Below are 57671 nucleotides of genomic sequence, written 5' to 3' on the forward strand. Positions count from 1 at the left end.
AGCGTGATGAACCACCACGAGGGCCGCGTGGAGGTGCGCGTGTACGGCGGCATCCAGGTGCGCGGCACGGCGGACAAGCCCGTGCTCTTCACCTCCACCAATCCCCACGGCTGGTGGGGGATGAACTTCTTCGGAGACGGCTCGGTGGGCGACGGCGACCCCGTCTTCGAGCACATGGTCTTCGAGAAGGTGAAGAAGAACGACTACAACGGCAACCGCGACCGGACGCGCGGCGCGCTGTGGGCCTACTACCCGGGGCCGGTGACGATTCGCCACGCGGTGTTCCGCGACAACGAGGTGTCCGCCAAGTGCGGCGCGCTGGATTTGATGTTCACCGTGGGCTCGCGCGTGGAGGACTCCCTCTTCGAGAACAACCGCACCCGGGACGTGGACCGCTTCGCGCAGGACGGCACGTCCTCCATGGCGGGCGGCGGGGCGATGTGCGTGACGCACGGGCGTGACTCGGTGGTGCGCGGCAACACCTTCCGTGACAACGTCCTGGAGGCCTACCGGGGCGCCACCGACAGCTCGCTCGCGCAGCGCCCGCTGCTCGCGTGGCCCAACGCGCAGGGCATCTACGACCTGGGCGGCGGCGGGGCACTGCACTACTTCCAGCCGAACAACGACCTGGTGGAGGGCAACGTCTTCGTGGGGAACACCGTGACGCGCGGACCGGCGGCGGCCGTCTACCTGGAGGACGTGGGCACGCGCGGGCTCACCCTGCGCGGCAACCGGTTCGTCGGCAACCGCGCGGGCGCGGGCGCGGTGGTGGTGTGCAACCGCGGCAGCGGCGGCGTGGAGCTGGTGGTGACGGACGACAACGTCTTCAGCGACAACCTGGTGGACGGCCGCGCGGCGACGAACGTGTCGGGCGACTGCACCACGGCGACGAAGTAGCGCTACTGCGGCGGCTCGGTGCCGGTGAGCGCCTTCACCACGCGGCGCGCGGCGCGGCCCAGCCTCACGCCCGCGCGGTGGTGGAGCTTGGGGAGGAAGGCGTGCGTGGAGCCGCTCGCGGGCTTGAGCAGCTTGAGCTCTCCGCGCCGCAGCTCCTTCGACGCGAGGTGCTCGGGCAGCCACCCGTAGCCCAGGCCCTCCAGGATGGCCGCCTTCTTCGCCGCGAAGTCGTTGAGGTGCACCGTGGAGCGCAGCTCCAGCGACACCGTGCTCAACTGCAGCCGGGGGTCCGAGCCACGCACCGTGAGCAGCAGGTGCTCGGACAGCTCTTCCTCACTGATGACGCCGCGACGCCGCCTCGCCAGCGGATGGGAGCGGTGGGCCACGAGCATCGCCTCCAGCTCCGGCAACGCGTAGCTCTTCAGCCCCGGCAGCGCGGGCGGCAGCACCGACACCATGAGGTCCGCGTCGTCCCGCGTGAAGGCCGCCTCCACGCCCGCGAGGAACTCCGACGACACGTGGAAGCGCGTGCCCGCGCCCTCCGCCCTCAGCGCCTTCACTACGCGTAGCAGCGGCTCGGCCGGGAAGACGCCGTCGAAGACGATTCGCAACGTGGGCTCCCACCCCGCGCGTATCTCCGCACATGTCGCCTCGAGGTCGCGCTCAACTGCCAACAACTTGCGGCAGTGCTCCAGCACCCGCTCGCCCGCGGCCGTCAACCGGGTGCGGTAGCCCCGCCGGTCCAACAGCTCCAGCTCCGTCTGTCCCTCGAGCGTCCGCAGGGTGTAGAGCACCGCCGTGTGCCCTTTTCCGAGCGCCTGGGCCGCCGCCGCGAAGGTGCCGTGTCGTGCCAATGCGTCCAGTGCCCGGGCCTGTTCGAGGGTGACGTTCATGCCCCGCATTGTGCACGTCCCTGACAGTCATCGCTGACCCACCGTCACAACTGTCACCCTGACGCAACGCGGCTTACTTGTGAGATGCGGCTTGTTCTAGATTCAACGCTCCACTCGACGGAGGGGTTTATGACGGGAAGGCTGAGTTGGGCCCTGGCGGCAGCGGTTGCACTGGGTTCGGCGGGCGCGAGCGCGCAGGAAGTCGCGACGTACAGTGCGCCGACAGGTTTGGAAGTCACCGTCGGACTCGGGTTCCAGGCAGGCGTGGGGTATGTCTACAAGAATGGTCTGCGGCTGAATCAGACCATCGGTGATGTGAAGCTCAGCGACGCGGCCAACGGCGCGGTGCCCGTGGTGGCGGAGGTGGGCTACCGGGTGACGCCGAACTGGTTCATCGGCGCCTACGGCAGCTACACGCACATCTTGACCAAGGAGAATCCGTACTCCTGCTTCGAGGGCTGGGAGTGCGCCGCCTCGCAGCTTCGCTTCGGTCCGCAGGTCCAGTATCACTTCTCGCCCACGGCCTCGTTCGACCCGTTCGTCGGACTGGGCTTCGGCATGGTCATCCTGCGCAACGAGAACTCCGGCCCCACGCAGGTGCAGGGACCCCAGGGCCCGCTCGCGGCGAACCTGAAGCTGAAGAGCAGCACGCGGGGCCCCGAGTTCGCCAACGTCACGGTGGGTGGCAAGTGGCGCTTGGGTCACTCCCTGTCGTTCGGCCCGTTCCTGACGGCGACCGTCGGGCGCTACACGACGCGCTCGGGCGACACCACGCTGACGCTGCCCTCGCCGCTGCCCACCACGACGTCGCCGCTCGGCTACGCGGACGACGGCCCGTACGGGTCGGTCATGCTGGGTGTCCGAGGCAGCTGGAACATCTGAGCTTGTGAAGTGGGGGGCACGCGTCGGCGCGCCCCCGCAAGGACGCGGAGTGCACAACGCTCCGCGTCGCACCTTTCGGACAGGAGGTGCGGAGTCCTTTGCGAGATGCGCCAGGGCCTTCCCCCGCGCCAGAGTACGGGGCGGAACCTTCATCTCGAGAGGAGTCGCCCATGGTTCGGAAGTGGTGGTGTGGCGCAGGTGCGGTCGCGAGCGCGGTGGCCATCCTGGGAGCACCGCTGGCGAGTGCCCAGGCCCTGAACGCACCCGTCTGGCAACGACAGCTCGGAAGCGCCGCGGATGAGCAGGCGCTGGCCGTGGCCTCGGTCGGTGACGCCGTCTATGTCGCGGGGCACACCGGCGGGCAGTTCGGCGAAGCGCCGGCGGCGGGCGGACAGGACGTGTTCGTCGTGAAGCAGGGCACGGACGGCAAGGTGCACTGGGTGCATCAGGTGGGCACGGCGATGAATGACCGGGCGCTCGCGGTGACGGCGGACGCGGCGGGCAACGTCTATGTCGCCGGCTACACCTGGGGCAGCTTCCTGCCGTACGTGAACAAGGGCGGCACGGACTTCTTCGTGCTGAAGCTCAGCGCATCGGGCGTGCTCCAGTGGGTATGGCAGGACGGCACGCAGACGGATGACTTCGCCACGGGCCTGGCCGTCACGCGCACGTCGGGACAGGACGGCCTCTTCCTCGCGGGCTATTCGCTGGGCCGCATCGACGGCACGCCGACGCCGGGCAACTACGACGTGGTGGTGGCGAAGCTCGACACCGGCGGCAATCCGTACTGGATGCGCCAGTTCGGCAGCTCGCGCGGCGACGTGGCCCTGGGCGTGGCGGTGAGCTCGCGCGAGGAGATCTACCTGGCCGGCTACACGCAGGGCAGCCTCGACGGCGTCACGTCCACGAACAACACGGTGGACCTGTTCCTGGCGAAGTACGACGTGGCGGGGAACCAGGCGTGGGTGCGGCAGCTCGGCTCGAACAGTGACGACTACGCCACGGGGGTCGCCGTGGATGCGTCCGGCGCGGCCTACGTCTCCGGCTACACCTTCGGCGCGCTCGACGGGAATGTCCGCGTGGGCACCTACGACGCCGTGCTGGTGAAGTACGACGAGGCGGGCGACAAGCAGTGGACGCGGCAGCTGGGCACCACCACGACGGACTACGCACAGGGCGTGGCGGTGGGGGCTGACGGTCGCGTGCACCTGGTGGGGCACACGTCGGGCGCGCTGGACGGCAACGTCGTGCTGGGTGGCAGCGACGTGTTCGTCAGCTCGTACGACACCGCGGGCAAGCCCCTGGGCACGCGGCAGGTGGGCTCGAGCGCCTCCGACCGGGGCCAGGCGGTGACGGTGGGCGCCGACGGCGGCGTGTACGTCGTGGGCTACTCCTGGGGCAGCCTGCCCGGGAACGTCAACGCGGGCGGCTTCGACGCCACCGTGTTCCGCTTCTAGCCCCATCCGCTCACCCCCCGCCAGGTGAGCGCTCGGTGCGGGCTGCCTCCCACCCTGTCCCCGTGCGGGGTGGGAAGCAGGTTGTCCCTGATGGGCGCGAGGGGGCGTTGTACGTTTCTCTCGCGAGGTGAGGAAGGAGCGGGTGATGGCGGACGACGCGGCCGAGCAGACGGCGCGCTACAAGCGCGAGGCGGCGGAAGCGGCGGTGGAGCGCTTCTTCCATGCGGGCATGCGGGTGGGCCTGGGCACGGGCAGCACCGCGGCCTTCGTGGTGCGCGCGCTGGCGGCGCGGCGTGAGCGCGGGCTGCTGCTCGATGTGCTCGGCGTCCCCACCTCGCTCGCCACCGAGGCGCTCGCGCGGGAGCTGCGGGTGCCGCTCACCACGCTGGACGCGCAGCCGGTGCTGGACGTCACCCTCGACGGCGCGGACGAAGTCGCTCCGGAGCTGTCCGTCATCAAGGGCGGCGGCGGAGCGCTGCTGCGCGAGAAGATTGTCGCGCAGGCCAGCCGCCGCGTCGTCATCGTCGCGGACGTGGCGAAGCTGTCACCGAGGCTCGGCACGCACGGGCCCGTGCCGGTGGAGGTGCTGCCCTTCGGCTGGCGCTCGCAGTGGCTGTTCCTGGAGTCGCTCGGCGCGCGCGTGACACCGCGCACTCGCGCGGATGGCAGCCCCTTCCACACGGACCAGGGCAACCTCGTGCTCGACTGCGCCTTCGGTCCCATCGACACGCCCGCGTCACTCGCCGCGCGCCTGGACTCGCGCGCGGGCGTCGTGGGGCACGGCCTGTTCCTCAACCTCGTCACGGACCTCGTCGTCGCGGGCTCCTCGGGCGTCGAGCACCGCGTGCGTCCAGGTTGAGTCAATCCCTGTCGCCCGCGCGCGGCGTGCTCGTCCGCTCGGAGCACGAGCCACCCGGTGCGCCGCGTGTGGGTGGTCAGGTGTCGCGTGGGTCCACTCCCACTCCATGCACGCAGGCTTTGCGCGTGTGGAGCGCGATGTGGACGTAGGCCACTGTCGGGCGAGCGGGAGTGTTTCTCGCGGGCTTGGAAGAGCGTGGAGCGCGGCCCTCACTGAACTCACCAAAAAGTCCGGAGGACGCGACAGGGCGCGCGGTTAGACTCCGCTGCGTTCCGGCGCTTCAAGAGGGGGTTTCCAGGGGCTGCTGGCTCAGAGGGTGCCTTTCGTATGCGAATCATCCGTTACTGCCTCCCCGCGGCGCTGTTGTTGGTGACCGCCTCCTGCTCAGGCAACTCATCCGGCGGAGACCCTCCAGAGGTCACGGAGGCAGCCCCCGCGCGCGTGCGCCGCATCACCCGCGCCGAGTACGACAACAGCGTCTACTCCATCGTGAAGAACCCCTCGCCGGTGCCCATGGCGCAGCTGTTCGCGCCCGAGGACACGCTGTTGGGCTTCACCACGCATGACCGGTTGCAGGTCACGCCGCTGCTCGCGGACCAGCTCGACAGCGCGGCGGAGCGCAACTGGGGGCCCGTCGCCGCCAACAACCTGGCCAGCGAGTACGAGTGCGCCGCGGGGAAGGACGAGGAGGACTGCGCCCGCGCGTTCATCCGCGCGCTGGGAGCCCGCGCCTTCCGGCGCCCCGTGGTGGCCGAGGAGGAGACGGACCTGCTCGAGCTGTGGAAGGCGGTCCGCAAGGACACGAGCCCCAAGGCCGCGGCCGAGTACGTCATCCAGGCCGTGCTGACGTCGGCGTCCTTCCTGTACCGCACGGAGCTGGGTGAGTCCGGCGCGCCCGCCAATCAAGTCGTGTGGCTGACGCAGCAGGAGATCGCCTCCGCGATTTCGTTCGCCATCACCGGCTCGCCGCCGGACGTGGAGCTGACGGCCGCCGCCGCCGCGGGCGTGCTCAAGTCCGCGGACGTGCGCGAGTCGCACGCGCGCCGCCTGCTGAAGACGAAGCAGTCCCAGCAGTACCTGCAGCGCTTCATCATCGAGTGGCTGGGCCTGTCCGGCCTGGAGAGCCTGAACAAGAACAACCAGGTGTTCCCGGACTTCAGCGTGGCGTTCAAGGACTCCAGCCGCCGGGAGACCTTGACGTTCATCGACCACGTGCTCGCCAACGAGGAGGCGTCCATCAAGACGCTGCTCGGCGCCGACTACACGTTCGCGGACGGGCGCATGTCGCTGTTCTACGGCACGACGCTGACGCCGGATGGCACCATCGGCCGCGTGCCGCTGCCGGCCAACCGCGTGGGCATCCTCACGCACGCCAGCGTGCTGACGACGTACGCGCTGTTCGACTCCAGCTCGCCCATCCGCCGCGGCAAGTTCGTCCTCACGCGCCTTTTGTGCCGCGAGGTGCCGCCGCCGCCGCCGTCCATCATCATCATCCCGCCCGCGGTGGACCCCACCGCCACGACGCGCGCCCGCTTCGCCGCGCACACCAACAACCCGGCCTGCGCGGGCTGCCACCGCGACCTGGACCCCATCGGCTTCGGCATGGAGGACTACGACGGGCTGGGCAAGTACCGCACGGAGGAGAACGGTCTGCCGGTGGACGCGAATGGTTCGGTCGTCACGGAGGACGGGACGCACCCGTTCACCGGCGGCGCCGCGCTCGCGCGCTTCCTGTCGGAGAGCCCGGACGTGGCCAACTGCGTGCCGCTGCAGTTGTTCCGCTACGTCATGGGCCGCGACGAGGACACCGTCGATGCCAGGACGCTGGAGGACATGCGCAGGAGCTTCCGCGCGGACCCGAAGCTGAAGCTGGGCGACGCGCTCGTGGCGCTCGTCCGCTCCCCCTATTTCGTCCACCGGCGCACCACTTCCCCCGAGTAGCCACCATGCTCCGCAATCTCTCCCGACGCTCCCTGCTCCAGGCCCTGGCGGGCTCGACGGCGGCGCTGCCCCTGGCCAACCTGCTCGGCACCACGGACGCGTACGCCCAGGCCACCACTCCGCCTTTGCGCTTCATCGCCATCTTCACCGCCCACGGGTGCCTTCCGGAGTACTGGAACCCGCAGGGTGGGGAGACGGACTTCACGCTCGACTTCCCCAACTCCATGCTGCAGCCGCTCCAGGCCCACCGCTCCAAGCTGCTGGTGCTGGACGGCCTGGACTACCAGGTGCTCTACGAGCACGGCCTGACGGGCCACGAGGGCGGTCCGCTCACGTTCCTCACCGGCAGCAAGGTCAACACCGCCAGTGGTGACGACCTGCCGGAGAACGCCTCGCTGGACCAGGTGCTGGCGGCGCAGATTGGTGGCGCCACGCGCTTCCGCTCCATCCAGCTCAACGCCTGGGAGCAGTTCGGCGGCCAGCACGTCTACAACAGCATCAGCTTCACGCCGAACGGGGGCCGCGTGCCCTTCGAGCGAGACCCGGCGGGCGTCTACCAGCGCCTGTTCGGCAACGCGCCGTCGCCCTCGCAGGACCCGGGCGAGGTGGCGCAGAACACCGCGCGTCGCAAGAGCCTCCTGGACTACCTCATCAAGGACGCCACCCGGTTGAGCAAGCGGCTGGCGGGCGCGGAGAAGCAGAAGCTGGAGACGCACCTGGAGTCGCTGCGCGACATCGAGCGGCGGCTGGGCACGTTGAGCACCACGCCCACGCCGGCGCAGCAGGAGCCGCTGCCGGCGGAGGCCGCGTGCAGCGGCGGCACGGCGCCCCCGGCGTTCGACCTGGGCCAGCTCGGCAACCTCGACAACATGCCGACGCTGACCAAGCTGCACCTGGACCTCATCGTCCGGGCCTTCGCGTGTGACCTGACGCGCGTGGCGACGCTGACGATTCCCGGTCCGTCGATGCCCTGGCTCGGCATCCACGAGGACACGCACAACGACCTGGCGCACCGCCTGGACGTGACGGACGAGCCCTTGCGCTCGGACATCCGCGGGAAGATGGTGAAGGTGCAGCGCTGGTACGCCGAGCAGGTGGCGTACCTGATGAACGGCCTGGCCTCGGTGCAGGAGGGCAGCGGCACGGCGCTGGACAACACGCTCATCCTCTGGGGCAACGAGCTGGGGGATGCGTCCGGGCACATGAACGTGCGCGTGCCCACGGTGCTCGCGGGCGGCGCGGGCGGGAAGTTCCGCATGGGCCGCTTCCTGCGGCTGCGTCCGGCGGGCTCCAACCCGCTGAGCAACTGGGGCGGGCCGGGCACGCCGCTGCCGGGCGCCGTCGCGCACAACAAGCTGCTGGTGTCCATCGCCCAGGCCTTCGGGGTGAACGTGAACACCTTCGGCCATCAGGACTTCAAGGGGCCCCTGTCGGGGCTGACCTGACGGTCCTTCCTCGCGGCGGGAAGCACCACCCCGCCGCGAGGCTCTTTCCGGGGGCGAGCGTGCCGCCTCGGTGCGCGAGTCGCGGCCTCCTTCGCCCGAGCGCATGATTCCGCCTCAGTCGGGGCGTGCCTCGCGCGCATCCTCACCACGCCACCGCCGCAAGAGCTCGGACGCGCTCCCTCCGCGCTCCAGCCGCGCGTCCGTCACCTGTCCACCCGCGTCCACGCGCACCACGAACGTGAGCGTCGGCTCGCCGCGCAGGTGGTAGCGCAGGTCGGCGATGCGCACCTCGCGCCCGCCCTCCACCGGCACCACCGTCACCACGGGGAAGCGCGCCCACGCCAGCGCCTCGCGCACGGTGGGGATGGCCTTCAGGTCCGCGGGCAGCACCTCCACCGGCGCCTCCACCCGGCGGTCCTCGCGCGGCTCCCCGAACAGCGACAGCTCCCCCGCCGCGAGCACGTCGCCCGGGAGCCGGGCCACGTACCGCCACGTGCGGAACGACAGCGGGGCAGGGAAGACGCGCACCGCCTGGGCCTCGGGATAGGCCCGGTCCACGCGCCCCGTCAGCACGCCCCACGACACCACCCGCGCGCCGACATACGCCATGGAGCACGCGAGCCCCACCAGCACCGCCTTGCGCCACACCGCCCGCCGCCGCCAGGCCACCACCGCGCCCACGACGAGCGGCAGCGTCACCCACGGGTCCACCACCACCGTCCAGTCCAGGCTCAGCCGCGCGTCCGAGAAGGGCAGCAGCACCCGGGTGCCCCAGCCCGTCCACAAATCCGGCAGCAGGTGCGCGAACACCACCGACACCAGGCTGGTGACCAGCACGGGCGTCCACCGCGCGCCCCGGAACACCGCCCGCGCCACCAGCGTGGCCCCCAGGGCGACGACGGGCGTGAAGAGCAGCGAGTGGGACAACCCCCGGTGCGCGTGCAGCGCCACCGTCACCGCGTCGCCCCGCGCCAGCAGCGTGTCCAGGTCCGGCAGCTCCGCGGCCAGCACGCTCGCCAGCAGCACCGCCCGGTCCGTGGGCGTCGACCGCTCCGGGGCGCCGGGACGCACGTCGGGGCGGCGCAGCGCGCCGATGGCCAGTCCGAGCAGCCCGTGGGTGAGGTTGTCCATGGCGCCTTGGGCCTCTAGCGCCTTTGTCCCTCCAAACACCAGCGGCGGGACGTGGAGTCGCCTCCGCCGCCCCGCCGCCAGTCACCTCACGCCTCGGAAGGGATTACCCGCCGAGCGCGCCGTTGATGAGCGGCGCGACGATGCCCATGCCCGGGTCCTCGGCGTTGTAGCCGTTGGGCGGCTCGTAGATGCGCACGCGCTGGTTGTTGCCCACGAAGCGCTGCAGGAACACGTCCATGCCCACGAACTCGCTGCGGCACGTCCACGACTGCCACGGCGCGGAGATGTACTCGTACCACTTCTTCTTCTCCATCTGCTGGCAGGCGTGCGAGCCGATGAAGGTGATGATGGTGCTGCAGTGGCTGGAGTTGATGGCGCGCTCGTGCGGGATGAAGTAGCTGAAGTTGTTGTACTTGCTCAGCTCCGTCACCAGCGCCGCCTCGTCCGTCTTCCAGTACGCGTGCACGGACTCCTTGTCGTTCGGCGTGTGGAAGCGCTCATAGGAGAAGCGCGAGTAGTTGTAGTCCCGCGTGTAGCCCGTGTACGCCAGCTGGTCATTCGGGAACTCGGTGGCCACCATGCGGTTGATGGTGCCGAAGTCGTTCTGGCTGAACGACGCGGGCAGCAGGCCGAACACGGAGTTCAGGTTCCACGACTCGCGAATCTTGTCGTGCAGGGCGCGCGACTTGAAGTTGGCGTTGGGCGCCAGGAAGATGGGGCCGGAGTCGTTGAGCAGGTAGCCCCGCGCCGGGTTGATGATGCGCCGCGCGAAGTAGTAGCCCGCCGACGTCGCCGTGCCGCCCGCGCTGTAGCCCGTCATCAGGAACTTCTGCACGTTGGGGAACTGCGTCTTCGCGTAGTTCGCCACCGCCAGCGTGTTGGTGTAGCCGTTGTGGTGCCACGTGAGCGGCGGGTTCGCGCCCGTCTGGTCCACGTACGTCTTCACGTTGTTGCCGATGTGCACGTCGCCGGTGCAGTACGGCACGTAGACGATGTTCCAGCCGTTCGTCACCAGGTTCGTCTTGCTGCGGCCCGGCAGGCCCGGGTCCGCGCCGTTGACGAGCGGCGAGACGTACTTCGCCGTGAACTGGGTGATGTAGTCGTCGGCGATGCCGTTGGGGTTCGCCGCGCCCAACAGGCCCGCGCGGCCGCTACAGGTGTCGTAGTCCCAGCACGCGCCGCCGCCCTCGAGCAGCATCAGCAGGTTGGGCGAGTTCGTCTTGTGGACGAAGAACTTGAACTGGGAGCCATTGCCACACTTCGTCCCAGGCAGCTCCACCTTCTGCCAGTTGTAGTTGTTGCCGCCATCCACCAGCACGCTGACGATGGATGAGACGATGACTTCCGAGCGGGCGGCGCTGGGGACCATCAGCGCAGCGACAGCGAGGCACGCCACGAGTACGCGCTTCATGCAGGCTCCTCCGGGTTTGGGGGGAAGTCCGGTCTATAGCCCACGTTGACACCCGAGTCAGTCTTGAATGTGTTGTTTCATGTTTCGAGCATCCGCCTGGTTTGTGATGCATTGCGGCATGACAAGCGTTGGTTGCCATGTGTGCGAGGTGCGCGGTATTCGGGCGTCATGTCCGACAAAGCGGGGTCGAAGCGGATGGGCTGGCTGGCGGGGCTCGCGGGGGGGGCGCTGGTGGCCGCGCTCGTGTTCTCCCTCTGGGAAGAGGCGCCTTTGCCTCCGCCCGAGCCGGAAGCCCCCGTCGCCGCGCCCACCCCTCCGCCCGCGCCGCCCACCCCCGCGCCGGAGCCGGTGAAGCCGCCAGGAATGACAAGCAGCGTCATTCCCCCGGCGCTCCAGGCCCCCGAGCCGGAGGATGAGCAGCCCAAGCCCTATCCCCTGGATTTGGAGGCGCTGCGCGCGAGGCTGCCCGACAACCTGTACTGGGAGCTGGGCGCGCCGACGAAGGACCCGGAGCTCATCCGCAAGCGCGAGGAGGAGACGCGGCGGTGGAACGAGCTCTTCGGCCGCGTGCAGGCGGGTGACGCCACGGAGGCGGAAATCCAGCAGTACTACGAACGACGACGCAAGGTGTCAGAGGACATGTTGCTCTTCGCCACGACGGTGCTGGAGGAGCAGGGGGACGAGCTGCCGGACCGCGACCGGGGCCTGTACGAGCTGAGCATCAACATGCACCGCACCCGGCTGTCGGAGTACCCGCGCCAGGAGGCCGACGCGCTCGCCCACCGCCGCGCGCAGGAGGCGCGTCGCCAGCAGTGGCGCCAGCAACAGCAGCAGCAGCAGGGGGAGCAGACGCCTCCCTGACGCGGGCGTGTTGGGTAGTGGAAGCTTGCGGGCTGGCGCGTGCGGGGGGCGGATTGGAGCCATGGCCCCCCTGGCGCTAGGACTTGGCGCATGGCGGTGGAGACGAGTCGGACGGGAGCGCCCGGCGCGGGCGAGCCCGAGGCGGGCTCTCCGGAGCAGGTGCACCGGTCCGCGGGGGAGCTGGAGGAGCGCGTGGCGGAGCGCACGGCGGCGCTGGAGGCCGCGCTGCGGGTTCGCGACGAGTTCCTGTCCGTGGCCTCGCACGAGCTGCGCGCGCCGCTGACCTCGCTGCGGCTCTACGTGGACGGGCTGGTGCGCTCCGCGCAGGTGGGGGCGCTCACGCCCGACGACGTGCCCCGGAGGCTGGGGCGTGTCCAGGACCAGTGCCGCCGGTTGGACCGGCTCATCGCCACGCTGCTGGACGTGTCGCAATTGTCCACGCAGCGGCCCGTGTTGGATTTGGAGGAGGTGGACCTGGGCGCGCTGGTGCGCGGCACGGTGGAGCGCATGGAGGAGGACGTGCGGCGGGCGGGCTGTGACTTGTACGTGCGGGCCCCGCCGGGCGTGGTGGGCGCGTGGGATCGCACGCGGGTGGAGCAGGTCTTCACCAACCTGCTCACCAATGCCCTCAGGCACGCGGCGGGGACGCCCATCGAGGTGGTGCTCACCACGGAGGGCGGCTTCGCGCTCCTGTGGGTGCGCGACGGGGGCCCGGGCATCCGCGAGGAGGACCAGGCGCGGCTGTTCCAGCGCTTCACCCGACTGGACTCGCGGCGGCCGGGCTTCGGTCTGGGGCTCTGGATTTCCCGGCAGTTGGTGGAGCTTCACGGAGGGCGCGTGTCCGTGGAGAGCACGCCGGGCAAGGGGGCTTGTTTCAGCGTCCGCCTGCCGCTTCCCGCGCCGCCCTTGGACAGGCCCTGAAACTTGCACTCCGGGGCCTTGGAGTGTTGTCTGACGAGCAGACGCGTGGGAGGAGCCGGTGGGCCGGGACGAGGGAAGTGTTAAGCGGGAGCAGGGGCCTTGACCCGCATCCGCACCGAGCGCGTGGAACACCATTTGACCGCAGAGGGGCCTGCCAGCGACGACACCGCCCTGTGGGACCAGTTCCCGGAGAGCGTCGCCATCTGTTCCCTGGAAGGGGTGTGCCTCTACGCCAACCCGGCGCTGGAGCGCGCCTTCGGTGGCCGGCGCGAGGAGCTCTTCGGCCGCATGCCCTGGGAGGCGTACCCGGAGGTGCTGCGCGAGCAGCTCCAGGAGCGCTTCCACCGGGTGGCGGCCACGGGCGAGCCGGAGGAGTTCGAGTGGCACTTCGCGAGCCGTGAGCGCTGGTTCGTGCTGCGCCTGTTCCGGGGCCGGGGCCGCGTCTACGTCTTCTCGCGGGAGAACACGTCGGAGAAGAAGCAGGAGGCCATCCTCCGCGGGCTCTACGACGAGACGCGCCGGGCGCAGCGGCACGCGGCCTTCCTGGCGCAGGCCAGCGAGGTGCTCACCTCGTCGCTGGAGCACGACGAAATCCTCCAGCGCCTCACGCACCTGGCCGTGCCGCCGCTGGCGGACGGGTGCAGCGTGGACGTGCCCATGCCGGACGGGAGCGTGCGGCGGGTGGCCATGGCGCACGTGCGGCCGGAGATGGTGGAGGCCACCCGCGCGTACCACGCGCGCTACCCCATCCTGATGGACGCGCCCCACGGCGTGGGCAAGGTGCTGCGCACGGGCACCACGGAGTACGTGGCGGAGCTGCGGCCGGAAATCGTTGCGCGGGCGTTCCAGGACGAAGCGCACGGGCGGGCCACGCTGGCCCTGGGCATGTCGGCGTACATCATCGTTCCGTTGATGAGCCGGGGGCGGGTGCTGGGCGCGCTCTCGCTGGTGAACACGGAGAAGGGCCGGCGCTACACGCAGGCGGACGTGCGGCTGGCGGAGGACCTGGCCCGGCGCGCGGCCACGTCGCTGGACAACGGCCGGCTCTACACGGAGGCGCACGAGGCGGTGCGGGCGCGCGACTCGTTCCTGTCCGTGGCCTCGCACGAGCTGAACACGCCGCTCACCTCGCTGACCCTCAACGTGCAGGCGCTCCGGCGGCAACTGGAGGCGCACCCGGCGAGCGTCGGGGACGTGGCGTCCGAGTCCATCTCCAGCAAGGTGCTGTCCGTGCAGCGGCAGCTGTCGCGCATGTCCGGGCTGGTGCGGGAGCTGCTGGACGTCTCGCGAATCACGGCGGGCAAGCTGCGGCTGGAGCGCGAGGAGATGGACCTGGCGGCGCTCGTGCGAGAGCTGGTGCCGCGCTACGCGGAGGAGCTGGCCCGGGCGGGGTGCGCGCTCCGGCTGGAGACGCCTCCGACGGCGACGGGATGGTGGGACAAGCTGCGCGTGGAGCAGGTCATCCAGAACCTGCTGTCCAACGCCATCAAGTATGGCCGGGGCCGCCCCATCGACGTGCAGGTGGGCGTGGACGAGCAGCGCGCCTGGCTGCTCGTGCGCGACGAGGGCGTGGGCATCGCGGTGGAGGCGCAGTCGCGGCTGTTCCAGCGCTTCGAGCGGCTCGCCAGCGAGCGCCACTACGGCGGGCTGGGGCTGGGCCTCTGGATCGTCCGGCAGATCGTCGACGCCATGGACGGCCGCATCCTGGTGCGCAGCGCGGCCGGCCAGGGCTCCACCTTCACCGTGGAGCTGCCGCGTCGACCTCCCGCGGGATGAGGTGCGAGCGCGCGCCCGACGACACCACCCAGAGCTGGTGGGACGTGCGGGTGATGGCCACGTGCAGGCGGCGGCGCGTCTCGTCGTCCACGGGCCAGGCCCTGGCGGTGACGTCCGGGAGGATGACGTAGTCGAACTCCAGGCCCTTCACGCTGCCCACGTCCGTGACGTCCACGCCGGGCTCGAAGGAGAACTCCCCGTCCTTCACCCGGCGCGCCCAGGACTGGTCCGCGACGACGCGGTACACGGCGTCCGCGGACTCGGGGCTGCTGGCGATGACGCCCACCGACGCGTGGGGCTCGCGCGCGACGAGGTCCCTCAAGGCCTCGCCGATGAAGAGCTGCGCCTGGGCCTCCACGGGGAAGTGGTGGAAGCCCACCGGCGCGCCCGGGCGCTGGGGCCGCGACGCGGACTCCGCCTTGGCCTGGGTGCCGAGCACGCGCCGGGCCAGCTCCACCACGGGCGCGGGGCAGCGATAGGAGACCTGCAGCCGGCACGTAGCGGCGTCGCGGATGCCCAGCTCGTCCAGCGCCTCCGGCCAGCCCGCGAAGCCCGCGTCCGTCTGCTGCAGCTCGTCGCCCGCGAGCGTGCAGCTCCTGCCCTTGCCCAGCAGCCGCCGCACCACGAACAGCTCGAACAGGGAGAAGTCCTCCGCCTCGTCGAGGACGACGTGGGCCAGGCGCTCCAGGCCGAGCGGGCCCTGCTGGGCCTTGAGGAACATGAGGATGGGCAGGTCCTCCAGGTCCACCGTGCCCGCGAGCGCGTAGGGCGTGTCCTCCTCGATGGCCTTGCCGTCCACGGTGATGAGCCGGTCCGGGTCCGTGATGTCCTTGAGCTCCTTCGACAGCGGCGTGGAGCGCTGCAGGCGCGTGTGCTCGAGCACCTCGTCGATGGCGGTGAAGGGCAGCTCGCCCTTCGCCGCGCGCACCACCTCCTCCAGGAAGCGCCGGTCCAGGTAGGCGTCCGCGAGCCTGCGGTGCAGTCGCTCCAGCGTGGTGCCCGCCTCCGTCTTCGGCGCGCCGATGCGCGCCAGCAGCGCGCGGCGCAGGGCGGGGTGGCGCTTGAGGCGCGCGGCCAGGGGCGGGGTCTCCGGGCTCAGCTTGATGCCCGGCAGGTCGAACGCCGAGCGCGCCGCGGCCAGCAGCCACGCGTCCCGCGTCTCCACCGTGACGCGCCCCAGGCCCAGCGGCGCCAACAGCCGCCGCGACAGCCGCGCCAGGCCCTCCTCGGGGACGATGAGCTTCATGCGCGACTGCGGGAAGCGCTCCGCGTCGTCGAAGGCGATCTTCGCCAGCCGGTGCAGCGCCACCGTCGTCTTGCCGCTGCCCGCGCTGCCCAGCACCAGCAGGGGCTGGCCCGCCTCCACCGTGACGGCCTCGTACTGCTCGGCGTCCAGCAGCGCCGTGACGCCGAAGACATCCTCGACGCGCCGGGCGCCCTTGCCGGTGCCCAGGGCGCCGGGACGTGCCGCCGTGCCCGCGCCTCCCGCCTGGAGCGAGGTGAAGTCGCGCCCCACCGAGCGCCACGCGCCGTCCGCGGCGCGCTCCAGCACCCGCGCGCCGGAGATGATGCGCGTGAGCACGCCCTTCTCGATGACGACGAGCCGGCGCACCTCGACGGTGCCCTCGGACAGCCGCTCACCGAACTGCTCCTCGAACGCGTCGCCCTCCTCGTACGAATAGAAGACGCGGGCGATGGGGGCGAAGCGCCAGTCGATGACCCGCACGCCCGCGCCCACGTCCGCGAAGGTGGTGCGCCCGAGCAGGTAGTCGCGCGGTCCCGCCTCGCCGACGAGCCGCAGGTGCGCGAAGTAGGGCGCCTGGGCGTCGGGCAGGTTCGCGGACTCCTGCCGGTCCAGCAGGGCGCGCGTCTGGTCCATCTGGAAGAACAGGTGGGGCAGGTCCGCTTCGGCGGCGGTGGCCGCGTCCTCGCGCAGGGCCTGGAGCTGCGCGACGAGCAGGCGGTTCTCCTGCGTGCGTCCGGCCTTCTGCCGCGCCGCCTCGAGCGCCTGTTGGACGCGCGACAGGAGCGCCTCCTCCTCGGCGATGAGGGCCTGGTCGGCTTCGGCGAGAGCGTGCGGGGCGTGCGTCATGGGCGGCAAGGTGAACCTGGGGGTACTGGCGCGTCAACCCGTTGGTTTTCCTGACGGAAGTGCTACTTTGAATCGTGAGAGCAAGGAGCGGGCATGCGGCGGTTCACCCCTCGGCTGGTGCTGCTGGTGCTGGCCTTCCTGTCGTGCTCGTCCTCCAGTCCGCGCACGGAGCTGCACCGCGGCCAGTCACCCTTCACGCTCATCACCGTGACGGAGGACCGGGAGGGCCGGCGCTATCTCCAGTTCGACGACTCCGGCGCGCTGCAGAGCGTGGTGTGGCCCGGGCAGCCGAAGAAGCTGGAGCTGGCGTACACGCGCGTGTCCATGGTGGCGCTGGCCTTCGTGCCCAAGCCCCAGCGCGTGCTCGTGGTGGGACTGGGCGGCGGCGCGATGCCCATGTTCCTGCGCGCGGTGCTGCCCGAGGCGCATATCGACGTGGTGGACATCGACCCGGACGTGGTGGACGTGGCCAGGCGCTTCTTCGGCTTCCGTGAGGACGCGCGCCTGAAGGCCCACGTGGCGGACGGCCGGACCTTCATCGAGGCGAAGCGGCCTGCGTACGACCTCATCTTCCTGGACGCCTACGGCCCCGACAGCATCCCCGAGCACCTGGGCACCGTGGAGTTCCTCGCCGCCGTGCGGGCGAGGCTGACGGCGCGTGGCGCGGTGGTGGGCAACGTCTGGGAATACCCGCCCAACCCCCTGTTCCCCTCCATGCTCCGCACGTGGCAGGCGGGCTTCACCCAGCTCTACACCTTCGAGGTGGCCAACGCCGCCAATCGCATCTTCGTGGGCGTGCCCTACCCGGAGAAGCAGACGCGTCAGGCATTGGAGACGATTGCCAACAAGGTCGAGAAGGCGCAGGGCGTGCCCTTCGACCTGAGCGCATTGGTGGTGGAAGGTTATGCCGACGCCACCACGCGCAAGGAATTGACGGGGCAGGTGTTGAGGGATGCGCCCGCTCCCGCCGCTCCGCCGCCTGCTCCTGAGTCGAAGCCTTCGCCTCCCGCGCCGTGACCCCTGGGACACGTGAGTGATTGCGTCGCGGCGGGGGCCGCGCGCTAGAGTCCCGTCCGTCTCGTCACGCCCCTGTACCCGTGTCGTCCCGGAGGATGAATGTCCCCGTCTCCTGTGGGGCCGCCCTCGTTGTCGCGCCGAGGGTTGCTCAAGCGAGGGTTGTTCGGAGGCGCGCTGCTCGCGCTGGGGGGCGGCGGTTTCCTGTGGACGCGTGAGGGATTGTCATTGCCCCTTCCGCCCGAGGGCCTGAAGGTGCTCGGCGCGCGCGAGTCCGCCACGCTCCAGGCCATGGCCCGCCGCGCCTTCCAACCGCGAGACGGCTGGCCGGACGCGGACACGGTGCGCGTGGCCTTCCTGGTGGATGGGCTGCTGGCGGGGTTGGACCCGGCCGTCGCGAACGAGGTGAAGGCGGTGGTGGGTCTGTTCGACAACGCGCTCGCGGGGCTGCTCTTCACCGGACGCGTCACGCCGTTCTCGCGGCTCGGTCCCGAGGCGCAGGATGCCGTGCTCGAGTCCTGGAGGACGTCGCGGCTGGTGTTCCGCCGCGGTGGCTACCACGCGCTGCGCGGGCTCCTTTACGCCGCCTACTACTCGCACCCGGCCGCCATGGCCGCCACGGGCTACGCGGCGCCGGAGGGCTTCCACGTCGCGGACGCGCCGGTGTGGCGTGGGCCCGAGGATGGACCCTTCGCGGGCTCGGGAGGGGGCACGCCATGACGGGACGCATCCGGACGGGAGCTGAGCTGACCGGGGACCAGGCGCTCACGTGTGATGTCTGCGTGGTGGGCAGCGGCGCGGGCGGCGGAGTGCTCGGGTTGGAGTTGGCCCGGCGCGGGCTGGACGTGGTGATGCTGGAGGAGGGCGGCTACCACACCCGTCGCGACTTCGACCTGAAGGAGGCCAAGGCCTACGCGACCTTCTACCAGGAGGGTGGCAACCGGGCGACGGACGACCTGTCCATCGGCATCTACCAGGGGCGCACCGTGGGCGGCGGCACCGCCGTCAACTGGTGCGCATGCTTCCGCACGCCGCCCGAGATTCTGGAGCACTGGCGCGACGCGCACGGCGTGAAGGGCCTGGACGCGGCCACGCTCGCGCCGCACTGGGACTGGCTGGAGGATCGGCTGAACATCCGTGACTGGCCCATCGAGCAGGCCAATCGCAACAACCGCATCCTCTGGGACGGGCTGGGCGCGCTCGGGTATGGCCGAGGCACGGTGAAGCGCAACGTGCGCGCGTGCGCGTCGCTGGGCGCGTGTGGACTGGGCTGTCCCACGGACGCCAAGCAGTCCACGCTGGTGACGCTCATCCCGGAGGCGGTGGAGCGGGGCATGCGGCTGTACGCCAACGTCAGCGCGCGGCGACTGGAGACGAACGGCGGCCGGGTGACGGCCGTGCACGGGGACATCCTCGACCCGAGGACGAACCGGCCCACGGGCAGGCGGCTCACCGTGAAGGCGAAGGTGACGGCGGTGTGCGGTGGGGCCATCAACTCGCCGGGCCTGCTGCTGCGCAGCGGGCTCACCGGACGAGGACGGGTGGGCAAGCGGTTGTTCCTGCATCCGGTGGTCGTGTCCAACGCGCGCTTCCGCGAGCGCGTGGAGGCGTACTCGGGCGCGCCGCTCACCGTGTACTCGCGGCAGTTCATCGACCGGGGGCAGGGGCGGATGGGGTGGCTCCTGGAGGTCCCCCCGCTGTTGCCGCTCCTGAGCGCGGTGGCGCTCAACGGCTTCGGCGCGGGGCACCAGGACTTGATGGCGGGCCTGCCCCACGCCAACGCGCTCATCTCCATCTGCCTGGATGGCGTCCAGCCCGGGGACGAGGGCGGCACCGTGGCCCTGCGCGGCGCGGGCGAGTACTCGCGCTTCAAGGTGGACTATCCCCTCACGGCGCTGCACTGGGAGGCCTTCCGAGAGGCGCTCAAGGTCGCCGCGCGCATCCAGTTCGCCGCCGGGGCGGAGGTGGTGCTCAGCCCGCACTCGAAGCCGGTGGTGATGCGGAGCGAGCAGGACATCCCGCTGCTCGATGACGCGCCCTACGCCCCGCTCGAGTGCTCGGTGCTCAGCGCCCACCAGATGGGAGGGTGCGCCATGGGGGGGAGCCCCGAGACGAGCGTGGTGGACAGCACGCTGCGCTACTGGGACTGTGACAACCTCTTCGTCGTGGATGGCTCGGTCTTCCCCACCGCGCTGGGCGTCAACCCGATGGAGAGCATCCTCGGCGTCGCGCATTGGGGCAGCCAGCACGTCGCCGCCGCGGTGAGTGGCTCCGCGTGACAGTGATTCCAGACCGGGCGCTGATGGCGCTCCAGGCTGCCTTTGGTCTATGGACCTGGGGCTGGCGCCCGGAGGGGGCGCGGTGTGTCCGTCCCGCAGTCGCGCGAGTCCGCTTCATATGAGCTCACAAATCCAGGTTGGGAATCCTCCGCGTGGGCGGAGGGTGGTGTCGGCTGTCGTGGGGGTGCTCTGCGTCGTGCTGGGCGCGTGCTCCACGCTGCCGCAGCGCGGACAGGTGGTGATGCGGGACGTGTCCTTCCCGCTGCGCGACTTCCGCATGCCGTCGGGGCTTCGCGTGGTGGTGGAGCAGGACCCGCGAGCGCCCGTGGTGGCGATGGTGGCCCTGGTGGGCGTGGGCGGCTCCGGCGACCCGATGGGCAAGGAGGGCCTGGCGCACGTGGTGGAGCACCTGGCCTTCCGCGCGCGCCATGGGGGAAGCCCCTCGGTGTCGACCCGGCTGGAGGACGCGGCGGCCGGCTATTCGAATGCCTTCACCAGCATGGACCACACCGTGTACCAGACGGTGGCGCCCAAGGAGTCGCTGGACCTGCTCGTGAAGATGGAGGGGCAGCGGCTGTCCGCGCCCCTCTCGGGCCTCACACCCGAGATGTTCGCGGTGGAGCGGGAGGTGGTGCGCAACGAGCTGCGCCAGCGCAACGAGACGGGCTTCGTGGGCCAGGTCTTCAGCTGGGTGCACGCGTCCGTCTATGCACCGGAGCACCCGTACTCGCGCCCCGTCATCGGCACGCATGAGTCGCTGACGGCCCTGTCGCTGGCGGATGCGCAGCGCTTCACGCGCGCCCACTACCGGCCGGACAACACGACGCTGGTCATCGCCGGAGACGTGGACCTGGCGAGGGTGGAGGCGGTGCTGCTCGACAACCTCCCCCCGGAGTGGGTGGGCACCGGGGCCCCGCTGGCGGTGGACTCGCGCATGCCCCCCGTGTCCGAGCCGCCCCTGCGCGCCGCGCCCGCGCAGATGCCCGAGTACCAGGCCGCCGTCGGCTCTCCGGAGCTGTACATCTCCTGGGTGCTGCCGCGCTCCTTCGACGAGGCGAGCGCCATCCACGACTTCGTGCGGGTGAACCTGGGCCGCAGCCTGGGGGGCTCCATGCGGCGGGACGGTGACATCGCCGGGTTCTCCACGATGCTGCTGCCCGGCACGCGCGCGTCGCTGCTGGTGGTGAGGGTGGTGCTCACCCAGGGCAGCCACCCTCGCAGGTCCGCGGACAACATGCTGGACGAGGTCCAGTGGACGTGGAGCCAGGAGGCCGGCCAGGCGGGGGCGGTGCTCGGCCGCGAGTACGACTTCCAGGCCCTGCGCCGTAACGTCATCACCGGCATGGTGCTGGAGTCCGAGGAGCTGCTGTCGCGCACCGTGCGCCGGGCGGAGCTGACGCACTTCATGTTGGATGCGCGCGGGTACACGCGCTCTCAGCGGGCGCTGATGACGCTCGACGGCGGCAAGGTGACGGACTTCGCCTACAAGTGGCTCCAGCGCGAGCGCGCGCGCGTCATCCTCGTGCGGCCCGGTGAGTCGGGCGGCGCGGTGGTGGCCGCGCCCGTGGCGCTGCCGGAGGAGCCGCCCGCGAGCGCCCGCTCCGAGCGCGTCGCCCAGGCGGCCCAGGCCGCGCTGTCCGCGCCGGTGCGGACGCTGAAGCTCGACAACGGGATGGAGGTGCTGCTCGCGCCCCGGCCGGGCCTGCCCGTGGTGCGCGTGGGCGCGGTGCTGGGCGGAGGGCGCACGTACGGGCCCAAGGCGGGCGTGGCGGAGATGGCGGAGTATGGCTCCTTCCGCGAGTCCTGGTTCGAGGGCAACGCGAGCCACTGGGGTCTGCACGTCCACGGCGGCATGCACCGGGACCACCAGCGCTTCGAGGTGGCCGGGACGTCCGGCAACGTCGGCAACATGCTCGCGATGCTGGCCGAGCAGCTCTCCTCCACGCGGACCTCGTATGACGCGTGGCGGTTCCTCCAGGAGCAGCTGGTGCCGTGGCGCAAGACGTTGGACTCCCACCCGGAGGAGCGCGCGCAGCGGGACCTGATGCAGCTGCTCTACGAGCCGCACCCCTACTCGCGCCACGCCACGGGCGAGGAGCTGTCCCGCGTGTCGGAGGAGGACATGACCGCCTGGATCCGCGACGTCTACCGTCCGGCCAACACGGTGGTGGTCATCGCGGGTGAGTTCGACGTGGCGACGGTGGAGCCGCTGGTGCGCGAGTACCTGGGCGGCTGGAAGCACGGGCCGGCCTCGCCGGTGGAGGTGCCCGCCGCGCCGGGGCTGCCGTCGCCCGCCGCGAAGCCCCGGACGCTCGTGACGTCCCGCCCCGGCGCGACGCAGGGCCACCTGCAGCTGGCGTGTCGGCTGCCCACGGCCACGCCGGAGGCGGCGGCGCGCTACGACGTGATGGCGGAGCTGGTGGGCCGGCGCATCTTCGACCAGGTGCGCGCGCGCCAGGGCGCGTCGTATGGCTTCAGCGCCAGCACCTGGCTGGGACGCGGTGGCGCCTCGCACCTGCTGGTGGAGGGACTGGTGGACGCGCAGCGCATGGCGGAGGGCGCGAAGGCCGTGCAGGACACGCTCGCGTCGTTCGCCCAGGGCGTGGACGAGGCGGAGCTGGCGCGCGCCAGGAAGCGCCTGCTGTCCCGCGACGCGGTGTCGTTCGTCTCCTCGGAGTCGTGGGTCCAGTCGCTCCTGGACGCGCGCGTGCGCGGCTTCCCCGCGGAGTCGCTGGCCCAGCGCCCCGCGCACCTCCAGGCGGTGACGGCCGAGCAGGTGAAGCAGGAGTTCGACGGCTGCGTGAAGCGTCTGGTGGTGGGCGTCGTCGCGGACAAGAGCCGCGTCCTGCCGATGCTCCAGGCCCTGTCGTCACCCTGACGGGCGGCGTGCTCCCTCGCCTGGTGTCCGTCCACCCAGGCGAGGCAGGCGGGGCCCTGCGTCCTCCCGCTCCGACGCTGACTACCTTGCCTGGACAGGAAGACATCCGCGAGGGGGCAGGCATGCGGTGGCAGGGAGGACGTCGCAGCTCCAATGTGGAGGACCGGCGCGGGGCGGGGTTGGGACGCCCGCTCGCGGTGGGCGGCGGGGCGGCGTCGCTGGTGGTGGCGCTGCTGGTGATGCTGCTCGGGGGAGACCCCTCGGTCGTCATCACGCCGAGCGGTGGACGTGGGCCGTCCAGCGACTACGGCACGGGCGGCTCGGGCGTACCCGATGACCCGCGGCAGGCCGAGCTCAAGGACTTCGTCTCCGTCATCCTGGCGGACACGGAGGACACCTGGCCCGGCCTCCTGGAGCCCCACGGCGTCGAGTACGTGGACCCGCGCCTGGTGCTCTTCACCGGCGCGGTGCGCTCGGCCTGCGGGTTCCAGCAGAGCGCGGTGGGGCCCTTCTACTGTCCGCCGGACCAGCGCGTGTACCTGGACCTGGACTTCTTCGACGAGCTGGACCGCCGCTTCGGTGCGCCCGGCGACTTCGCGCAGGCCTACGTGGTGGCGCACGAGGTGGGGCACCACGTGCAGAACCTGCTGGGCATCTCCCGTCAGGTGCAGGCCGCGCGGCAGCGCGCGTCGCCGGAGGATGGCAACGCGCTGTCGGTGCTCCAGGAGCTCCAGGCGGACTGCTTCGCCGGCATCTGGGCGCACCATGCCCAGCGCGAGCGCCAGATTCTGGAGGCGGGTGACGTGGAGGAGGGCCTGGGCGCCGCGTCCGCCATCGGCGACGACACGCTTCAGCGCCGCGCCCAGGGGCACGTCGTCCCCGAGTCGTTCACCCACGGCTCGTCCGCGCAGCGCGTCGAGTGGTTCAAGCGCGGCCTGACGCAGGGCACCCTGGAGGCGTGTGACACCTTCGGGGCCCAATCCGTTCCACGCCGTCGTCGCTGAAGCGCCGCCACGGGGCTGATTGACAATCAGACCCCGGCTCGCGGTTGAATGCCCTCCGCGCGGTGGCCGGTCCGCGTCCATCGACGCGGGAGCGGGCGTGTTCCCAATCAAGACGTTGTGGTGTCTGGGGGTGCTTGCGGGGCTCGTCTGGGCGCCCGCCGCCGAGGCGCGCTTCGGCAAGAAAAACACCCCGAGCGACTCGAAGTCGAGCACGCACGACTCCAGCGCGGACCCGGACACGCACGAGGCCTCGGCCATCGGCACCGAGGACGACGATGACGACGGGAAGAAGCCCCGCTCGCGCGACGCGTTCACCGACGATGACTGTTGCTCGGACGAAGGAGACGACGAATCGGGCGGCATCGTGGCGAGCCTGCTCAGCGGGCTGTTCCAGGGCGCCGCCCGGACCATCGCCAACACGGGGACGCACCTGTCGGAGCGGCTCGACCCGGAGACGTCCCAGCCCCTCCTGGCGGGGCGACGGCACGCGGTGCCGCTGTCCTTCCGGCTGAGCGCGCAGCGACTGGTGATGCTCGACGACGTGCGCGGGGTGGACCTGCTCGCGGGGCTGGAAGGCCAGCGCTTCGGGGTGGAGACCCGCATGATGTGGCTGAAGCAGCCCACGGATGACGGCACGCCGGGCGAGGACGACCTCATGCTCGTGTCGGCGCACCTGACGTATGCCTTCGTGGTGCACGACGCGCTCCGCTTGCGCGCGGAGGGCGGCCTGAGCACGGCCCACGCCCCGGACATCACCCTGGCGGGCCCGAGCGTGGCGCTGTCCTTCGAGGCATGTCTGTTCTCCCCGCTGGACTTCGAGGCGCGCGCGCAGCTGACGCCGCTGCCGTTCCTCCAGGTCGACGCCACGGTGGGCCTGGCCCTGCACCTGGGCAGCCTGATGCTGCGCGGCGGCTGGCGCGGCCTGTACCTGGATGACCTGGGGACTGTGGACGGCGTGGCCCACGTGGACAGGATGCACGGCCCCTACTTCGGCGGCGGCTTCACCTTCTGACGGGGACGGCGGGTCGCTAGCGGTGGCCCCGCATCTTCCACCACAGGATTCCCATGAAGCTCTCCGGAGGAGGCTCCGGAGGTGTCATCGGCTCGTCCTCCTCGCGCGTGCGTCGCGCGGGGGGAGGCGGAGGGCGGTGCACGGTGGGCAGGGGCTCCGGGCTGTGCAGCCCGCGCGAGGCGCGATCCAGCGCCTCGGCGAAGGAGCGTCGGGCCACGTCGTTGGCTTCGACGCGCTGGGGCCCCGAGACGCGCTCGAGGGCGCGGACGCGGAGGATGGCGTCGGCGCCCTCGACGCGGCGCAGGCCTCCGACGCGACCGATGGGGCCTCGGGGTTTGCGATGGTGACTCATGCCGGACCTCGCGGGGGGAGACGTCAGGGTGGGGGCTGGGTGGCGATGGTCGCCGTCTTCCGGGAGATGAACTCCTCGCGGCGCAGCAGCAGCTTCGCATCCTTCTTCGGGAGGATGCGCAGCTGGAAGCGGCGCTGCGTCGGCTCGTCGACGGAGAACACGTTCCTGTCGCTCACCAGCAGCACGGCCGTGGGCACGGCGAGCTTGGGCGCGCGGTGTCCGTAGAAGTGGACCACGACATGATAGGGCCCCGGCACCAGCTTGCGCGCGTGGTACAGCTCCGGCCCCAGTCCATCGGTGATGTCCCAGTAGAGCTGGCCTCCGAGCCGCGTCTGCTTGTGCTGGTAGTAGCAGCGCTCGCCGTCGGGCTCGATGACCCACAGGTCGATGTCCGTCTGGTCCGAGTTCCAGTGGGTGGTGAGCTGATAGCCGATGGGCGCGCGGGAGAAGGCGTCGCTGTACATGCCCGACGTCCCGGGGCTCCCAAGCTCGGCGAGGCGCGCGCGCAGCTCCTGGACGATGGGCTCCGCGCGCGGGTGTCGCGCCAGCGCGGAGAGCATCCGGCCGTAGTGGTACGTCGCGACCAGGCTCAGCTCACCGGGGTGCCGCGGGAAGGGGCGGGCGAGCAGGATTTCGTAGTTGCGCGCGGCCTCGGCGTAGCGGCCGGCGGCGTCCAGCGCGAGCGCCTCTTCCAGGTAGGCCTGTCCCTCGAAGGTGCGGCTGAGCCGCAGGTGCTCGAACAGCTCCGTCGCCGCGGCGTACTGGCCCAGGGCGAGCAGGCCGTAGCCCACCAGTCGCAGCGCCTCCGGGGCCTTGGGGCGCAGCTCCACGGGGGACGAGAGGGCCCGCACGGCGCCTCCGGTGTCACCCGCGAAGGCGCGCTCCCGGGCGATGCCTTCGTACAGCGTCACATCGTCCCGGTTCTCCCGACGCGCCTTGCGGTACGTGAGCTCCGCGGTGAGGCGGGCCTCGCCGCCCGCGTAGGGCTCGTCGCGCAAGGGCTGGCGCGGATGGGTGGGCGCGAGGGCCGCGCGCTGCCGCGTCAGGGCGTCCACCACGGCGCGCCCCGACTTGGGGACGGCGTCCAGGTCCAGCCCCACGAGCGCATCCCGGCGCTGGTCCTGCTCGCGCTTGCGCAGGAGCTCCAGGTCGGTCAGCTCCACGCGCTCGTCGCTCAGGGCGAAGCGCGTGTACTCGGCCGCCGTCTCGAGCACGAGCATGGACGCGCGCGCGTTGGCCAGGTGGTAGTGCTGGCTGAGCGCCACCACCATCCGGTCCAGCCGCACGTCGTCCAGCGAGACGAGTCGGGCGACGAAGAGGTCCGCCCAGGCGCGAGGCGCGAACGCGCTGTTCGTGTCGCGAGGCAGGGGCACCTCGAGCGTCTTCTCCTCCTCGCCCGCGCGGGTGGACACCACGAGCGCCGCGGCCCCGGGCTCCGTCAGCCGCCCGGCCACGAGCAGCTCCTGGCCCGGGAACACCAGGTGCGGGCGGCCCGCGATGACCAGGTCCTTCACCGGCGCGCCCTTCACCTCCACGCGGGAGAGCACGACGGGACTGGCCCGGTGCGCCGTCGCCGCGGCATCCACCTGGGCTCCGGAGAGCACCGACACGCCCCGGCCTCCGCTGGCCCGGGCGAGCGCGTCGAACAGCTCCGTGTTCACCGCGGCCTCACCGAAGCGGTACGTCACCCACCGCAGCGACTCGGCGCTGGTGTGCCGGGAGATGAGCGACTCGACGGTGCTCGGGCCCCACGTGACGTTGCCGTCCGACAGCAGGAGGGCCGTCACGCGCGTGCCGGGCCGGGCGGGCTTGAGCCAGTCAGCGCCGGCACGGTCCAGCTCCGCCATCATCCCGTCCACGTGCGACGCACCCTCCAGGTACACGTGCTCCAGCTCGGAGAACGTCTCCCGACGGCGGGCGGCGTCGTTCGTCCGCCAGCCCGTGCCGTGCAGCCAGCGGGGGCGCACGTCGAAGAGGAGCACCGCGTACTCCTTCAGCGTGGTGTCCTTCTCCAGGAGCGCGCGCAGGGTGGCGGCCTGGAGCGCCCAGGCGTTCCCGTCCTCGGTGGAGAGGGAGGTGTCCACCACCAGGACGGCGCGCCCGGTGGGCGGGCCCTCGGCCGTCGACGTCAGCTTCGCGGGCAGACGGACGCGGGCATGGAAGGCCTGGCCGGGAAGGCCCGCGTCGTCCTTGCCCACGAGCACGTCCGCGTCGGCGTCCTTCGGCGCGAGCGCGACGGACAGCGCTCCGTCACCCTTCAGCTGGGGCCAGTCATGCACCCGCCACGCGCCGAGCATTCGAGCGCTGCCCTTGGCGTCGGGAGCAACGAGCTCCTGCCGCACCTGCGTCGGGTCCACGTGGACGCGCGCGGACACCTGCACGTCCTTGCCCGCGCCGACGGGGAGGGGCCACGTGTAGCGCAGGTGCTGGCCGTCGTGGATGAGCGTCTGCTCGTAGGCGATGACCACGCGCTTGAGCGAGCGGGGCGGCAGCGGGAAGACGCGCGCGCTGAACGTGGAGGCGCCCGCCCACTCGAGCAGCGCGGGGTCGACGTTGTCGCGGACGATGTCCTCGTAGACCTCGCGGGCGCGCTTCTGCTCGACGACGCGGGCCTCCTGCACCTCGCCCCATGAGCGCTTCGCGCCCTTCGGACTGGGAGGCGCGGCGGCGGTGAGGCGCTCCAGGTCGGCGGTGCCGTCGCCCAGCGCGGGCAGCAGGTCCGAGGACTGGAAGAGGGAAGGGGCGTTCACCGCGACGGCGCCCGAGTAGAGCGCGAAGCCCGCGACGGACGCGCCTCCGGGCAGCGGATAGTAGAAGGTGCCTTCGAGCGCGTGGGGCGTGTCGTTCTCGAAGAGGTGGTCCACCACCGTGCGCGCGCGGGCGCCCTGGATGTACGTGACGACGCGAATCGCGCGGGTCTTCAGCGGCTGGTAGCGGCCGGACTCGTCACGCACCAGGACCTTGGCCGCGCGAGGCGCCGCGTCCACCTTGGGCAACACGGGCGTGGGCAGGTTCGTGGGCGGTGGAGCGCCGTCGGCCCGCTCCTTCTTGGAAGGCTCCTGCGTGAGCTCGCCGCCGCCACCGCTGCTCCCGCGGATGACCTGCATGGCTTCACGCGACCGGATGACGGCCTGACGGGCCACGGCGTCCGCTGTTCGCCTTTCGAGGGAGAGGGCTTCCTGGGCCTCTCGGGGCGCGGGTGCGGCGGCGGGAGGCGGGATGGCCGCTCGGAGCGACTGTGGCCTGGGCGGCGCGCCTCCGGGCGCTCCTTCGAGCAGCTCTCCGGTGGTGTCTGGAGGCAAGCCACTCTCGGCCCGCAGGTGGTTCAGCAGGCGCTCCATCGCCTCGTCGTCGAGGAGCGTGGGGTTGGCCAGGGCGTCGCGAAGCTCCGTGACGTCCACCTCACCCGGCTCGATGACACCGGGCACCGTCGCGGGCGCGGTGAGGCCCGCCTTGGCGAAGCTATCGGGAGTCGGCGCGGGCTGGGGAGCCGAGGGCGGGGCCGTGGAGGCCTTGCGCTCACAACCCACCATGGCGAGGCACAGCAACAGGGCGGCGGCCGACAGTCGCGAGACGCGCATGTCGGGGGACGTTAGCCCAACACCGTGTCACGCGTGGAGGACGCCCTCCGGACGGGTGTCAGTCGAGATACCCCCAGCGGTCCTCCTCGAAGACGTAGTAGGGGCGGCCGAAGGGAAGCCGGTCCGTCCAGCCGAGCACGTGGCGCTGCTGCGTCACGTCATAGGTGAAGCCGAAGTGCGGGCCGTCGAACTTCGCCCGGGGCAGCTCGGGCAGCAGGTCGGGGACGAGCTCGGACAGCGCCTCGGGGAGCCGGCCACGTCGCGCCTCGAACTCGCGACACGCGGCGATGAGCCGCTCGGCGTTCTGCTGGGCCCGCTCGCTCCCCGCGCGGTCGGGCCGCAGGGTGACGTACACCGTCGCCGCCAGGGAGACGGTGTTCTGGACGAGCCGCGAGGCGTGGTCCTTCCACTGTCGCAAGGTGCTTCCCAGGTGTGTGCCCATGCCGCCGCCTCCGCTGTGCCGCGCATCATCGCCCGGCGCGCCGTCTTCGTGCGCGGCACTGCCTATCTTTTTCGCGAGGACGACCCAGGAGGACGTGATGCCGGACATCGATGAGCGCCAACGCGCGGGCGACCCCTCGGAGGGCAGGACGGCGCGGGAGACGGGCTACGAGGAGGAGGTGCCCGGGCACACGCCCGGGGTGGCGGAAGGTGACGATGACGAGGCACCCCACCGGGAGCATCCCTTCCCGGACCCGGACAAGACGCCCGGCTGCGCGGAGGGCTGAGCAGCCATTGCCTGCACGATAGGCCCGGTACGGCATCACGTCAGGCGTCTGTCCTGTGTCTTCGCGGCACGAGGTCGCCGAGACTCCGGCGTTTTCGTGCGGGGGGCATGAGGAGTTGAGGCTGAAGCACCTCGGCGCGGTCATCGCGCAACGAGGGCCGACTGCCAGCCACGCGAGGTTGCGGAGGTGCTCAGGCTCCTGCGCGCGCCGGGCGCGAAGGTGCACCGAAGCACCTCGGCGGGCTCCTCGCACGAGGAGGACAGACGGCTGGCGACCCGGTGGTCCTCCGACGCCTCCGTGCGAGATGTGCGGCGATGAGGGCGATGCCTCTCGCGTCGTCCCTCACCGTGAGGAGGTGGATGTATGCGAGGCCGCCGCCAGGACGCAGCGTGGCGTTGTTTCCCATGCCGTCCCGAGTGGCGCCTGGACTCCGTGTGTGCCCTGCCCGGTGCGGGGGACGGAACCTGAATAGACCCGAGGGAGGCGCGTCAGAAGGTACAGAGCGCGGCGCAACCCGCTGCCAAGGAGGTCGTCATGAACAGCAAGCTGATGCGAGTCCTGGTGGTGTGCTCCCTCACGATGGGTTCTCCCGTCCTCGCGCAGTCGGTTCATGGTGCCTCCCCCGTCGCGACGCAGAAGGTGACGGAGTGGGCGGAGGGGCAGCGCAACGTCTCGCGCGCGGACCGTGAGCGTCAGGCCCGACTGGAGCGTGAGCGTGAGGAGCGTGAGCGTCAGGCGCGGTTGGAGCGTGAGCGGCAGGCGCGGTTGGAGCGTGAGCGTCAGGCCCGCGTCGAGCGCGAACGGCAGGCGCGGTTGGAGCGTGAGCGCCAGGCCCGACTGGAGCGCGAGCGTCAGGAGCGTGAGCGTCTGGCCCGGCTGGAGCGTGAGCGTCGGGAGCGCGTCGAGTGCGAGCGCCGCGGGTATGGCTGGTGCGCGTCGAACTCGCCGCGCCGGGGGTAGTCGACCTCGGGTCGAGCTGGATGGTGCTCACGTAGCAAGTCCCGGTTGACGACGAACGGGCTCGGACATCTGCTTGAGCGATGTCCGAGCCCGTTGTCGTTTCCTCGCCGCCCTCCGCCGAGGCTCGCCCGGTGGACGCCGGTGAGCGCGTCACGCTGTTGGATGCCCTGCGAGGCTTTGCCCTCTGCGGTGTGTTCGTCTCCAACAGCGCGGCCTGGTTCAGTGGTCGGGTGTTGATGCCGCCCCAGGAGGCGCGAGCGCTGACGGCGCCGCTCTTCGAGACCGTCATCAACAACCTCTACCTGTTCTTCGTGAACCAGAAGTTCGTGACGCTGTTCTCGTTCCTCTTCGGCCTGGGCTTCAGCATCCAGATGTCCCGCGCGGAGAAGCGGGGCGACTCCATCACCCGGCTCTATGCCCGGCGCCTGCTGGTGCTCCTGGGCCTGGGCCTGTTCCATCAGTACGTCATCTGGGTGGGCGACATCCTGCACACCTACGCGCTGGTGGGCTTCCTGCTCCTGTTGTTCCGCAACGCCTCCAACAGGACGGTGCTCATCTGGGCCGTGCTGTGCATGGCGGTGATACCCAGCACCGTCCAGCTGCTCTCACACCACATCCCGATATGGCTCCACGGCGCGGAGGCCGCGAAGGCCGCTGCGACGGCCACGCGCGCGGCGGAGCTGGCGGCGCGCACGCGCCTGCTGGAGGCGTACTCGAGTGACTCGCTCTGGACGGCGATGCTCGGCGGCATGCGCTTCAACGTGGAGACCTTCCTTCAACCCAACCGCCTCGTCTGGATGAGCTTCGCGCTGGGCCGCTTCCTCTTCGGGCTGCTGGCGGGGCGGCTCTTGCTGCTCCAGGACATCGAGGGCAACCGGCCCGTGCACCACCGCCTGTTGTTCTGGGGGCTCTTCCTCGGCGTCATCGGCAATGGCCTGGGGCTGGTGCTCTGGCGGCTGCGCTCGCTGGGGTTGATGGACCAGATGAGCCGTGACACGTCGATCCTGCTCAACCAGGTGCAGGATCTCGGCTGCCTCTTCCTGGGCGCGGCCTACGTCGCCATCTTCGCGCTCCTGTCCCGGCGTGGCTGGGTCCAGCGCGTCTTCGCCGTGCTGATGCCCGTGGGCCGCATGGCGCTCACGAACTACCTGATGCAGTCGGTCGCCAGTGTCTTCATCTACAACGGCTGGGGACTGGGGCTCATCACGAAGCTGCCGCCGTCACGCGTCATCTTCCTGTCGCTCGGCATCTTCGCGGTCCAGATTGTCCTCAGCCACCTGTGGCTCTCGCGCTTCCGCTTCGGACCAGTGGAGTGGCTGTGGCGCTCGCTCACGTATGGCCGTGCCCAGCCCCTCCGGCTGCAAGCGGGCAAGGGGGAGGTGGGGACAGCGGTGTCGTGAACCGCTAGCGTGGGCCCACAAACGGGGAGGTCGTGCCATGACGCTGAAGACACGAGGCGTGGTGCTGATGGGGTCCGCCGTGGGGCTCGTCGCTTGTGGAGGCCCGGGGACGGAAGCCCCGCCACCGCCAGCCGAGACAGCGGGAGTCGTCACCTCCGCCGTGGTGCCAGCGTGCACGGGAACCAACGCCTGGACGACGCTGGGGCATGATGCCCGCCGCTCCTCCACCTCCGACGGCTGTGCGTGGCATCCCTTGCGCAAGCTCTGGGAGTACGCACCGACCGCCGGCGTGGGGCGCACGGTGCAGGGCGTCGAGCGCGTGGTGGCGAACACCGGCGGCGTCTACCTGACGTGGAACTCCAATCCCAACTACGTCGGCTCCGGCGGCAGCCCCGCGCTGGACAAGCTCGCCGTGGACACCGGCGCCAACGTGTGGAGCGTGGACCGCCAGCTCAATGACAACCGGGGCCACTGGCCGACGATGTTCACCTACGAGAAGAACGTGGGCGGCGGTGTCTTCGAGGCGAAGGAGGGCATCGTCCGCAACGACGACGGCATCCGGACCTGGAGCCAGCAGTTCGGCGCCAACTACTACTCCGGAGGCACCATCCCCTATGCCGAGTACGAGCAGGCACCCAACGACAGCTGGGGCCAGTCGCTGTCGGACGGCACGCGCCTGTGGGTCTACAACCAGCTCCACTACCACGGCCCCAAGCTGGGCCTGCGCTCCTTCGACAAGCGCGGCAACCTGCTCCTGGAGCTGAACACCTACGGCTACTACGGCGGCACGCGCGTCTTCCCGCAGCACCAGTGGGACACGGCCGAGGACCGGCTGGGCTCCATCGCCGCGGACGGCGGCTTCATCTACCTGGCCGCCCTCTACAACTTCCAGTGCTCCACCAACTGCTCCGCCACCGAGCCCCGTCCCTTCGCCACGGGCCTGTATGGCTGGGATGTCGCCACGGGCACGGCGCGCTGGCCCCGCGTGGCGCTGGAGCCCGCAAGCCACATCAGCGTGTCGGGCAATCGCATCTATCTGCTGGAGCGGGACCCGGCCACCGGCACCGTGACGTTCAACATCCGCAACGCGGGCTACAACGGCGCCAGCCTCTTCCGCTCCGCGCCGCTCCCCGCCTCGCACCTCACCGGCTTCCAGGCGCCGGTGCTCGTGGCCGGACGGGCCATCTTCGCGGCGCAGGAGACCTCCGGCTCCAACCTGGGCACCGTCCTGTACTCCTTCGACGCGCTCTCCGGCGGCACGCCCCTGACGACCACGCTGACGGGGGTGTATGACGTCGTCGTCCCGTTCTACGGGCGAGACCTGCTGGATTTTTCCACCACGCCCTTCGCGGGCAGGCGCAGCACGAGCATCGCGGCGGCGTCGGGGACGAAGGACGACTCGGGCGTGAGCATCCCCACGCTGGTCATCACCTCGCGCACCGGGCTGCATGTCGTCGCCGTCTCCACGTTGTCGACGTTGTGGAGCGCCACCAAGCTGTCGCTGGTGGGCACGTCGGACGGGGGCGCGCTGCGGGACCCGGTCATCGTGAAGGACCGTGTCTACGTGGTGGACCGGAACAAGGTATACGCGTTGGGGCTATAGCCGAGGCGCTGACGCCCAGGCTGGAGTGAGAGGAAGCATGATGCGAGGGTGGCTGTTGCTGGGGCTCTGTGTCTCCACGCAGGCGTGGGCGCAGGACTATCGGGCGTGCAAGGAGCTGTTCGTGTCCCCGCTGGCGGCGAAGGTCGAGTCGACCAACGCCAGCGGCTCCGCGTGGGACGAAGGCTCCTCGGCGGACCCGGAGCTGACCGCGATGGCGGTCGACGTGGAGGGCGCCTCGCCCGTCGTCATCGGCCCGAAGCAGGAGGACGCCAGCGTCCTCCTGTGGAACAGCCTCTTCCTGGAGGAGACGCGCTCGGGGGCCTGGCTCCCGGTGGGCGTGGGCGGCTCACTGCACCTGCTGCTCACCGACTCGGACGAGGGGCCCTCGGACTTCATCGGGGCCTTCTCCGTCACCGTCCCCGAGTCCCTGGCGCAGACGGGCACCGCGTTCATCCTCACCTCGTCCACGGGCACGCAGCAGATGCCGCTGACGCTGCGAGTCTCCGCGACGGATGGCAAGCGCACCTGCGCGGGCCTGGAGAAGGCCGGGCCCGTGCGCTACGAGCTGCCCGCGCCCATGTTCACCGCGCGGGTGGACAACGGCCTCTTCGAGAAGATCCGGGGCGCGCAGCGCTGCAAGGCCGGGAGCACCCAGCGCGAGTGCAAGCCGGAGAGCTACGACGTGCTCTACACGCCGGAGCTCCTGAAGGACACCTGGGTGACGCTCGTGTCCGGAGGCCCCTTCGCTGGTACCCCGGGGAAGTTCTTCGCGGTGGCGTTCGGCATCGAGCCCGCGCGCCGTCAGGTGGCCTACGTGGGCCGCTGCGACGCGGTGAAGAAGGCCCCCGCGCTGGGGGAGACCCTGGCCTGCGTCCTGGGCAACAAGGCCACCCTCATCAGCCTGGAGAAGGGCAAGCCCAAGACGCGCGCGGCCAACGCGCGGGAGCTGGAGGCGCTGAAGGAGCCGCCCGCGGACGCGCCCGCCGAGTCGACGCCGTCGCCCTGAGAGGACGTCCGGCACGGCGCCCCGGGGCCGAGGGCGCCGTGCGTGGGCCTCAGGCCGGCGGACGCATCGTGATGAGCACCACGCCGATGCCGATGAGCGCCAGGCCCGACAGCCGCTCCCGCCAGACCTGGGCGCGCGGTGAGCTGGAGACGCGGCCTCCGGCGACGCCCAGCCAGGCGTACCCGGCCAGCACCGGCACCTCCACCACGATGCAGGAGACGCCGTACACGGTGAACTGCAGCCCCGCGTGAGGGCCCGGCTGGACGAACTGCGGCAGCAGCGAGCCGAAGAACAGGATGGACTTGGGGTTGGCGAGCTGCTTGGCGAAGCCCTGCACGAAGGCGCCCTGCCACAGGGGCGGCTTGGGGCGCTCGGCCAGCGTGAGGCTCTGCTTCGCGGCCCACAACGTGCTCACGCCCAGGTAGACGAGGTAGGCGGCGCCCGCGTAGCGGATGGCGTTGAAGGCGATTCGCGAGGTGGCCAGCGCGGCGCCCAGGCCCGCCACGGAGACGAGGAAGTACACGGCGTTGCCGGCCTGGATGCCCAGCGTCGCGCTCATCCCCGCCCGGAAGCCCCGCGACATCGCTTGCGAGACCACCAGCAAGACGGCGGGTCCCGGAGTGATGGCGAAGAGCGCCATCGTCAGCGTGAAGGTGGCCCAGAGCGTGAGGTCCATGAGGTCGGGTGCGCGCGGCCGGAGAGTAGCTCCGGACTGTCCGTGCCGGGGCACGGACGCGGTGGGGTGGGCGCGCATGACGAGCGCTCGGGCGCCCGGTCCTCCGTCGGATGTCGGACGTGCCGCCCCGGGCCTCGTCGACGGTATGCGACGCTCGCGCGGCGGGTCGTTGGCGTGACGACGTCCCGGATGTCGCCCTCGTGGAGGAGGGCGCGGTCGGGCGAAATCCGGCCGTGGCCCGGGCGCCGTCTCGTGCTCTGCTTCTCCGGAACGGAAAAGCCCCCACGAGAGGGGGCTGGCGGCGGGGCTCTCGGGAGGGAGGGGCTCGTGGCTGGGGCCATGAGGAGCGTCACTCGTGAAGAAGACGTACGTCGGCGGCTGTCACTGTGGAGCGGTCCGGTACGAAGCGGATGTCGACCTGAGCCAGGGCACCTACAAGTGCAACTGCTCCATCTGCACCAAGGCGCGGCTGTGGCAATCCGTCATCGGCCCCGAGGACTTCCGGCTCCTGGCCGGTGAGTCCGCGCTCACCGAGTACCAGTCCCGCACCAGGCAGCTCCATCACCTGTTCTGCAAGCACTGCGGCGTGCACGCGTTCGGCTGGGGCGACGACACGGAGCTGGGCAAGTACTACACCATCAAGGTCAACTGCCTGGACGACGTGGACGTGGACGAGCTGATGCGCTCGCCCATCACCTACGTCAACGGACGCGACGACGACTTCACGAAGCCCCCCACCGAGGTCCGCCACCTCTGAGCCGAGCCCGTCGCTCAGCCTCCCAGCGCCACGCGTGGTGTCGACGCGGCGCTCAGCGCGCACCTCCCGTGGGGGTGCCGAGCTCCTCTTCGTAGCGGAACTCGAAGGTCCTCCGGGCGAAGCGCCACTGGCCGTCCTGCTTCACGAATTGGTCGGAGTAGGTGCCCACCACCCGCAGGTCCTTGCCCGTCTGCCTGACGCGGAGGACCTCGTCCAGGGTGGAGCGCGCGGTGGCCCGCTCGGGGCCCTGCACGTGGACGACGATGGGCGTGACGCTCATGACGCGCAGCTCGACGCGCGCGGTATTGCCCGTCATGCCCTCTCGGATGGCGTTGCGTCCCTCGAACGTCCAGCCCATGGGCGGCGCGGCCTTCACCTCCCAGACCGCGTCCTCGGTGAAGAGCGACTCCATGGTCTTCCAGTCCTGATGGTTGGCCGCGTCCGCGAAGCGCTCGATGAGCGAGCGCACCGCGAGGTGCTCGACGGGATACGCCTCGACGTTCGATGTGCTCGGAGACGTGGACCGGGAAGCCAAGGGGCCGCCCGTCGTCGAGCCCGCGCAGCCGAGCAGGGTGACGAGGAGCGCCGCGAGTGACGTGCGCAGGTGACGATTCATGGTGTCCATCCATCCTTCGGGTCGGTGTTCCTCCCGGCGCGCGAGCCAGACCCGGACCTCGCGGCGGGGTGTTCCGTCACGCGAAGATGCGAGCTGGCTTCGATTCAGTCGAACGCGTTGTTCCGGAGGCAGTGTTAAGGCAGGCTGAATCGATGCCGAGCCCGCTCGTGGAGACACGTCACCTCTTGTTGCTCGCCGCGATCGAGGAGCTGGGCAGCCTCAACGCCGCCGCACGCAAGCTCCACCTGTCTGCCTCCGCGTTGAGCCAGCAACTGCGGGAGCTGGAGGACCGGCTCGGGGGGCCGCTGTTCCATCGTCAGTGGCGACGGCTGGAGCCGACCTCCGCGGGCAGGCGTCTCACCGAGGCCGCGCGCTCGGTGCTGAGCGAGCTCGTCCGGGCCGAGGCGGAGACGCGGGAGCTGTTGAGCGGCGCCAGCGGCACGCTCCGGGTGGCGACCGCGTGTCTGCAGTCCTACCGTTGGCTGCCGGAGCTCCTGCGCGGCTTCTCCCGGGACTGGCCCGGGCTGGAGGTCACCATCGTCGCCGAGGCGGGGGAGGCGCCCACCGAGTGGTTGCTGTCGCGCAGGCTCGACGTCGCGCTCGTGGCCGGTGAGGCCCGGCCCGGTCCCCGCATCCAGGTGGAGCCGCTCTTCCGGGACGAGCTGGTCGCCGTGGTGGGCCGGGAGCATGCGTGGGCCACCTCGCGTCGCAAGGAGGTGGAGGTCCGGGCCCTCGCGGAGGAGCACGTCTGGGTCGACGCGGGCGCGCTCGCGGCGCACACGCCGCTGGGCCGGGCGCTCGCGAAGGCGGGCAACCTCTCGCCACGCAAGGCGACGCTCATCCCCATGACGGGGGGCGTGGCACTGGAGATGGTCCGCGCCAACCTGGGCGTCACCGTGCTGCCCCGGTGGGCCGTGACGCCGTGGCTCGCCGAGGGCGGGCTGCACGCCGTGCGCGTCGGCCCTCGGGGCCTCTGGCTGGACTGGGCGGTGGCGACCCGGGCAGGGGAGCGGGAGCCGGCGCTGAGCGCCTTCGTGGACGCCCTGCGCGCCCACCACCCTGGCCCTCGGGGCCCGGTGATCCGCCGCCGCTGAAACATGTGTTGATACAACCCACTGAAATCACGGTGAAGTGAGGTCTCCTCGCAACCTGGAGGCACACTGTGGCGATAATCCCGAAGCGCGCCATTCACGCTCTCCATCGGGATCCCCAAACCATGGCCTCGAAGATCAGCGACACGCCTCGTCCCCTGCCCACCGCGTCGTCGCGAGCCCCGGCCGCGAAGGCCCCTCCGCCGCCCGAGAACAAGGCGAAGGCGCCCGACTTGAGCTGGAACAAGGACCGCTTCGAGACCGGCTCCACCCAGCCGCTGCCCCGCCTCCCCGCGCCGCAGCTGCCGCAGCTTCCCGCGCCGGTGCCCCAGCCGCTCCCGCAGCTGCCCGCTCCCGTGCCCCCGCCTCCGTGCCAGGGCCCGGTGGAGCCCACGCCGGAGACGCCCACCGAGCCCGCACCGAACGTCGCGGACTCGGACCCGATGACGCACATCGCGTACCTGGCTTCGGACGAGCTGCAGGGGCGTGACAGCCCGTCGCCCGGGCTCGACGCGGCGTCGGCCTACGTGCAGGCCCACGTCGAGAAGTACGGCCTCGTCGGCCCCAACGTGAACAGCCCCGAGAACCCGTACCAGCAGCGCTTCGACGTGTACTCGTTCCTGGGCAACCCGGGCGAGAACCACGTGCACGGCGGCGAGGGGCACAAGGCGCACAAGGAGTTCGGCCACAAGCTCTTCGAGGAGGGCTTCTACCTGGAGGAGGGCATGCCCCAGGAGACGCTGGCCATGCTCAACAAGAAGTACGAGAGCGCGATGAAGGCCGAGGGCCAGCCGCTCGCGCCGGCGCGCGACGGCGGCCTGCGCAGTGTCGAGGAGCTGCGCTCGCTGGCGACGGAGTCCGGGCAGGCGGTCAACACCATGGCGCTCCTGCCGGGCTCGGGGCCCCACAAGGACGAGGTCATCGTGGTGATGGCCCACCTGGACCACGTGGGTACGGATCGTCGGGGCAACGTCCACAACGGCGCGGACGACAACGCGTCCGGCAGCGCGGTGTTGATGGCGGCGGTGCCGGAGCTGGCCGAGGCCGCCAAGCGCGGCGAGCTGGACCGCTCCGTGCTCTTCATCTGGACGGGCGCGGAGGAGAAGGGCCTGGTCGGCTCGCAGTACTTCGTGGACCACCCGATTCCGGGCCTGGGCACCGAGCAGATCACCGGCGTCATCAACGTGGACATGGTGGGCCGCTGGGATGACCAGCGCCTGTCCGTCGTCGACACGGACCGTCGCGGGCAGGCGAACTACTTCCGCGACGTGGTGGAGCAGGCCAACGCGCAGCTGCCGGACCCGTTCGACCGCATCAACCGCGACATCAACATGTACCGGGACCGTCAGGACGGCGCCGTCTTCGGCCGCAAGGGCGAGGACGTGCTCTTCCTCTTCGAGGGCCTGTCCAACCCGAAGGGCGGCGGCGACCTCATCCCCGAGTACCACGAGCCCGAGGACGACATCGACCTCATCCTCCGCGACAACGGTGGCGAGAAGCCCCGTCGCGTGAAGGACCTGATGGTCAACGTCATCGAGCTCGCCGCGAACCGCACGACCGAGGAGTAGCCCTCCTTGCCTCGTCCCGGAGGGCGTCGTCGCTGACGCCCTCCGCACGGTGGCGCACTCGCCCAGTGGTGCTCAGGAATGCGTCGTCGCTGACGCCCTCCGCCCGGTAGTGCGCTCGCCCAGTGGTGCTCCGGAATGCGTCGTCGCTGACGCCCTCCGCACGGTAGTGCGCTCGCCAGTGGTGCTCCGGAAGGCGTCGTCGCTGACGCCCTCCGCCCGGTAGTGCGCTCGCCAGTGGTGCTCCGGAAGGCGTCGTCGCTGACGCCCTCGCCCGGTCGCGCGCTCGCCAGTGGTGCTCCGGAAGGCGTCGTCGCTGACGCCCTCGCCCGGTGGCGCGCTCGCCAGGTGTAGCCCCGGAAGGCGTCGTCGCTGAGGCCCTCCGCTCGGTGGCGCGCTCGCCCGGTGTTGCGCCGGAATGCGTCGTCGCTGCGGGCCCACGACCCTGGCGCTCACCCCACCAGGCTTCGCGCCCGACGCCCCGGCCCACACCCACGGGGGCTTGTCCCGGGGCCTCGCCCCGTCGAGACTCGACACCATGCCCGCCGCCACGCCCTCGCCGCGCTCCTGGTTCGCCTACTCCGTCGACCTGTCCCCGGTGACGGCGCGTGAGCGCCTGCCGGGGTTGCCGGCCCTGCCCGCGCTGCCGGACGGAGAGCTGGCCGAGGCCCTGGACGTGGACGTCGTCTACGACGTGCCCTCGCTGGCCTGGGGCGGCAAGGTGGCCCGGCTGGTGGATGCCCCGGGCAAGAAGCTCCCCGGCGTGCTGCGCCGGCTCTCCCCGGAGGCGTGGGACGCGGTGAGCCGGCTGGAATCGGTGATCGCCGAGGCCTCCACCTCCCGCCCCGTCAAGGTGCGCACCGCCACCGGCGCGCTGCTCTCCGCCCACGCCTTCACGCCCCCGCCCAGGGCCACCCCTTCCCCCCAGGGCCCCATCAGCGAGGCCTTCCTCGTCACGCTGGCCCTGGCCGCCGAGCGCGCGGGGCTCGCCGCCGACTACGTCGAGCGCCTCCAGGCCGAGGCGCAGATCGTCGGCACGCTCCAGCAGGCGAAGGCGGACGCACGGACCGTCCAGGCGTCCCAGGGCAAGAAGCCGTAGTCACGCCTTTGTGACAGAAATGTGGGGCCATGACGCAACCGGGCACCCCGTCGGGCCGACGATAGAGAGGCCGGGCCTCACTCCGCGCCAGCCCCTGGTCGGCCCAAGGAAGTCACCGCCATGACGACGCTGCGACCCACTTCTCGTGCCAGCACCCCGTCGCCCTCGGTGTCCACCGAGTCCGCGCCCGTCAATGGCCTCAAGCCCCAGGACACCAGCGCCTGGGCTCGCTCCAGCGCCCGCGAGGTCTCCATCACCGAGCTGCAGACCAGGTTCGGCTGGACGGACCAGAGCTGGGAGGCGGGCCTGCTGAAGGCGGCGGACCAGGCGGGCACCAAGACGCGCGGGGGCAACGGCAAGGTCTCCGCGGCTGAAATCCAGGCCTACCTCACCGCCCCCACCGACGGCCGCTACCTCACCTCCACCGCGCTCCAGCAGGGCCGCGCCGCGCTCGACGCGAAGCTCACCGAGGCCGGTGGCTCCGTGAAGGTGGATGCCTTCGACGCGAAGTGGCAGGACGGGCTCGCGAAGCGGGCCGACCTGCTGGGCGGCAACAGCGACGGCAAGGTCAGCCAGGAAGAGCTCGCGGCCTACATCCAGAAGTCCAAGGCCAACCAGGTGGACGGCACGAAGTGGGTGCCCGACCAGCAGATGGCCGCCTTCCAGAGCCGCGTCGCGGAGGCCGCCGGTGAGGTGGACCCGCTGCGTCCCAAGGGAGGCGCGGGCAAGGGCCTGGAGATGGTGAAGCAGTACTCGCGGCTGATGCTGGACGAGGGCAAGAACCTGCCCACCTTCGTCAGCCACATGCTCTCCGCCGCGGACATCCACGAGACGCCCGTGGAGGTGAACCGCAACAAGAGCACCTTCGTGAGAGACCCGTCGCTGCCGCTCACGGGCATCACCGACTCCGACTACAACAACACCGGCTTCGACCGTGGGCACATGAAGCCCGCGGAGGATTCGCCCACGCAGGAGGCGATGAACGAAAGCCACCAGATGACCAACATCGCGCCCCAGTACGGCAACCACAACCAGCAGGTGTGGCGCACGCTGGAGAAGGCCATCCACGGCCTGGTGGAAGAGACGGGCGGCAAGGCCTACATCGTGACGGGCAACCTGTTCCTGGACGACAAGGGCAAGCCCCTGCCGAAGGACCAGGTGGAGACCACGGGCGCGAAGGACCGGAAGATCGCCGTCCCCACGCACAACTTCAAGACGGTGCTGCTGGAGCTGCCCAACGGCAACCTGACGATGTTCGCGTACATGGTGCCGAACCTGAAGGACGGCCCCTCGAAGAAGGAAGCCATCGTCCCGCTGCTGGAGGACGCGCGCGTGCCGGTGGACCGCATCGAGCAACTGCTCGGTCAGGACCTGTACGCCCAGCTCCCCAAGGGCATCCAGAACCAGCTGGAGAAGGACTCGAAGGCCCCCGGCGCGTTCCAGCTCGAGGGCAGCCAGTACGAGTCCATGACGCTGCTGACGCAGCGCTGAGCCTCCAGCACCCGCTCACTGCGCGGGCAGCGAGAGGTAGTGCTGGCCCAGCTCGTTGAGCACGCCGTTGGGGCCCAGCAGGCTCGCGAAGCAGGGGTCGTTCGTCCAGCGGCCGGTGAACCATGCGTAGCGGAACACGTCCGCGCGCCGCTCGCACACGGCGACCATCTCCGTCATCTGCGCCTTCTGCTTCGCCACGGAGTCGATCTGCGCGCCGTCCCGCTGCTGGTGGCAGTTGGCGAACTCGGTGACCCAGAACGGCTTGCCGTACTTCGTCAGCCGGTTGAGCTGCCCGTCGAGCCCGTAGTCGTACCAGTGGAACGCCAGGTAATCGATGCGTGGCTCCCGGTTGCCGTTCTCCGCGCGATACGCGGCGTAGAAGGCATCCAGCCACACCACCGGGTCCGAGTAGCCGGCGAGCGTCCCCCAATTCATCCCCGGGCCCACCAGCTTCACGCCGGTGTTGGCGGCGACGCTCTCGTAGCGGGGCCACAGCCGCGCCGCGGCCTGCGGCGACATGTTGGCCTGGTCCGTCAGGTTGGGCTCGTTGAGCAGGAGCAGGTACTGGATGTGGGGATTGGCGCGCAGCATCTGCTCGATGCGCGCGGCGTCGAAGTTCCCGTTCCACAGCATGGGGATGAAGTCCATCCCGTAGCGGGTGCGGAAGTCGGTGGGGACGTTGGCGTGCGGCTGAGGGCTCCAGTTGTACCACCAGCTCACGCCCGGGGAGACCGCGGCCAGGTCCTCGGGCGTGGCCAGGTCGAAGGCGAGGCCTCGCTTGACGCTCTTGGTGAGCGGCGGCTGCTGTGTGCCCGCGTCCGTCTCCGTGGAGGGCCGGCCCGGCTTGACGGGGTCGGCCGGGTCGCAGCCCAGCAGCAGGACGAACGCGATGCAGAACGGCGCGAGCCAGCGTCTCATGAACCGTCACCTCCGCCCGTCAGGGCGCTTGGGGACGGTCATCCTAGTGTGAGGAACGGCGCCGTGCGGCTCGTCGATGAACGGGCGAGCTTCGCGGGAGGGCCCGCCGCGACGATGCTCCCACCCTCGTCTCCCGCCCCCGGCCCCATGTCGATGACCCAGTCACTGGCGGAGACGACGCGCATGTCGTGCTCCACCAGGATGACGGTGTTGCCCGCGTCGACCAGGCCCTCCAGCTGCGTCATCAGCTTGTCCACGTCCGCCGGGTGCAGGCCCGTGGTGGGCTCGTCCAGGACGTAGAGCGTGTGCCCTCGCTGCGGCCGTTGCAGCTCGGTGGCCAGCTTGATGCGCTGGGCCTCTCCTCCGGACAGCTCCGTGGCTGGCTGTCCCAGGCGCAGGTACCCCAGGCCCACCTCGCGCAGCACGCCGAGCGCGCGGGCCACGTGGGGCTCCTCGGTGAAGAAGGCGTGCGCCGCGTCCACCGTCATGCCCAGCACCTCGGCGATGTTCTTGCCGCGGTAGCGGATCTCCAAGGTCTTCGCGTTGTAGCGGGCGCCATGGCAGGTGGGGCAGGGCGCATAGACGCTGGGCAGGAACAACAGCTCCACGCTCACGAAGCCCTCGCCCTCGCACGTCTCGCAGCGGCCCTTGGCCACGTTGAAGGAGAAGCGGCCCGCGTCGTACTTGCGCGAGCGCGCGGCGGGCGTGGCGGCGAAGAGCTTGCGGACGTGGTCGAACAGGCCCGTGTACGTGGCCAGGTTGGAGCGCGGCGTGCGGCCGATGGGCTTCTGGTCCACGCGCACCATCCGGTGCAGCCCCTCCATCCCCTCGACGATGCGGCCGCCCGTGGTCTTCACCTCGGAGCGCTCCAGGGGCTCGCCCTCCTCGTCCTCCTCGGGCGGCGCGTGGCCCAGGTGCGTGGCGACCAATTCCACCAGCACCTGGCTCACCAGGCTCGACTTGCCGGAGCCGGAGATGCCCGTCACCGTGGTGAAGACACCCAGAGGGAAGTCGACGTCCAGCCCGTGCAGGTTGTTGCGCGACACGTCCTTCAGCCGCAGCCAGCCCTTGGGGGCGCGGGGCGCGTGCGTGCGCGTGGTCTGCTCGCCGAAGAGGTAGCGCCGCGTCTGGGAGGACTCCACCTCCTGGAGCCCGTCCAGCGGGCCGCTGTAGAGGATTTCGCCGCCCTGCTCGCCAGCGGCGGGGCCCACGTCCACCACCCAGTCCGCGTGGCGGATGACGTCCACCTCGTGCTCCACCACGAACAGCGAGTTGCCCGAGCCCTTCAGCGAGTCCAATGCGCGCAGCAGGGCCTGGGTGTCCGCCGGATGCAGGCCCGCGGAGGGCTCGTCCAGCACGTAGACCACGCCGAACAGGTTGGAGCGCACCTGGGTGGCCAGCCGCAGCCGCTGGAGCTCACCGGGTGAGAGCGTGGGGGTGGCGCGCTCCAGCGACAGGTAGCCCAGCCCCAGCTCCATCAGGACGTGCAGGCGCTCCACCAGGTCCTTCGCGATGCGCTCGGTGACGAGCGCCTTCTCGGGGTGCTCGCGCGTGAGCTTCTTCAGGCCCTGCGCGGTGCCGTCGGAGAAGGGGCGCAGGAGCGCGTCGACGCGCTTGAGCGGCAGGCGGGACAGCTCGCCGTAGTCCAGGCCCGCGAAGGTGACGGACAGGGACTCGGGACGCAGCCGCTTGCCGTGGCAGACGCGGCACTCGCCGCTCTCCATGTACTGGGACACGCGCTTCTTGATGAGCGGGCTCTGCGTCGTGGCGAAGGCCTGGAGCACGTAGCGCCGCGCGCTGCTGAAGGTCCCCATGTAGCTGGGGGGCGACTTGCGCTTGAGGGCCTGGCGTGTCTCGGCTGGGGTGAAGCCCGCGTAGACGGGGACGGTGGGCTGCTCGTCCGTGAAGAGGATCCAGTCGCGGTCCTTCTTGGGCAGCTCGCGCCAGGGGCGGTCCACGTCGTAGCCGAGCGTCACCAGGATGTCGCGCAGGTTCTGCCCGTGCCACGCGGGAGGCCAGCCGGCGATGGCCCGCTCGCGGATGGTGAGCGAGTCGTCGGGGACGAGCGAGCGCTCCGTGACTTCGTACACGCGGCCCAGGCCATGGCAGTTCGGACAGGCGCCCGCGGGCGTGTTGGGGGAGAACGCGTCCGAGTCCAGGTGGGGTTGGCCCGCCGGGTACGTGCCGGCGCGCGAGTACAGGAGGCGCAGCGAGTTCGACAGGGTCGTCACGCTGCCCACGGACGAGCGCGTCGTCGGCGCTCCCCGGTGTTGCTGGAGGGCCACTGCGGGAGGGAGGCCCTCGATGGCGTCCACTTCCGGGATGCCCGCCTGGTCGATGAGCCTGCGGGCGTACGGGGCCACGGACTCGAAGTAGCGTCGCTGGGCTTCCGCGTAGAGCGTGCCGAAGGCGAGCGAGGACTTGCCCGAGCCGGAGACGCCGGTGAAGACCACCAGGGCGTCGCGTGGCATCTCCACGTCCACGTTCTTGAGGTTGTGCTCCCGGGCGCCACGGACGCGGACGAAGCCTGTCGGGCGGTCGCTGGGCGTGCCTGCATGGGAGGGACGGCGGGGTCGGCTCATGAAGTGGGCTCCTGCCGGGGGTCCTACCGAATCTGGTGTCGGGAGGGAGCAACGAACAGCGGGGGAGCGACGAAGCCTCGTGAGATGGCCCCGGGTGCGTGAGGCTCACCGGAGACGGGCGGCCCTGCGAGCGGGTTGTCAGACGGGGCGGTCCAGGTGGGCCACACCTCAGGCGGTGCATGAGGCCCGTTGGACGGGTGCCCCCCGAGGGGGCACCAGACGGAGGCGAAGCCCCCGAGTGGTGGCTCGGAGCGAAGCATCTCCTGAGGTGTTGCTCGTGGGGACTCACCTCTGGGGCCCGGCTCGCCTTCCTGCCGTCTTCGGAGTCGCGAGACGCTTCTCCTGGAGTGTGGGTCGTTTCATCCGTGGGACGCGAGCGGGGCTCAGCCCCGCGGAGAAAGACGCCACGTTCGAAGGCCCTGGGCCTCCGTGGTATTTTTCGGTGGCGTGGACCCCGGTTCATCCTTCGTGCGCGAGGTCTGAATGCGCGAGGCCCTGGCTCCGTCGACTCGCGGCTTTGATGACAGGAGTGCTTGGGATGCATGGGCCTGACTCCGAGCCGTTCGATGCGGTGCTGCGGTCCGCTGGCGAGCTGTCCGCCGCACGGCTGCGCGAATCACCAGGAGCCCGGGAGGCCGTGGCGCGCGCTGTCTCCGAGGCCACGGCCCTCGGTGTTGCCGCCCCGGAGTCACGTTCCTTCGCGCGACATCTCGGTGCGCTGCTCTCGCGCGCCGCGGACCCGATGCTCACGCTGGAGCGACTGCACAGCCGGGACCTCGCGCTCGCGCTCGCGTGCGCGGAGGGCGTGCCCGCGGCCCGTGCGCTGCTGGAGCAGGAGGTCTTCCGCGAGCTGCACGTCCCCTTGTCGCGCATCCATCCCTCGCCCGTGTTCGTGGATGAGGTGCTTCAGGTGCTGCGCGCCAACCTCCTGATGCCACGCACGGATGCGCCTTCACGGCTGCTCGGCTACGCGGGCTCGGGACCGTTGCTGCACTGGGTGAGCATCTCCGCGGTGCGCCTCGCGCTGCGGATGCGCAAGGCGCTCGGAGACGAATCGCTGGTCGATGCCGAGGTGCTCGCCGCGCATCCCGCGCCTGGAGGCCTGGAGCTGGGCTTCGTCCGCGAGGAGGCCCGAGGGCACGTGCGCGCGGCCTTCGTCCGGGCGGTGGCGTCGCTGGATGACGAGGACCGCGAGCTGCTGCGCCTGCACTTCGTCGAGCGGTTGTCACTCGAGCGAATGGGCGCGTTGTTCGGCCTGCACAAGTCCACGCTCTCCCGCCGGCTCTCCGCGGTGCAGTCCCTGTTGGAGAAGCGCACGCGACGCGCGCTCACCGAGCGCCTGTCGCTGCCCGAGCCGGAGGTGGACAGCCTGATGCGCGCCATCCAAGGCCGGTTGGATTTGAGCCTCTCGGGCCTGCTGGAGGCGAGGCCGTGAGCTGTCCCGACGAGAACACGCTCTCCGATTACGCGAGGGGTGAGCTGGACCCCGAGCGCACGACGCGCGTCCGCGAGCATGTCGCGGGGTGCTCGGAGTGTCGGAGCGTGCTCGCTGCGCTGAGTGGCCTGCAGACGCCTGCCCCATGGGTCGGAACGGGCGCGCGCGTGGGGCGCTACGTGGTGCTGGGGCTCCTGGGGGAGGGCGGCATGGGCCGCGTCCATGCGGCCTACGACCCGGAGCTGGACCGCAAGGTCGCGCTCAAGCTGCTGAACCTCACGAGGCTCGGGGAGGGCTCTCTCGGTCAGGCACGTCAACGACTGGAGCGCGAGGCCCGCACGATGGCCCGGCTGTCGCACCCCCACGTGGCCCACCTGCATGACGTCGGTGAGTTCCAGGGGCAGCTCTTCCTGGTGATGGAGCTGGTCGAGGGCGGTACGCTGCGCCAGTGGCTCGCGGGGAAGACGCGCGCGCGCCGGGAGATTCTCGAGCGCTTCGTCCAGGCCGCGGATGGGCTCGCGGCCACGCATGCGCTGGGCATCACCCACCGCGACTTCAAGCCCGACAACGTCCTGCTCACGCGTGACGCGCAGGTGCGCATCACCGACTTCGGTCTGTCCAACGCGGCGGCGCAGGAGTCCTCTCGGGCGGAAGGCCCCGCCGTCACCGGCGGCGAGGCGCTCACCCTCACGGGCGTGTTCCTGGGGACCCCCGGGTATGCCTCGCCGGAGCAGCTCCGCGGCGAGCGCGGGGATGCGCGCTCGGACCAGTTCTCCTTCTGCGTCGCGCTCTATGAGGCGCTCAACGGACAGCGCCCCTTCGAGGGCAACACGCGCGACGAGCTGCTGGCGTCCATGCGGCGCATGGAGGTGCGTCCCGAGAAACGCGGGCTGCCCTCGTGGCTCGTGGCCGTGGTCCGACGAGGGCTCTCGGTGGACCCGGCGCGACGCTTCGAGTCCATGGAGGTCCTCCGCGCACACCTCTCGCGCGAGGTCGGCGCCTGGAAGCGCAGCGCCGCCGTGGCCGTGCTCGCGGGTGGACTGGTGGGCCTGGGGTTCCTCGTGTTGGGGCCGTCCTCGAAGGCCTCCAGCGAGGTCTGTCATGGCAGCGAGCGGCACCTCGTGGGCGTCTGGGACGTGCCCGTGCGCGAGTCGGTGCATCAGGCCTTCCTTCGGACGGGGGACGCCTCGGCGGAGGCCTCGTTCCAGGCCGTGGCCTCTTCGCTGGACCGGTGGACCCGCGACTGGACACACGCGCATCAATCCGCGTGCGAGGCGACGCGGGTCTTCGGCGAGCAGTCGGAGGCGGCGCTGGGATTGCGGATGACGTGTCTGGACCAGCGCCTGGACGAGCTGTCGCGCTTGACGGTGGCGCTCCAGGGCGCGGACGCGCGGACGGTGGAGCGAGGCTTCGGACTCGGGACGTCGCTTGGCGGCGTGGTCCACTGCGCGGACGTGCGCACGTTGCAGGAGGCGGTCTCCCTTCCGCAGGACCCGAAGGCTCGCGCGGAGGTGGACGCGGTTCGTGTGGAGCTGGCGCGCGCGAACGCGGAGCTGCTCGCGGGCCACACGCCCGAGGCGCTCAAGATTGCACTGCCTGCGCGGGAGCGCGCGCTCGCGACGCGTCACCGGCCGCTCGAAGCGGAGGCACATCAACTCTGTGCGTTCCTGCAGGAGGACGCCGGGGCGTTCGACGAGGCCCGGAAGTCCCTGGCCCAGGGCTCGCTGGCGGCCGAGGCGGGGCGACACCTGGGCGTGCTCGGGCGGGTGCTCAAGTCCCAGGCGTGGTTGCACGGGTACAGCCTGGGGCGCACGCCAGAGGCCTGGCCCTACTTCCATCGCGCGAGGGCCGTGGCGGAGTCCCTGAGGGACGCCGAACTGGATGCGCTGCTGGACCACGTGCAGGCGGAGCTGCTGGAGCAGGAGGGGCGCTTCGCGGAGGCCGAGCCGCTGCTGCGCGCCTCGCTGGAGGCCGCCAGCGCGAAGGGGCGGACGCATGCGCACGCGGAGCTGAGCGGACGGCTGGGCATGCTCGCCCGGAAGCAGGGGCGCTTCATGGAGGCGAGGCACTGGCAACAGGAGTCGGTGCGGCTCCACGAGGCGTACTTCGGACCGACGCACCGGGACACCGGACGCGCCCTGGTGAACCTGGGCGGGACGCTGGCGATGCTGGGGGAGCTGTCCCAGGCGGAGGCCGTCCTCCACCGCGCGCTCGACATCCTCCGTCACACGTTGGGGGATGCGAACCTCTCGGTGGCCCGGGCCTGGTCGAACCTGGCGCTCGTCCATTTCGAATGGGGGCACGGCGCCCAGGCACGCGAGGCCGCGGAGGAGAGCTGGTCGGTGGCGCAGAAGAGCGTGGCCGCCGACAGCCCGGTGTTGATGGGCCTGGCGTCGAACCGGCTCGGGGTCCTGGGCGAGCAGGGCGAGCGCGCGCGGGAGCTCACCCACGCGCGAGGCGTCCTGGCGCACCGGGAGCGGGTCTACGGTGCCGCTCATCCGGAGGTGGCCCTGGACCTCCACGAGGTGGGCCGGCTGCTGCGGCTGTTGGGGCGCCAGGAGGAAGCGCGAGGTGTCCATGCGCGAGGTGTCGCGCTCCAGCAGCCGCTCGTCGCGAAGGGCGAGGTGGACGCAACGGGGCTGCGAGCCCTCGCGGACGCGCTCCTCTTCCTGGGGCAGGTGGACGAGGCGAAGCGTCACGTGGAGCAGGCACTCGTGGGCATGGAGAAGGACCTGGGGCCTTCGTCATCCGAGCGCATCGAGGCGCTGCTCCTCCTGGGAGACGTCCAGCTCGCGCGAGGCCAGCCCGCGGAGGCACTCCCTCCGCTGCGCACGGCGCTGGCCTCGCTCACGCAGCGCCAGGTGGTCTCCGCGCGAGTGCCCAGGGTGCGTCGTCGCCTGGCGCGGGCGCTGCGGCTGACGGGAGCGACTGAGGAGGGCTGCGAGCAGGCGAGGCGCGCGTGGGAGGAGCTGGGCGCCTGGAGCAAGGCCTACGCCCTGGAGACGCGCGAGGCGCGGGCCGAACTGGGACTCTGTCGAGAGTAGCGGTCGCGCCCCCAAGAACCGGTCGCACCGCCAGGTCGAGTCCCATGGGGCGGTCGACCGCCTCCGTGAGCGACGCGGCAGATTCTTCCGCGCCAGTGCGTCGCGAGCCTCGAACGGAGCCGAGGCCCACCACCTCAGTCGAGCAGCTGCATCAGGTCCGCGCGGGTGATGGCGGCGCCGCCACCGGAGGCGCCTCCCAGCGCGGACTCGAAGAGCGCGCGCTTCTTGTCCTGGAGCGTGAGGATCTTCTCCTCCACCGTCCCCTGGGACACCAGCCGGTACACCATGACGGGTCGCTGCTGGCCGATGCGATGCGCGCGGTCCGCGGCCTGGTTCTCCACGGAGGGGTTCCACCACGGGTCCACCAGGAACACGTGGTCCGCCGCCGTGAGGTTCAAGCCCGTGGCGCCCGCCTTGAGGGAGATGAGCATCACCGGCGGGCCCTTCGGGTCCTGGAAGGCCTCCGCCACCGCGCCTCGGTTGGACGTGCCGCCGTCCAGGCGGATGAAGCCGATGTCCGCCTCCCGCAGCGCCGGCTCGATGAGGTCCAGCATCGACGTCCACTGCGAGAAGACGAGCGCCTTGTGCCCGTCCTCCACCGCCGTGGCGAGCGCCTCCACCAGCGCCTGGACCTTCGACGACGACTTCGCGTGCTGACCCGGGACGAGCGCCGGATGGCACGCGGCCTGCCGCAAGCGCAAGAGCGCCTCCAGCGCCTTGAGCACGCTGCCGCCGGCCTCCAGCTGCGACACCACCTCTTCCCGAGTGGCCGAGTACACCGCGTCATAGACGGCGCGCTCGTGCTCGCTCAGGGTGACGTGGCGGACGGACTCGGTGCGCGGCGGCAGCTCCGGCGCCACGTCCCGCTTGAGCCTGCGCAGCACGAAGGGCCGGATGCGTGCGCGCAGCCGCTCGGCCGCGCCCTTGAGGTTGTCCGAGACGGGCCGCGCCCAGCGCTCCTCGAAGTCCTTGCGCCCTCCGAGCAGGCCCCGGTTGGTGAAGTGCATCAGGCTCCACAGCTCCTCGAGCCGGTTCTCGATGGGCGTGCCGCTGAGCGCGAGCCGGAAGTTCGACTCCAGCTCGTACGCCGCGCGCGCCACCTGGCTGTCGGGGTTCTTGATGGCCTGCGCCTCGTCGAGCACCACCATGTCCCACGTCTTCGCGCCCAGCACCTCCGCGTCCAGCCGCAGCAGCGCATACGTGGTGAGCGTCACGTCGGCCGTCTCGTCCAGGGAGCGGCCGGGGCCGTGGTACACGGACACCTTCAGCGACGGCCGGAAGCGCCGCACCTCCGCGTGCCAGTTGGGCAGCACGCTGGTGGGCGCCACGACGAGCGTGCCCTTCCCGATCATGCAGAGGGTCTGCAGCGTCTTGCCCAGACCCATGTCGTCCGCGAGCACGCCGCCCAGTCCCGCCTGCCGCAGGAAGGTGAGCCAGCTCACGCCGTGCAACTGGTACGGGCGCAGCTTCGCGGTGAGGTCCTGGGGAAGGTGGGGCTCGGGCAGCTTCTCGAAGCCCTTCACCAGCGGCGCCAGCTTCTCCAGGCCGGGCGGGGGCGGGTGCTCCAGCGCCTCGCACAGGTCCGTGAGCTGGGGGATGGCGTGGTTGGCGATGCGGCCATTCGAGTCGCGCGCCGCCAGCAGGTCCGTCACGCGCTGCCCATGCGACTTCAGCCACTGGGTGGGCAGGGGCGCCCAGCCTCCGCCCTCCAGCGGCACCAGGCCCAGGCCCTCTTCGTAGGCCTTCATCACCGCGGCCGCGTCCACCATGCGCGGCGCGTCCGGGCCCGCGCCCTCCACCTCGAAGTTGAACGAGACGCCGACGCTCGGCGCGCCCACCTCCGTGGTGCCCGTCTGCACGCCGAGCACGGGCTTGAGCTTCACGTCCGGGCTGACGAAGCGCGCCGCGTCGCCGGTGAGCCCGCCGCGCCAGCGCCGCAGCTTGTCGGCGAGCTGCACGGCCTCCTTGCCCTGCACCGCCACGCGCCGGCCGGGGACCATGTTCAACTCGTCGCGCAGGCCGTGGATGAGCTTCTGCTCGGCGCCCTCGTCGCGCACGGGCACCGCGCCGCTCAGGTACACCATGCGCCCGTTGTCGATGCGCACCGTGGGCGGCGAGCCGTACACGAGCGTGGGCAACACGGAGAGCCCGCCTTCGAGCGGGTCCAGCTCCAGGGAGATGCGCGGCTTGAGCGTGCGGTCGATGGCCGGCAGCCGCTTGCTCTTCACGTCCACCGGCAGGCGCCTGGCCAGCTCCGGCAGCACCTTGCCGGTGAGCTCGCCCATCTGGTCCGGCGAGAAGGCGCGCTCCTGCGGCAGCTTCTCCAGCCGCGAACCGGAGAGGGACTGCTCGCCGAGCCGGAACAGCACGCCGCCGCCTACCGCGATGCCGGGGCTGATGACCTCGGTGACGCGCGGGTCCCTGTCCACCTTCATCACGGTCTGCTCGCCCCGGTCCTCCACCGTGACGCGGGGCAGGAGCAGCTCGCTGGAGACGGACATCAACATCCCGTCGAAGAGGATGGTGCGCGCGGGCTCCAGCGCTCGCAGCAGCGCATCCAGTCGCTCCGGCGGGAGCGCGCCGCGCGTGGGCCTGGCGAGCAGCGCGTCCACCACGCGGTCGCACGGCTCCACCTGGATGCGCGCGGCCTCCACGGGGTTCGTCAGCAGCGAGGACAGGCTGCGCGCCAGCAGCCGCGCGGTGTTGTCCGGACGGACCACCAGCCGCTCCAGCTGGAGGCCCCCGTCCACGCGCTTGAAGCGGTACACCAGCCGCTCCGGCTTGGCCGTCGCTCCAGGCCGTGCACCGGGCGCTGGGGCCGTCGTGGGACGAGAGGGCGCGGCGGGCGTGGGGGGCCGCGCGGACGCGGCGGGACGCGCCGCAGCCGCGGCACGGGGCGGGGCGCCCTTCTGCGCGGCGTGGTGGAGGAAGAGGGCGGCGGCGACCACGTGCTCGCACGGGTCATGCTTCCCCCGGCAGTCGCACTCCCAGATTTCGTCCTCGGGATAGAGGACCGTCGTCACGGGGGCGGGGCGGCCGGTGGCGCGCACGCGCAGCACCGTCTCCTCCTCGCCGACGGACTGCACCGAGACGGCGCCGGCGCGGGCCAGGCCCATGCCGGCGGACCAGGTCTCCGGGCGCGCTTCCTCCTGGATGGTTTCGAGCAGGTCGGCGGTCGCGGACATACGGGGACCGCCTCCCTAGCGCCGCGGCGGACCCGGCGCAATCCTCGCCTGCGCCGGGTCCGTGGGAGACGGGCCTACGGGTAGGTGTCCAGGTACGCGCGGTGGCTGTTGGAGAACTCGAAGTTCGTGAACTGGTCCCAGTTGATGGACCAGGTCATCAGGCCCTTGAAGCCGGGGTAGCCCGCGGGGTTTCGTAGCACGTAGGTGCCGCCGAAGGACTGGCCCTTGAGCAGGTAGTCGAGCGCCTTGTGCACGTTGGCCGGCGTGGTGTACCCGCCGCCCGCCGCCTGCGGTGACGACGGCAGGCCGATGAGCACCTGGTCCGCGCGCAGCCCCGGGAACATCGCGCTGGTGTTGCCGCCCACGGGGAAGCCCTGAATCATCATCTCCGCCATGGCCACGTGGAAGTCCGGCGTGCTCTGCGCGTAGGCCCGGCCGTCGAGCGCCATGACGGTGCCGGTGTTGTAGTGCTGCACGTGCAGGTACGTCAGCCTGTCCCTCAGCGCGTGGATGACGGGCAGGTACGCGCCCCAGGGGCCGCCGTACGCGGACATGCCGCCCTGCACGTAGGCCGTCTCGGGCGCCATGGTGAGGATGAAGCCCGTGCCGTTCTGGTTGAGCAGCTGGCGCGTGGCCTGGATGATGTTGACGATGCGCGGCGTCGTCGGGTTGCGGAAGTCGGTGTCCCCGCCGTTGAGCGACAGCGAGCTGCCCTCCAGGTCCAGGTCCAATCCGTCGAAGCCGTACGTGGTGATGAGGTTCTGCATCGTGGTGACGAAGTTCTGCCGCGCGGTGGCGTCGTCCAGGTGCACCGTGCCGTTCGCCCCGCCGACGGAGATGAGCACCTTGCGGCCCTGGCTCTTGAGCAGCGCGATGTCCGCCTTGAAGTCCGCGACGCTCGAGTTGTACGGCGTGAAGGCCATGTTGCCGGAGCCCGCGCCGCCCACGGGCTCGGCGAAGGCGACCTGGATGACGTTGAACTTCGCGGAGATGTCGCGAAGGCGGATGTTCGTCGAGCCGTTGTCGAAGTTGTGCCAGTAGCCCACGATGAGCTTGTTGCCCGTGGGCTGCGTGCCCGTCGTCGTCGCGGACACGCTGTTGCTCGCCGCCGAGCGGTTGCCCGCCGCGTCGCGCGCCTTCGCGGTGAAGGTGTAGGTCGTGTTCGCGTTGAGGCCCGTCACCGTGACGCTGGTGGCGCCCGTGGTGGTGGCCGAGGCGCTGCCGCCGCCGTTGACGAAGACTTCGTAGCCGGTGACGGCCACGTTGTCCGTGGACGCGCTCCAGCTCAGCGACACGCTGCTGTTGCTCACGCCCGTGGAGCGCAGGCTGCCGGGCGTGGACGGCGGCACGGTGTCGACCGGGGGCCGCGGAGAGGTCGTCACGCTGTGCGCGCTGCTCGCGGCCGAGCGGTTGCCCGCGGCGTCGCGGGCCTTCACGGTGAAGGTGTACGTGGTGTTCTCCGAGAGGCCCGTCACCGTGACGCTGGTGGCGCCCGACGTGGTGGCCGACGCGGCCGTGCCTCCGTTGGTGAAGACCTCGTAGCCGGTGACGCCCACGTTGTCCGTGGACGCGCCCCAGGACAGCGACACGCTCTCATGGGTCTTCGCCGTGGACGTGAGCGAAGGTGGGGCCGAGGGCGCCTGGGTGTCCGGCGGTGGATTCCCCGTACGCTCCAGCCAGAGGGCGGGAACGTTCGGCGGCTCCCAGCCGACGAGCGACGTGTGGGACTGCCGGCAGTCGTAGCCCTTGCCGGAATAGGAGACGATGTCGCCCACCGTGTACGGCGTGTTGGGCGCCCATGCGCCCCGGTCCGCCGCCAGCACGTGCGCGGGGAGCAGGAGGCACAGCAGGGTGGTGAGGGCCACGAAGGCGGTGAGGCCCGCCCGGTGGAGGAGACCTGGAAGCTGCATGGCATCTGCCTTTCAGCTGGGGGAAGAGGCGCCCGGAGGCACCCCCTGGCAGAGAGAGGCGGCTCCCATTTTTCGGGTCAAACCTCGATTCCGGCTTCCGGCGACCCTCGCGCCGCCCCGCCCGCGCGGACGCCCATTTCCGTCCCTATTTTCGGAAGAAGGTCCTAAGAGGCGAGTCATTCCAGGGGGTTGGCGGCGGTCCTCAAAATAAATCGAGGCCGTGTCGATCTCCCGCGCGCCGGTTCGACGAAGCAATGAAGCCGGAGAACAACCGGCGCGGAACCTCGGAACGACAAGGAGCACGCAATGCGATTCATGGTGATTGTGAAGGCGGACAAGAACTCGGAAGCCGGAGTGATGCCGGACGAGAAGCTGATGACCGAGATGGGGAAGTACAACGAGGAGCTGGTGAAGGCCGGGGTGCTGCTCGCCGGCGAGGGGCTCCACCCCAGCTCGAAGGGCGTGCGCGTTCGCTTCAACGGCACCTCACGCACGGTGATTGACGGGCCCTTCGCGGAGACGAAGGAGCTGGTGGCCGGCTTCTGGCTCTTCCAGGTGAAGTCCAAGGAGGAGGCCATCGAGTGGGTGAAGCGCTGCCCGAACCCGATGCTGGGCGAGTCCGAGATCGAAATCCGCCAGGTCTTCGAGATGGAGGACTTCGGCGAGGCGATGACGCCGGAGCTGCGGGCCCAGGAAGAGCGGTTGCGTGAGGCGACCGCCAAGAATTGAGCGCCTCGCCCCACCACCACACCCCAAGGCACGGGGCCCCGGGAACCTCGCGGGCCCGTGCAAGTCTTTTTGTCGCCCGCACGGCCATTCGACGATGGCTGTGTTTCAGTGTGTCTGGATTGTCCATGAGGCCATGTATGGCCATGGACGAGCGAACGCTCGCTTGAGAGCGCATGCGTGGGTTCACCCGCATGCCCCTCGTGGGCGCGGCCCGCATTGCGGGAAGAAACCCGGGTAGCGTCAATTCATTCCCATGCACGGACACCACGAACGTCCGTTCATGGTTGTCATTGTTTCACGCTCCGTGGGTCCGGACACGCAATGTCAGACCCCTCATGCACAACGCACGTGTCTCATTCATCCATGCGTTGTCAGAATCGTGAGGGTTCAGCATGTCTCCGTCATCCCCGCAGGGCATTCCTTCTTCCGCTCAGGTCCTGGAGCGGATTCGTCAGTGCGCGGCGTCCGTCACGCGGTATCCGCTCGACATCCTCACGGCGGAGGCCTCGCTCGAGGACGAGCTGGGCATCGACTCGGTGAAGCTCGCGGAGATCGCCGCCGTCGTGGCGCGCGAGTTCAACCTCTCCGCGGACCGGCTGCCCAGGGGCGCGAAGGCGCGCACGCTCGGGGCCATCGCGGAGGGCGTCGCCTCGTTGCTCGCGGAGTCCGCGCCCGTCGTGGCGCCTCCCGTCGCAGCGGAGGCGACGCCCAGGGCGTCGGTCGCGGCGCGCGTCCAGGCGGCCGCCACGCCGCGGCCCGTGGGGGGCGCGTCGGTGGACCTGGAGTCGAAGGTCCGCGCCGTGTTCGCGCGGGTGACGCGCTATCCGGAGGAGCTGCTGACGCTCGACGCCGACCTGGAGGACGAGCTGGGCATCGACTCCGTCAAGCAGGCGGAGGTGGTGGCCGTGCTCATCAAGGAGCTCGGCTGGGAGGTGGCGCCCAAGCCGTCCCAGCGCCTGCGCACCCTCTCCGCCATCTGCGAGGCCATCCGCTCCCAGCAGGGCGCGGCGACGGTGACGAGCCCTCCCGTGGAGCAGGCGCCCGTGCGGGTCGCACCGCCGTCCAGGCGCCAGCCGCCGCTGCCGTTCGAGGGCAAGGTCGCGCTCGTCACGGGCTCGGGGAAGGGCATCGGCAAGGTCATCGCCATGCGCCTGGCCAGCGCGGGGGCCACGGTGGTGGTCAACTCGTTCCACTCGCGGGACGACGGGGAGCGGACCGCGCAGGAGATCCTCGCGGCGGGCGGCAAGGCGCTGCACCTGTGGGGCTCCGTCGCGCACGAGGAGCACCTGGAGCGGCTGTTCTCCGCCATCGGCGAGCGGCTCGGCGGGCTGGACTTCCTGGTGTGCAACGCGTCCAACGGGCTCATCGGTCCGTTCGACCGGATTGCGCCCCGGGACTGGGACAAGGCGTTCCGCACCTGCGTCACCGGGACGTACGAGTGCGCCATGCGGGCCCGCCCGCTGATGGCGCGGCGCGGGGGCGGGGCCATCGTCACGATGTCGACGTCCATGTCCCAGCGGTACATGCACGACCTGGGGTGCCAGGGCGTGGTGAAGGCCGCGGTCGAGTCGCTCACCCGGTATCTGGCGGCGGAGCTGGCCCCCGAGGGCATCCGCACCAACTGCGTGTCCGCGGGCCCGGTGCACGGCGAGCTGCTGGGGATGTTCCCGGATGCGCCCGGGCGGGTGGCGCGCTGGGAGGCCGCGACGCCGGGAGGACAGCTCTGCACCGCGGACGACGTGGCGGACGTGACGGAGCTCTTGCTGGGCTCCAGGACGCAGCGGGTGAACGGCGCGGTCTGGGTCGTGGACGGTGGGCTCTCCGGAACGGTGGATGGCCTGCTGCCCTCGAGGCCCGCGCGAACCCTCGGACACGATGACCGGGCGCAGCTCGCCCTGGACGCCTGAACCCTTTCGCTCGGGAGACCTGCCATGGGTTACTTCGCCGTCCCGTACGTCATCCACTTCGATGACACGATGGCCTACGGGAGCCATCACTTCCTCACCAACTTCAAGTTCCAGTGCGCGGGCCGTGAGCACCTGCTCTTCAGCCCGCACTTCTTCGAGGTGCCGGAGTTCCGGCGCGACTTCGACCGGGTGCTCCTGCTCACCTACGAGGGGTACTCGCGCAACCTCTCGCCCGCGAACCTGGGGGACAGCCTCGTGGTGCTGACCACGTTCGAGGAGCGGG

43 protein-coding genes (2 of these 43 running past the window's edge) are annotated in these 57671 nt (G+C 70.9%); 30 read left to right on the forward strand and 13 right to left on the reverse strand.

From position 1 onward, the window contains the following. Positions 1-897: the 3' portion of a right-handed parallel beta-helix repeat-containing protein gene (locus K8640_RS00485; RefSeq protein ID WP_223745278.1), read on the forward strand. It extends 369 nt beyond the left edge of the window; only the last 897 of its 1266 coding nucleotides appear in the window; its start codon lies off the left edge, out of view; it ends in the stop codon at positions 895-897. Between the two features lie 2 nt (positions 898-899). On the opposite strand, the gene K8640_RS00490 is transcribed toward K8640_RS00485, so the two are convergent. After that, the gene (locus tag K8640_RS00490; RefSeq protein ID WP_223745279.1) at positions 900-1790 is read right to left on the reverse strand and encodes a LysR family transcriptional regulator; all 891 of its coding nucleotides are present in this window, start codon (positions 1788-1790) and stop codon (positions 900-902) included. Between the two features lie 129 nt (positions 1791-1919). On the opposite strand from K8640_RS00490, the gene K8640_RS00495 reads away from it, so the two are divergent. The 5 genes from K8640_RS00495 to K8640_RS00515 all read left to right on the forward strand — a co-directional run bounded on the left by K8640_RS00495 (position 1920) and on the right by K8640_RS00515 (position 8374). Continuing rightward, on the forward strand, positions 1920-2672 hold the full coding sequence (locus K8640_RS00495) for an outer membrane beta-barrel protein (protein WP_370640294.1): 753 nt from the start codon (positions 1920-1922) through the stop codon (positions 2670-2672). 170 nt (positions 2673-2842) lie between these two features. Further along, positions 2843-4129 carry an SBBP repeat-containing protein gene (locus tag K8640_RS00500; protein WP_223745281.1) on the forward strand — a complete coding sequence of 429 codons (1287 nt, stop codon included), beginning with the start codon at positions 2843-2845 and terminating at the stop codon, positions 4127-4129. Positions 4130-4274: 145 nt separating this feature from the next. Then, complete coding sequence (gene rpiA, locus K8640_RS00505; protein WP_223745282.1) at positions 4275-4988, forward strand: ribose-5-phosphate isomerase RpiA; 714 nt, start codon at positions 4275-4277, stop codon at positions 4986-4988. Between the two features lie 327 nt (positions 4989-5315). Then, a complete protein-coding gene (locus tag K8640_RS00510) occupies positions 5316-6929 on the forward strand; it encodes a DUF1588 domain-containing protein (protein ID WP_223745283.1) in 1614 nt (537 codons plus the stop codon). Positions 6930-6934: 5 nt separating this feature from the next. Beyond that, positions 6935-8374 carry a DUF1552 domain-containing protein gene (locus K8640_RS00515; RefSeq protein WP_223745284.1) on the forward strand — a complete coding sequence of 480 codons (1440 nt, stop codon included), beginning with the start codon at positions 6935-6937 and terminating at the stop codon, positions 8372-8374. 114 nt (positions 8375-8488) lie between these two features. Here the strand turns inward: K8640_RS00515 and K8640_RS00520 are convergent, their stop codons facing one another. Together K8640_RS00520 and K8640_RS00525 are read right to left on the reverse strand one after the other, a co-directional pair. Beyond that, entirely contained in the window at positions 8489-9505 is a 1017-nt protein-coding gene (locus K8640_RS00520; RefSeq protein WP_223745285.1) for a metal-dependent hydrolase, read from the reverse strand. 103 nt (positions 9506-9608) lie between these two features. Next, complete coding sequence (locus tag K8640_RS00525; protein WP_223745286.1) at positions 9609-10916, reverse strand: pectinacetylesterase family protein; 1308 nt, start codon at positions 10914-10916, stop codon at positions 9609-9611. A 168-nt stretch (positions 10917-11084) separates the two neighbouring features. Here K8640_RS00525 and K8640_RS00530 point away from each other — a divergent pair, with 168 nt between their 5' ends. The 3 genes from K8640_RS00530 to K8640_RS00540 all read left to right on the forward strand — a co-directional run bounded on the left by K8640_RS00530 (position 11085) and on the right by K8640_RS00540 (position 14474). Beyond that, positions 11085-11777, forward strand: a complete 693-nt coding sequence (locus tag K8640_RS00530) for a hypothetical protein (RefSeq protein WP_223745287.1) — start codon at positions 11085-11087, stop codon at positions 11775-11777. A 90-nt stretch (positions 11778-11867) separates the two neighbouring features. Then, positions 11868-12698 (forward strand): sensor histidine kinase KdpD, encoded by an 831-nt coding sequence (locus K8640_RS00535; RefSeq protein ID WP_223745288.1) that lies wholly within the window; start codon positions 11868-11870, stop codon positions 12696-12698. Positions 12699-12797: 99 nt separating this feature from the next. Further along, positions 12798-14474 (forward strand): ATP-binding protein, encoded by a 1677-nt coding sequence (locus tag K8640_RS00540; RefSeq protein ID WP_223745289.1) that lies wholly within the window; start codon positions 12798-12800, stop codon positions 14472-14474. Here K8640_RS00540 and K8640_RS00545 read toward each other — a convergent pair. Continuing rightward, positions 14437-16566 (reverse strand): ATP-binding domain-containing protein, encoded by a 2130-nt coding sequence (locus tag K8640_RS00545; protein WP_223745290.1) that lies wholly within the window; start codon positions 16564-16566, stop codon positions 14437-14439. The two genes, K8640_RS00540 and K8640_RS00545, sit on opposite strands and share 38 nt — an antisense overlap. A 93-nt stretch (positions 16567-16659) precedes the next feature. On the opposite strand from K8640_RS00545, the gene K8640_RS00550 reads away from it, so the two are divergent. From K8640_RS00550 to K8640_RS00575, 6 genes are all read left to right on the forward strand, one after another. Then, a complete protein-coding gene (locus K8640_RS00550; protein WP_223745291.1) occupies positions 16660-17583 on the forward strand; it encodes a spermidine synthase in 924 nt (307 codons plus the stop codon). A gap of 99 nt (positions 17584-17682) precedes the next feature. Further along, positions 17683-18300 (forward strand): gluconate 2-dehydrogenase subunit 3 family protein, encoded by a 618-nt coding sequence (locus K8640_RS00555; protein WP_223745292.1) that lies wholly within the window; start codon positions 17683-17685, stop codon positions 18298-18300. Continuing rightward, on the forward strand, positions 18297-19859 hold the full coding sequence (locus K8640_RS00560; protein ID WP_223745293.1) for a GMC family oxidoreductase: 1563 nt from the start codon (positions 18297-18299) through the stop codon (positions 19857-19859). Before K8640_RS00555 ends, K8640_RS00560 begins: the two co-directional genes overlap by 4 nt. 166 nt (positions 19860-20025) lie before the next feature. Beyond that, positions 20026-22737 (forward strand): pitrilysin family protein, encoded by a 2712-nt coding sequence (locus K8640_RS00565; RefSeq protein WP_223745294.1) that lies wholly within the window; start codon positions 20026-20028, stop codon positions 22735-22737. 122 nt (positions 22738-22859) lie between these two features. Further along, the gene (locus K8640_RS00570; protein WP_223745295.1) at positions 22860-23741 is read left to right on the forward strand and encodes a neutral zinc metallopeptidase; all 882 of its coding nucleotides are present in this window, start codon (positions 22860-22862) and stop codon (positions 23739-23741) included. A gap of 97 nt (positions 23742-23838) precedes the next feature. Then, entirely contained in the window at positions 23839-24753 is a 915-nt protein-coding gene (locus K8640_RS00575; protein WP_223745296.1) for a hypothetical protein, read from the forward strand. A 16-nt stretch (positions 24754-24769) separates the two neighbouring features. On the opposite strand, the gene K8640_RS00580 is transcribed toward K8640_RS00575, so the two are convergent. The 3 genes from K8640_RS00580 to K8640_RS00590 are packed head-to-tail and all read right to left on the reverse strand — an operon-like array spanning position 24770 to position 29128. Further along, positions 24770-25105: a hypothetical protein gene (locus tag K8640_RS00580; RefSeq protein WP_223745297.1), complete on the reverse strand. Its 336-nt coding sequence runs from the start codon at positions 25103-25105 to the stop codon at positions 24770-24772. Between the two features lie 23 nt (positions 25106-25128). Then, a complete protein-coding gene (locus K8640_RS00585; RefSeq protein ID WP_223745298.1) occupies positions 25129-28686 on the reverse strand; it encodes a VIT domain-containing protein in 3558 nt (1185 codons plus the stop codon). Positions 28687-28744: 58 nt separating this feature from the next. Beyond that, the gene (locus tag K8640_RS00590) at positions 28745-29128 is read right to left on the reverse strand and encodes a hypothetical protein (RefSeq protein WP_223745299.1); all 384 of its coding nucleotides are present in this window, start codon (positions 29126-29128) and stop codon (positions 28745-28747) included. Between the two features lie 97 nt (positions 29129-29225). Between K8640_RS00590 and K8640_RS00595 the strand changes: the two genes are divergently transcribed. From K8640_RS00595 to K8640_RS00615, 5 genes are all read left to right on the forward strand, one after another. After that, on the forward strand, positions 29226-29414 hold the full coding sequence (locus tag K8640_RS00595) for a hypothetical protein (protein WP_141332274.1): 189 nt from the start codon (positions 29226-29228) through the stop codon (positions 29412-29414). A gap of 534 nt (positions 29415-29948) precedes the next feature. After that, entirely contained in the window at positions 29949-30374 is a 426-nt protein-coding gene (locus K8640_RS00600) for an ATP-dependent DNA helicase (protein WP_223745300.1), read from the forward strand. An 80-nt stretch (positions 30375-30454) separates the two neighbouring features. Next, entirely contained in the window at positions 30455-31774 is a 1320-nt protein-coding gene (locus K8640_RS00605) for a DUF418 domain-containing protein (protein ID WP_223745301.1), read from the forward strand. 37 nt (positions 31775-31811) lie between these two features. After that, complete coding sequence (locus tag K8640_RS00610; protein WP_223745302.1) at positions 31812-33377, forward strand: hypothetical protein; 1566 nt, start codon at positions 31812-31814, stop codon at positions 33375-33377. Between the two features lie 37 nt (positions 33378-33414). Then, entirely contained in the window at positions 33415-34383 is a 969-nt protein-coding gene (locus K8640_RS00615; RefSeq protein WP_223745303.1) for a hypothetical protein, read from the forward strand. A 49-nt stretch (positions 34384-34432) separates the two neighbouring features. Here the strand turns inward: K8640_RS00615 and K8640_RS00620 are convergent, their stop codons facing one another. After that, the gene (locus K8640_RS00620) at positions 34433-35059 is read right to left on the reverse strand and encodes a LysE family translocator (RefSeq protein WP_046715388.1); all 627 of its coding nucleotides are present in this window, start codon (positions 35057-35059) and stop codon (positions 34433-34435) included. 355 nt (positions 35060-35414) lie between these two features. On the opposite strand from K8640_RS00620, the gene K8640_RS00625 reads away from it, so the two are divergent. Continuing rightward, entirely contained in the window at positions 35415-35816 is a 402-nt protein-coding gene (locus tag K8640_RS00625) for a GFA family protein (protein WP_223745304.1), read from the forward strand. Positions 35817-35868: 52 nt separating this feature from the next. On the opposite strand, the gene K8640_RS00630 is transcribed toward K8640_RS00625, so the two are convergent. Continuing rightward, the gene (locus tag K8640_RS00630) at positions 35869-36432 is read right to left on the reverse strand and encodes a nuclear transport factor 2 family protein (protein WP_223745305.1); all 564 of its coding nucleotides are present in this window, start codon (positions 36430-36432) and stop codon (positions 35869-35871) included. A gap of 152 nt (positions 36433-36584) precedes the next feature. On the opposite strand from K8640_RS00630, the gene K8640_RS00635 reads away from it, so the two are divergent. From K8640_RS00635 to K8640_RS00650, 4 genes are all read left to right on the forward strand, one after another. Then, positions 36585-37526 (forward strand): LysR family transcriptional regulator, encoded by a 942-nt coding sequence (locus K8640_RS00635; protein ID WP_223745306.1) that lies wholly within the window; start codon positions 36585-36587, stop codon positions 37524-37526. 122 nt (positions 37527-37648) lie between these two features. Next, positions 37649-39091 carry a M28 family metallopeptidase gene (locus K8640_RS00640; protein ID WP_223745307.1) on the forward strand — a complete coding sequence of 481 codons (1443 nt, stop codon included), beginning with the start codon at positions 37649-37651 and terminating at the stop codon, positions 39089-39091. A 535-nt stretch (positions 39092-39626) separates the two neighbouring features. Then, positions 39627-40187: a gamma-glutamylcyclotransferase gene (locus K8640_RS00645; RefSeq protein ID WP_223745308.1), complete on the forward strand. Its 561-nt coding sequence runs from the start codon at positions 39627-39629 to the stop codon at positions 40185-40187. A gap of 120 nt (positions 40188-40307) precedes the next feature. Then, positions 40308-41678, forward strand: coding sequence for a DNA/RNA non-specific endonuclease (locus tag K8640_RS00650; RefSeq protein WP_223745309.1), 1371 nt, complete (start codon positions 40308-40310; stop codon positions 41676-41678). Positions 41679-41693: 15 nt separating this feature from the next. On the opposite strand, the gene K8640_RS00655 is transcribed toward K8640_RS00650, so the two are convergent. Both K8640_RS00655 and uvrA read right to left on the reverse strand, forming a co-directional pair. Beyond that, positions 41694-42596, reverse strand: coding sequence for a glycoside hydrolase family protein (locus K8640_RS00655; protein WP_223745310.1), 903 nt, complete (start codon positions 42594-42596; stop codon positions 41694-41696). A gap of 38 nt (positions 42597-42634) precedes the next feature. After that, a complete protein-coding gene (gene uvrA, locus K8640_RS00660) occupies positions 42635-45178 on the reverse strand; it encodes an excinuclease ABC subunit UvrA (protein WP_223745311.1) in 2544 nt (847 codons plus the stop codon). Between the two features lie 538 nt (positions 45179-45716). Between uvrA and K8640_RS00665 the strand changes: the two genes are divergently transcribed. Together K8640_RS00665 and K8640_RS00670 are read left to right on the forward strand one after the other, a co-directional pair. Then, positions 45717-46613: a transcriptional regulator gene (locus K8640_RS00665; RefSeq protein WP_223745312.1), complete on the forward strand. Its 897-nt coding sequence runs from the start codon at positions 45717-45719 to the stop codon at positions 46611-46613. Continuing rightward, the gene (locus K8640_RS00670) at positions 46610-49657 is read left to right on the forward strand and encodes a protein kinase domain-containing protein (protein WP_223745313.1); all 3048 of its coding nucleotides are present in this window, start codon (positions 46610-46612) and stop codon (positions 49655-49657) included. The genes K8640_RS00665 and K8640_RS00670 overlap by 4 nt, the downstream gene beginning before the upstream one ends. 134 nt (positions 49658-49791) lie before the next feature. Here K8640_RS00670 and K8640_RS00675 read toward each other — a convergent pair whose 3' ends face one another. Then, positions 49792-52842, reverse strand: coding sequence for a DEAD/DEAH box helicase (locus K8640_RS00675; protein WP_223745314.1), 3051 nt, complete (start codon positions 52840-52842; stop codon positions 49792-49794). Positions 52843-52916: 74 nt separating this feature from the next. After that, entirely contained in the window at positions 52917-54752 is a 1836-nt protein-coding gene (locus K8640_RS00680) for a fibronectin type III domain-containing protein (RefSeq protein WP_223745315.1), read from the reverse strand. A 306-nt stretch (positions 54753-55058) separates the two neighbouring features. Here K8640_RS00680 and K8640_RS00685 point away from each other — a divergent pair, with 306 nt between their 5' ends. From K8640_RS00685 to K8640_RS00695, 3 genes are all read left to right on the forward strand, one after another. After that, positions 55059-55481: a YciI family protein gene (locus K8640_RS00685; protein ID WP_141322932.1), complete on the forward strand. Its 423-nt coding sequence runs from the start codon at positions 55059-55061 to the stop codon at positions 55479-55481. 392 nt (positions 55482-55873) lie between these two features. Further along, positions 55874-57388 carry an SDR family oxidoreductase gene (locus K8640_RS00690; RefSeq protein WP_223745316.1) on the forward strand — a complete coding sequence of 505 codons (1515 nt, stop codon included), beginning with the start codon at positions 55874-55876 and terminating at the stop codon, positions 57386-57388. 24 nt (positions 57389-57412) lie between these two features. Continuing rightward, positions 57413-57671: the 5' end (the start) of a type I polyketide synthase gene (locus K8640_RS00695; protein ID WP_223745317.1), read on the forward strand. It continues 6296 nt past the right edge of the window; 259 of the gene's 6555 nt are visible here — the first part of the coding sequence; its start codon is at positions 57413-57415; its stop codon lies beyond the right edge, outside the window.

This window comes from Myxococcus sp. XM-1-1-1, from assembly GCF_020037095.1.
Classification (GTDB): Bacteria; Myxococcota; Myxococcia; order Myxococcales; family Myxococcaceae; genus Myxococcus; species Myxococcus fulvus.

Bases quoted from the DNA above. Each gene is read 5' to 3' on its own strand.
- K8640_RS00490 (WP_223745279.1), bottom strand. From the start codon at position 1,790: ATGAACGTCACCCTCGAACAGGCCCGGGCACTGGACGCATTGGCACGA.
- K8640_RS00495 (WP_370640294.1), top strand. From the start codon at position 1,920: ATGACGGGAAGGCTGAGTTGGGCCCTGGCGGCAGCGGTTGCACTGGGT.
- K8640_RS00500 (WP_223745281.1), top strand. From the start codon at position 2,843: ATGGTTCGGAAGTGGTGGTGTGGCGCAGGTGCGGTCGCGAGCGCGGTG.
- rpiA (WP_223745282.1), top strand. From the start codon at position 4,275: ATGGCGGACGACGCGGCCGAGCAGACGGCGCGCTACAAGCGCGAGGCG.
- K8640_RS00510 (WP_223745283.1), top strand. From the start codon at position 5,316: ATGCGAATCATCCGTTACTGCCTCCCCGCGGCGCTGTTGTTGGTGACC.
- K8640_RS00515 (WP_223745284.1), top strand. From the start codon at position 6,935: ATGCTCCGCAATCTCTCCCGACGCTCCCTGCTCCAGGCCCTGGCGGGC.
- K8640_RS00520 (WP_223745285.1), bottom strand. From the start codon at position 9,505: ATGGACAACCTCACCCACGGGCTGCTCGGACTGGCCATCGGCGCGCTG.
- K8640_RS00525 (WP_223745286.1), bottom strand. From the start codon at position 10,916: ATGAAGCGCGTACTCGTGGCGTGCCTCGCTGTCGCTGCGCTGATGGTC.
- K8640_RS00530 (WP_223745287.1), top strand. From the start codon at position 11,085: ATGTCCGACAAAGCGGGGTCGAAGCGGATGGGCTGGCTGGCGGGGCTC.
- K8640_RS00535 (WP_223745288.1), top strand. From the start codon at position 11,868: ATGGCGGTGGAGACGAGTCGGACGGGAGCGCCCGGCGCGGGCGAGCCC.
- K8640_RS00545 (WP_223745290.1), bottom strand. From the start codon at position 16,566: ATGACGCACGCCCCGCACGCTCTCGCCGAAGCCGACCAGGCCCTCATC.
- K8640_RS00550 (WP_223745291.1), top strand. From the start codon at position 16,660: ATGCGGCGGTTCACCCCTCGGCTGGTGCTGCTGGTGCTGGCCTTCCTG.
- K8640_RS00555 (WP_223745292.1), top strand. From the start codon at position 17,683: ATGTCCCCGTCTCCTGTGGGGCCGCCCTCGTTGTCGCGCCGAGGGTTG.
- K8640_RS00560 (WP_223745293.1), top strand. From the start codon at position 18,297: ATGACGGGACGCATCCGGACGGGAGCTGAGCTGACCGGGGACCAGGCG.
- K8640_RS00570 (WP_223745295.1), top strand. From the start codon at position 22,860: ATGCGGTGGCAGGGAGGACGTCGCAGCTCCAATGTGGAGGACCGGCGC.
- K8640_RS00580 (WP_223745297.1), bottom strand. From the start codon at position 25,105: ATGAGTCACCATCGCAAACCCCGAGGCCCCATCGGTCGCGTCGGAGGC.
- K8640_RS00585 (WP_223745298.1), bottom strand. From the start codon at position 28,686: ATGCGCGTCTCGCGACTGTCGGCCGCCGCCCTGTTGCTGTGCCTCGCC.
- K8640_RS00590 (WP_223745299.1), bottom strand. From the start codon at position 29,128: ATGGGCACACACCTGGGAAGCACCTTGCGACAGTGGAAGGACCACGCC.
- K8640_RS00595 (WP_141332274.1), top strand. From the start codon at position 29,226: ATGCCGGACATCGATGAGCGCCAACGCGCGGGCGACCCCTCGGAGGGC.
- K8640_RS00600 (WP_223745300.1), top strand. From the start codon at position 29,949: ATGAACAGCAAGCTGATGCGAGTCCTGGTGGTGTGCTCCCTCACGATG.
- K8640_RS00605 (WP_223745301.1), top strand. From the start codon at position 30,455: ATGTCCGAGCCCGTTGTCGTTTCCTCGCCGCCCTCCGCCGAGGCTCGC.
- K8640_RS00610 (WP_223745302.1), top strand. From the start codon at position 31,812: ATGACGCTGAAGACACGAGGCGTGGTGCTGATGGGGTCCGCCGTGGGG.
- K8640_RS00615 (WP_223745303.1), top strand. From the start codon at position 33,415: ATGATGCGAGGGTGGCTGTTGCTGGGGCTCTGTGTCTCCACGCAGGCG.
- K8640_RS00620 (WP_046715388.1), bottom strand. From the start codon at position 35,059: ATGGACCTCACGCTCTGGGCCACCTTCACGCTGACGATGGCGCTCTTC.
- K8640_RS00630 (WP_223745305.1), bottom strand. From the start codon at position 36,432: ATGAATCGTCACCTGCGCACGTCACTCGCGGCGCTCCTCGTCACCCTG.
- K8640_RS00635 (WP_223745306.1), top strand. From the start codon at position 36,585: ATGCCGAGCCCGCTCGTGGAGACACGTCACCTCTTGTTGCTCGCCGCG.
- K8640_RS00640 (WP_223745307.1), top strand. From the start codon at position 37,649: ATGGCCTCGAAGATCAGCGACACGCCTCGTCCCCTGCCCACCGCGTCG.
- K8640_RS00645 (WP_223745308.1), top strand. From the start codon at position 39,627: ATGCCCGCCGCCACGCCCTCGCCGCGCTCCTGGTTCGCCTACTCCGTC.
- K8640_RS00650 (WP_223745309.1), top strand. From the start codon at position 40,308: ATGACGACGCTGCGACCCACTTCTCGTGCCAGCACCCCGTCGCCCTCG.
- K8640_RS00655 (WP_223745310.1), bottom strand. From the start codon at position 42,596: ATGAGACGCTGGCTCGCGCCGTTCTGCATCGCGTTCGTCCTGCTGCTG.
- uvrA (WP_223745311.1), bottom strand. From the start codon at position 45,178: ATGAGCCGACCCCGCCGTCCCTCCCATGCAGGCACGCCCAGCGACCGC.
- K8640_RS00665 (WP_223745312.1), top strand. From the start codon at position 45,717: ATGCATGGGCCTGACTCCGAGCCGTTCGATGCGGTGCTGCGGTCCGCT.
- K8640_RS00675 (WP_223745314.1), bottom strand. From the start codon at position 52,842: ATGTCCGCGACCGCCGACCTGCTCGAAACCATCCAGGAGGAAGCGCGC.
- K8640_RS00680 (WP_223745315.1), bottom strand. From the start codon at position 54,752: ATGCAGCTTCCAGGTCTCCTCCACCGGGCGGGCCTCACCGCCTTCGTG.
- K8640_RS00685 (WP_141322932.1), top strand. From the start codon at position 55,059: ATGCGATTCATGGTGATTGTGAAGGCGGACAAGAACTCGGAAGCCGGA.
- K8640_RS00690 (WP_223745316.1), top strand. From the start codon at position 55,874: ATGTCTCCGTCATCCCCGCAGGGCATTCCTTCTTCCGCTCAGGTCCTG.